Origin of the sequence: Brevundimonas faecalis (assembly GCF_040549405.1) — a bacterium.
Classification (GTDB): Bacteria; Pseudomonadota; Alphaproteobacteria; order Caulobacterales; family Caulobacteraceae; genus Brevundimonas; species Brevundimonas faecalis.
This window is the reverse complement of the sequence record NZ_JBEPTF010000002.1, coordinates 270,709-325,367: the sequence shown is the minus strand read 5'-3', so window position 1 is coordinate 325,367 and position 54,659 is coordinate 270,709. Positions and strand designations below refer to the sequence as shown.

Annotated in this window: 55 protein-coding genes (2 of these 55 only partly in view); 36 read left to right on the top strand and 19 right to left on the bottom strand. The window is 68.1% G+C overall.

Features of this window, described 5'->3' with window-relative positions; genetic code table 11:
- Window positions 1-90, bottom strand: partial view of a DNA helicase RecQ gene (gene recQ, locus ABIE19_RS09595; protein ID WP_354088947.1) — the beginning only. It extends 1,785 nt beyond the left edge of the window; only the first 90 of its 1,875 coding nucleotides appear in the window; the start codon lies at window positions 88-90; its stop codon lies off the left edge, out of view.
- A gap of 204 nt (window positions 91-294) precedes the next feature.
- On the opposite strand from recQ, the gene ABIE19_RS09590 reads away from it, so the two are divergent.
- The 8 genes from ABIE19_RS09590 (at window position 295) to ABIE19_RS09555 (ending at window position 7,418) form a co-directional block, all read left to right on the top strand.
- Window positions 295-1,194, top strand: a complete 900-nt coding sequence (locus ABIE19_RS09590; RefSeq protein ID WP_354088946.1) for a class I SAM-dependent methyltransferase — start codon at window positions 295-297, stop codon at window positions 1,192-1,194.
- 68 nt (window positions 1,195-1,262) lie between these two features.
- Window positions 1,263-1,964, top strand: a complete 702-nt coding sequence (locus tag ABIE19_RS09585; RefSeq protein WP_354088945.1) for a pseudouridine synthase — start codon at window positions 1,263-1,265, stop codon at window positions 1,962-1,964.
- Window positions 1,961-2,599 carry a phosphoribosylanthranilate isomerase gene (locus tag ABIE19_RS09580; RefSeq protein ID WP_354088944.1) on the top strand — a complete coding sequence of 213 codons (639 nt, stop codon included), beginning with the start codon at window positions 1,961-1,963 and terminating at the stop codon, window positions 2,597-2,599. Before ABIE19_RS09585 ends, ABIE19_RS09580 begins: the two co-directional genes overlap by 4 nt.
- Window positions 2,600-2,631: 32 nt before the next feature.
- Window positions 2,632-3,846 (top strand): tryptophan synthase subunit beta, encoded by a 1,215-nt coding sequence (trpB, locus tag ABIE19_RS09575; RefSeq protein ID WP_354088943.1) that lies wholly within the window; start codon window positions 2,632-2,634, stop codon window positions 3,844-3,846.
- A 2-nt stretch (window positions 3,847-3,848) separates the two neighbouring features.
- Entirely contained in the window at window positions 3,849-4,364 is a 516-nt protein-coding gene (locus ABIE19_RS09570; protein WP_354088942.1) for a hypothetical protein, read from the top strand.
- A 1-nt stretch (window position 4,365) separates the two neighbouring features.
- Window positions 4,366-5,208: a tryptophan synthase subunit alpha gene (gene trpA / locus ABIE19_RS09565; protein WP_354088941.1), complete on the top strand. Its 843-nt coding sequence runs from the start codon at window positions 4,366-4,368 to the stop codon at window positions 5,206-5,208.
- A gap of 10 nt (window positions 5,209-5,218) precedes the next feature.
- The gene (gene accD / locus ABIE19_RS09560; RefSeq protein WP_354088939.1) at window positions 5,219-6,115 is read left to right on the top strand and encodes an acetyl-CoA carboxylase, carboxyltransferase subunit beta; all 897 of its coding nucleotides are present in this window, start codon (window positions 5,219-5,221) and stop codon (window positions 6,113-6,115) included.
- Between the two features lie 16 nt (window positions 6,116-6,131).
- The gene (locus ABIE19_RS09555) at window positions 6,132-7,418 is read left to right on the top strand and encodes a bifunctional folylpolyglutamate synthase/dihydrofolate synthase (protein WP_354088938.1); all 1,287 of its coding nucleotides are present in this window, start codon (window positions 6,132-6,134) and stop codon (window positions 7,416-7,418) included.
- 21 nt (window positions 7,419-7,439) lie between these two features.
- Here ABIE19_RS09555 and ABIE19_RS09550 read toward each other — a convergent pair whose 3' ends face one another.
- Complete coding sequence (locus ABIE19_RS09550) at window positions 7,440-7,991, bottom strand: TetR/AcrR family transcriptional regulator (RefSeq protein WP_354088936.1); 552 nt, start codon at window positions 7,989-7,991, stop codon at window positions 7,440-7,442.
- Between the two features lie 253 nt (window positions 7,992-8,244).
- Here ABIE19_RS09550 and ABIE19_RS09545 point away from each other — a divergent pair, with 253 nt between their 5' ends.
- The 6 genes from ABIE19_RS09545 to ABIE19_RS09520 all read left to right on the top strand — a co-directional run bounded on the left by ABIE19_RS09545 (window position 8,245) and on the right by ABIE19_RS09520 (window position 16,768).
- Window positions 8,245-8,916, top strand: a complete 672-nt coding sequence (locus ABIE19_RS09545; RefSeq protein ID WP_354088935.1) for a Coq4 family protein — start codon at window positions 8,245-8,247, stop codon at window positions 8,914-8,916.
- Between the two features lie 62 nt (window positions 8,917-8,978).
- A complete protein-coding gene (locus tag ABIE19_RS09540) occupies window positions 8,979-11,483 on the top strand; it encodes an acyl-CoA dehydrogenase (RefSeq protein ID WP_354088934.1) in 2,505 nt (834 codons plus the stop codon).
- Window positions 11,483-12,811, top strand: coding sequence for a 3-oxoacyl-ACP reductase (locus tag ABIE19_RS09535; RefSeq protein WP_354088932.1), 1,329 nt, complete (start codon window positions 11,483-11,485; stop codon window positions 12,809-12,811). Before ABIE19_RS09540 ends, ABIE19_RS09535 begins: the two co-directional genes overlap by 1 nt.
- The gene (locus tag ABIE19_RS09530; RefSeq protein ID WP_354088931.1) at window positions 12,808-13,731 is read left to right on the top strand and encodes a MaoC family dehydratase; all 924 of its coding nucleotides are present in this window, start codon (window positions 12,808-12,810) and stop codon (window positions 13,729-13,731) included. The genes ABIE19_RS09535 and ABIE19_RS09530 overlap by 4 nt, the downstream gene beginning before the upstream one ends.
- The gene (locus tag ABIE19_RS09525) at window positions 13,725-15,011 is read left to right on the top strand and encodes an acetyl-CoA C-acetyltransferase (RefSeq protein ID WP_354088930.1); all 1,287 of its coding nucleotides are present in this window, start codon (window positions 13,725-13,727) and stop codon (window positions 15,009-15,011) included. The genes ABIE19_RS09530 and ABIE19_RS09525 overlap by 7 nt, the downstream gene beginning before the upstream one ends.
- A complete protein-coding gene (locus tag ABIE19_RS09520) occupies window positions 15,008-16,768 on the top strand; it encodes an AMP-binding protein (RefSeq protein ID WP_354088929.1) in 1,761 nt (586 codons plus the stop codon). The genes ABIE19_RS09525 and ABIE19_RS09520 overlap by 4 nt, the downstream gene beginning before the upstream one ends.
- A 76-nt stretch (window positions 16,769-16,844) precedes the next feature.
- Here the strand turns inward: ABIE19_RS09520 and trxA are convergent, their stop codons facing one another.
- The 7 genes from trxA to ABIE19_RS09485 all read right to left on the bottom strand — a co-directional run bounded on the left by trxA (window position 16,845) and on the right by ABIE19_RS09485 (window position 26,883).
- On the bottom strand, window positions 16,845-17,177 hold the full coding sequence (trxA, locus tag ABIE19_RS09515; protein WP_354088928.1) for a thioredoxin: 333 nt from the start codon (window positions 17,175-17,177) through the stop codon (window positions 16,845-16,847).
- Window positions 17,178-17,301: 124 nt separating this feature from the next.
- Entirely contained in the window at window positions 17,302-20,718 is a 3,417-nt protein-coding gene (gene addA / locus ABIE19_RS09510; protein WP_354088927.1) for a double-strand break repair helicase AddA, read from the bottom strand.
- Window positions 20,715-23,792, bottom strand: a complete 3,078-nt coding sequence (addB, locus tag ABIE19_RS09505) for a double-strand break repair protein AddB (RefSeq protein WP_354088926.1) — start codon at window positions 23,790-23,792, stop codon at window positions 20,715-20,717. The genes addA and addB overlap by 4 nt, the downstream gene beginning before the upstream one ends.
- A 2-nt stretch (window positions 23,793-23,794) precedes the next feature.
- Entirely contained in the window at window positions 23,795-24,508 is a 714-nt protein-coding gene (gene murU / locus ABIE19_RS09500; RefSeq protein ID WP_354088925.1) for an N-acetylmuramate alpha-1-phosphate uridylyltransferase MurU, read from the bottom strand.
- On the bottom strand, window positions 24,505-25,593 hold the full coding sequence (amgK, locus tag ABIE19_RS09495) for an N-acetylmuramate/N-acetylglucosamine kinase AmgK (protein ID WP_354088924.1): 1,089 nt from the start codon (window positions 25,591-25,593) through the stop codon (window positions 24,505-24,507). The genes murU and amgK overlap by 4 nt, the downstream gene beginning before the upstream one ends.
- The gene (tsaE, locus tag ABIE19_RS09490; RefSeq protein ID WP_354088923.1) at window positions 25,586-26,047 is read right to left on the bottom strand and encodes a tRNA (adenosine(37)-N6)-threonylcarbamoyltransferase complex ATPase subunit type 1 TsaE; all 462 of its coding nucleotides are present in this window, start codon (window positions 26,045-26,047) and stop codon (window positions 25,586-25,588) included. The genes amgK and tsaE overlap by 8 nt, the downstream gene beginning before the upstream one ends.
- Window positions 26,044-26,883, bottom strand: coding sequence for a GNAT family N-acetyltransferase (locus tag ABIE19_RS09485; RefSeq protein WP_354088922.1), 840 nt, complete (start codon window positions 26,881-26,883; stop codon window positions 26,044-26,046). The genes tsaE and ABIE19_RS09485 overlap by 4 nt, the downstream gene beginning before the upstream one ends.
- Window positions 26,884-26,986: 103 nt before the next feature.
- Between ABIE19_RS09485 and ABIE19_RS09480 the strand changes: the two genes are divergently transcribed.
- Window positions 26,987-29,065 carry a dipeptidyl-peptidase 5 gene (locus ABIE19_RS09480; RefSeq protein WP_354088921.1) on the top strand — a complete coding sequence of 693 codons (2,079 nt, stop codon included), beginning with the start codon at window positions 26,987-26,989 and terminating at the stop codon, window positions 29,063-29,065.
- Window positions 29,066-29,137: 72 nt separating this feature from the next.
- Window positions 29,138-31,243 (top strand): S9 family peptidase, encoded by a 2,106-nt coding sequence (locus ABIE19_RS09475; protein ID WP_354088920.1) that lies wholly within the window; start codon window positions 29,138-29,140, stop codon window positions 31,241-31,243.
- Window positions 31,244-31,318: 75 nt separating this feature from the next.
- Here the strand turns inward: ABIE19_RS09475 and ABIE19_RS09470 are convergent, their stop codons facing one another.
- Window positions 31,319-31,660: a hypothetical protein gene (locus ABIE19_RS09470; protein WP_354088919.1), complete on the bottom strand. Its 342-nt coding sequence runs from the start codon at window positions 31,658-31,660 to the stop codon at window positions 31,319-31,321.
- A 366-nt stretch (window positions 31,661-32,026) separates the two neighbouring features.
- Between ABIE19_RS09470 and ABIE19_RS09465 the strand changes: the two genes are divergently transcribed.
- Window positions 32,027-32,581 (top strand): alpha/beta hydrolase fold domain-containing protein, encoded by a 555-nt coding sequence (locus tag ABIE19_RS09465; protein ID WP_354088918.1) that lies wholly within the window; start codon window positions 32,027-32,029, stop codon window positions 32,579-32,581.
- 23 nt (window positions 32,582-32,604) lie between these two features.
- Here ABIE19_RS09465 and ABIE19_RS09460 read toward each other — a convergent pair whose 3' ends face one another.
- Complete coding sequence (locus tag ABIE19_RS09460; protein WP_354088917.1) at window positions 32,605-33,141, bottom strand: SRPBCC family protein; 537 nt, start codon at window positions 33,139-33,141, stop codon at window positions 32,605-32,607.
- Window positions 33,142-33,251: 110 nt separating this feature from the next.
- Here ABIE19_RS09460 and ABIE19_RS09455 point away from each other — a divergent pair, with 110 nt between their 5' ends.
- Window positions 33,252-34,697 (top strand): AMP nucleosidase, encoded by a 1,446-nt coding sequence (locus ABIE19_RS09455; protein WP_354088916.1) that lies wholly within the window; start codon window positions 33,252-33,254, stop codon window positions 34,695-34,697.
- Window positions 34,698-34,796: 99 nt separating this feature from the next.
- Here ABIE19_RS09455 and ABIE19_RS09450 read toward each other — a convergent pair whose 3' ends face one another.
- Entirely contained in the window at window positions 34,797-35,615 is an 819-nt protein-coding gene (locus ABIE19_RS09450; RefSeq protein ID WP_354088915.1) for an SAM-dependent methyltransferase, read from the bottom strand.
- Between the two features lie 30 nt (window positions 35,616-35,645).
- Between ABIE19_RS09450 and ABIE19_RS09445 the strand changes: the two genes are divergently transcribed.
- The 4 genes from ABIE19_RS09445 to ABIE19_RS09430 are packed head-to-tail and all read left to right on the top strand — an operon-like array spanning window position 35,646 to window position 38,715.
- Complete coding sequence (locus tag ABIE19_RS09445) at window positions 35,646-36,272, top strand: hypothetical protein (RefSeq protein WP_354088914.1); 627 nt, start codon at window positions 35,646-35,648, stop codon at window positions 36,270-36,272.
- Window positions 36,272-36,586: a winged helix-turn-helix domain-containing protein gene (locus ABIE19_RS09440; protein WP_354088913.1), complete on the top strand. Its 315-nt coding sequence runs from the start codon at window positions 36,272-36,274 to the stop codon at window positions 36,584-36,586. Before ABIE19_RS09445 ends, ABIE19_RS09440 begins: the two co-directional genes overlap by 1 nt.
- 33 nt (window positions 36,587-36,619) lie before the next feature.
- The gene (locus ABIE19_RS09435; protein ID WP_354088912.1) at window positions 36,620-37,396 is read left to right on the top strand and encodes a tyrosine-protein phosphatase; all 777 of its coding nucleotides are present in this window, start codon (window positions 36,620-36,622) and stop codon (window positions 37,394-37,396) included.
- On the top strand, window positions 37,393-38,715 hold the full coding sequence (locus ABIE19_RS09430) for an anthranilate synthase component I family protein (protein ID WP_354088911.1): 1,323 nt from the start codon (window positions 37,393-37,395) through the stop codon (window positions 38,713-38,715). Before ABIE19_RS09435 ends, ABIE19_RS09430 begins: the two co-directional genes overlap by 4 nt.
- Here the strand turns inward: ABIE19_RS09430 and ABIE19_RS09425 are convergent.
- The 3 genes from ABIE19_RS09425 to ABIE19_RS09415 are packed head-to-tail and all read right to left on the bottom strand — an operon-like array spanning window position 38,712 to window position 40,216.
- A complete protein-coding gene (locus ABIE19_RS09425) occupies window positions 38,712-39,263 on the bottom strand; it encodes a TadE/TadG family type IV pilus assembly protein (RefSeq protein ID WP_354088910.1) in 552 nt (183 codons plus the stop codon). The two genes, ABIE19_RS09430 and ABIE19_RS09425, sit on opposite strands and share 4 nt — an antisense overlap.
- Before the next feature lie 2 nt (window positions 39,264-39,265).
- A complete protein-coding gene (locus ABIE19_RS09420) occupies window positions 39,266-39,811 on the bottom strand; it encodes a TadE/TadG family type IV pilus assembly protein (protein ID WP_354088909.1) in 546 nt (181 codons plus the stop codon).
- Between the two features lie 3 nt (window positions 39,812-39,814).
- The gene (locus ABIE19_RS09415; RefSeq protein ID WP_354088908.1) at window positions 39,815-40,216 is read right to left on the bottom strand and encodes a pilus assembly protein N-terminal domain-containing protein; all 402 of its coding nucleotides are present in this window, start codon (window positions 40,214-40,216) and stop codon (window positions 39,815-39,817) included.
- Between the two features lie 283 nt (window positions 40,217-40,499).
- On the opposite strand from ABIE19_RS09415, the gene ABIE19_RS09410 reads away from it, so the two are divergent.
- The 9 genes from ABIE19_RS09410 to ABIE19_RS09370 all read left to right on the top strand — a co-directional run bounded on the left by ABIE19_RS09410 (window position 40,500) and on the right by ABIE19_RS09370 (window position 49,758).
- A complete protein-coding gene (locus tag ABIE19_RS09410) occupies window positions 40,500-40,721 on the top strand; it encodes a Flp family type IVb pilin (RefSeq protein ID WP_354088907.1) in 222 nt (73 codons plus the stop codon).
- Window positions 40,722-40,845: 124 nt separating this feature from the next.
- Window positions 40,846-41,358, top strand: coding sequence for an A24 family peptidase (locus ABIE19_RS09405; protein ID WP_354088906.1), 513 nt, complete (start codon window positions 40,846-40,848; stop codon window positions 41,356-41,358).
- Window positions 41,359-41,465: 107 nt separating this feature from the next.
- Entirely contained in the window at window positions 41,466-42,413 is a 948-nt protein-coding gene (cpaB, locus tag ABIE19_RS09400) for a Flp pilus assembly protein CpaB (protein ID WP_354088905.1), read from the top strand.
- 11 nt (window positions 42,414-42,424) lie between these two features.
- Complete coding sequence (locus tag ABIE19_RS09395; RefSeq protein WP_354088904.1) at window positions 42,425-43,972, top strand: type II and III secretion system protein family protein; 1,548 nt, start codon at window positions 42,425-42,427, stop codon at window positions 43,970-43,972.
- Between the two features lie 5 nt (window positions 43,973-43,977).
- Window positions 43,978-44,670, top strand: a complete 693-nt coding sequence (locus tag ABIE19_RS09390; protein ID WP_354088903.1) for a CpaD family pilus assembly protein — start codon at window positions 43,978-43,980, stop codon at window positions 44,668-44,670.
- Between the two features lie 6 nt (window positions 44,671-44,676).
- Window positions 44,677-46,212: a CpaE/TadZ family protein gene (locus tag ABIE19_RS09385; RefSeq protein ID WP_354088902.1), complete on the top strand. Its 1,536-nt coding sequence runs from the start codon at window positions 44,677-44,679 to the stop codon at window positions 46,210-46,212.
- A 4-nt stretch (window positions 46,213-46,216) separates the two neighbouring features.
- Window positions 46,217-47,767 (top strand): TadA family conjugal transfer-associated ATPase, encoded by a 1,551-nt coding sequence (locus ABIE19_RS09380; protein ID WP_354088901.1) that lies wholly within the window; start codon window positions 46,217-46,219, stop codon window positions 47,765-47,767.
- 5 nt (window positions 47,768-47,772) lie between these two features.
- Complete coding sequence (locus ABIE19_RS09375; RefSeq protein ID WP_354088900.1) at window positions 47,773-48,744, top strand: type II secretion system F family protein; 972 nt, start codon at window positions 47,773-47,775, stop codon at window positions 48,742-48,744.
- A gap of 15 nt (window positions 48,745-48,759) precedes the next feature.
- Window positions 48,760-49,758, top strand: a complete 999-nt coding sequence (locus ABIE19_RS09370) for a type II secretion system F family protein (protein ID WP_354088899.1) — start codon at window positions 48,760-48,762, stop codon at window positions 49,756-49,758.
- Here the strand turns inward: ABIE19_RS09370 and ABIE19_RS09365 are convergent, their stop codons facing one another.
- Window positions 49,759-50,190 carry an SRPBCC family protein gene (locus ABIE19_RS09365; RefSeq protein ID WP_354088898.1) on the bottom strand — a complete coding sequence of 144 codons (432 nt, stop codon included), beginning with the start codon at window positions 50,188-50,190 and terminating at the stop codon, window positions 49,759-49,761. It abuts the gene before it with no gap.
- Between the two features lie 29 nt (window positions 50,191-50,219).
- The gene (locus ABIE19_RS09360) at window positions 50,220-50,606 is read right to left on the bottom strand and encodes a hypothetical protein (protein WP_354088897.1); all 387 of its coding nucleotides are present in this window, start codon (window positions 50,604-50,606) and stop codon (window positions 50,220-50,222) included.
- An 84-nt stretch (window positions 50,607-50,690) separates the two neighbouring features.
- Here ABIE19_RS09360 and ABIE19_RS09355 point away from each other — a divergent pair, with 84 nt between their 5' ends.
- From ABIE19_RS09355 to ABIE19_RS09335, 5 genes are all read left to right on the top strand, one after another.
- Window positions 50,691-52,010 carry an amidohydrolase gene (locus ABIE19_RS09355; RefSeq protein ID WP_354088896.1) on the top strand — a complete coding sequence of 440 codons (1,320 nt, stop codon included), beginning with the start codon at window positions 50,691-50,693 and terminating at the stop codon, window positions 52,008-52,010.
- 68 nt (window positions 52,011-52,078) lie between these two features.
- A complete protein-coding gene (locus ABIE19_RS09350) occupies window positions 52,079-52,222 on the top strand; it encodes a hypothetical protein (RefSeq protein WP_354088895.1) in 144 nt (47 codons plus the stop codon).
- A gap of 93 nt (window positions 52,223-52,315) precedes the next feature.
- The gene (locus ABIE19_RS09345) at window positions 52,316-52,657 is read left to right on the top strand and encodes a RidA family protein (protein ID WP_354088894.1); all 342 of its coding nucleotides are present in this window, start codon (window positions 52,316-52,318) and stop codon (window positions 52,655-52,657) included.
- Window positions 52,658-52,659: 2 nt separating this feature from the next.
- On the top strand, window positions 52,660-52,863 hold the full coding sequence (locus ABIE19_RS09340) for a hypothetical protein (protein ID WP_354088893.1): 204 nt from the start codon (window positions 52,660-52,662) through the stop codon (window positions 52,861-52,863).
- Window positions 52,860-53,318: a YbaK/EbsC family protein gene (locus tag ABIE19_RS09335; RefSeq protein WP_354088892.1), complete on the top strand. Its 459-nt coding sequence runs from the start codon at window positions 52,860-52,862 to the stop codon at window positions 53,316-53,318. The genes ABIE19_RS09340 and ABIE19_RS09335 overlap by 4 nt, the downstream gene beginning before the upstream one ends.
- Window positions 53,319-53,327: 9 nt before the next feature.
- Here ABIE19_RS09335 and ABIE19_RS09330 read toward each other — a convergent pair whose 3' ends face one another.
- Both ABIE19_RS09330 and dapE read right to left on the bottom strand, forming a co-directional pair.
- The gene (locus ABIE19_RS09330; RefSeq protein ID WP_354088891.1) at window positions 53,328-53,831 is read right to left on the bottom strand and encodes an Ivy family c-type lysozyme inhibitor; all 504 of its coding nucleotides are present in this window, start codon (window positions 53,829-53,831) and stop codon (window positions 53,328-53,330) included.
- Between the two features lie 73 nt (window positions 53,832-53,904).
- Window positions 53,905-54,659: the 3' portion of a succinyl-diaminopimelate desuccinylase gene (gene dapE, locus ABIE19_RS09325; protein WP_354088890.1), read on the bottom strand. Its footprint extends 439 nt past the window's final position; the window shows 755 of its 1,194 coding nt (coding positions 440-1,194); its start codon lies beyond the right edge, outside the window — the gene reads right to left on this strand; it ends in the stop codon at window positions 53,905-53,907.

The window sequence follows — 54,659 nt, the reverse complement described above, 5'->3', positions numbered from 1 at the left end:
GGCGTGCCCCCAGACCCGTCCCAGCACCTCGCGTGCGGCGTCCAGATCGAGCGGGACGGGCGATGCAGAACGGATGGGGTCAGCGAGCATCGGCGGGTTGTGCCCGATCTGTTCCGGGGTGTCACCCGCTTCTCCTCCCTGTTGCGCAGCAATGGAGAGGCGGCGCGGACGCGCAGCGGCCGTAACGGAGGGGGCGTCTCGAGGTTTGACCCTTGCGCCGCCCCCTCCACCACTTCGGGGTCCCCCACCCCATTCGCTTCGCGAACAGGGAGGAAAGCGTTATAGGCCCGCCCCATGACCACGATCCTCTACGGCCGCCCCCCGGCGGCGTTCGATGTTCCGACCGGGGCCGTGCAGACCTCGCCCCTGATCCCCGGCTCGACCGCGCTGGAAGATCTGGCGCCCGACTCTGTCGAGGAGGCCATGATCTATGCGCCGCCAGGAGCGACGGAGCGGCGCTATACCCTGGCTCTGGCTCTGCGCGCGCTGAAGGTCGGCGGGCGGCTGGACGTCCTGGCGCCCAAGGACAAGGGCGGATCTCGCCTGGCAAAGGAATTGAAGAGCTTCGGCCTGGATTTCGTCGAGACGGCCAAGGCTCATCATCGCCGCTGCATTCTAGGTCGCCCTGATAAGGTCGAGGGCGTAGACGAAGCGATCGCACTGGGAAATCTGCGCCTTGTGCCCGGCCTGGAGGCCTGGTCCCAGCCGGGCGTCTTCGCCTGGGACCGCATTGATCCGGGCACGGCTCTGTTGGCTCAGGTTCTGCCGTCGCTCAAGGGGACGGGCGCGGACCTGGGATGCGGTTTCGGCGCCCTGTCCGCCGTAGTGCTGCGATCGTCGGGGGTGACGAGCCTGCGGTTGGTCGACATCGACCGGCGGGCGATCGGGGCGGCGCGGCGTAATGTCGAGGATGTGCGCGCGAGTTTCGAATGGGCCGACGTGCGCACGCTGGAGGCGGCGGGCGATCTGGACTTCGTCGTCTCCAATCCGCCCTTCCATGACGGCGGCGCCGAGGATCGGCGCCTGGGCCAGAACTTCATCCGCAAGGCGGCTGAAATGTTGAAGAAGGGCGGAACGGCCTGGATCGTCGCCAACCGCCACCTGCCCTATGAGGCCGAGCTGAACGCCGCCTTCAAGCGGGTGCGGATGGTCGCCGACCAGGGCGGCTACAAGATCTTCGAGGCGGTGAAGTGAACGCGTCCTCAAGCAACCCGAAGGGGGGGAGGACCCCTACAAGTAGGGTCGACAAGCTGCTCGGCTCCATGGGCTACGGCTCGCGCGCCGAGATGGCGCGTATGGCGCGGGCGGGGGGGATCGTCCTCGACGGCGCCGACCTGACCGACGTGTCCAAACGCATTCCGGTCACGCCGGACCTGCCGGCGCGGATGGAGATCGACGGCGAGCCGCTGGACCCTGTTCCCGGTCTGGTGATCCTGTTGCACAAGCCGCTGGGCATGACCTGCTCGCACAAGGAGGACGGGGCCCTGGTCTATGACGTCCTGCCGGACCGATGGAGGCGGCGCGACCCCGCGATCTCGACCATCGGCCGGCTAGACAAGCAGACCTCGGGCTTGTTGCTGTTGACCGACGACGGCGACCTGCTGCACCGGGTGATCAGCCCCAAGCGCCATGTGGCCAAGGTCTATCGCGCGACCCTGGCGCGGCCGCTGACGGGGACGGAAGGCGCATTGTTCGCCTCCGGCGACCTCGTGCTGGAGGGCGAGGACAAGCCTCTGGCGCCCGCCGTGCTGGAGGTCCTCTCGCCGACCGAAGCCCTGCTGACGGTGACGGAGGGACGGTATCATCAGGTGCGACGCATGTTCGCGGCCGTCGGCAACCACGTGGAGACGCTGCATCGCGAGCGCCTGGGCGGCCTGATCCTGCAGGACGACCTGGCTCCGGGAGAGTGGCGGCTGCTGAACGACGACGAGATCGCTTCGATCTTCGCCGAGGGCGCGGCATGACCTTGGCCAAGATCTGCGGATTGACGACGCCGGAGACGCTGGAGGCGGCCCTGGACGGAGGCGCGGCCTTTGTTGGCGCAGTGGTGTTCGAAAAGAGCCCGCGGCATATCCCGCCGCTGCACGCCGCAACCCTATTCGACCGGGCGAGAGGGCGAGCCAAGGTTGTCGCCGTTCTGGTCGATCCCGACGACGCCCTGCTGACCGAGGTGGGACTGATCCTGCGGCCCGATCTGATTCAGTTGCATGGACATGAGACGCCGCAGCGCGCGGCCGAGGTCCGGCGGCTGACGGGGACGGGGATCATCAAGGCCTTGCCGATCCGCGGCGAAGCTGATTTCGCCGCCGTGCCCGAATGGGCGGGCGTGGCCGACCACCTGCTGTTCGACGCCAAGCCGCCAGCCGGCTCTGATCTGCCTGGAGGCGTGGGAGCCTCATTCGACTGGGCGTTGATGCAGAACCGGGCGCTTCCAGCAAACTGGTTCCTCGCGGGCGGCCTCGATCCGCAAAATGTCACCGAGGCGGTGCGGATTTCGGGGGCGCCTTTGGTCGATGTCTCCTCTGGCGTCGAAAGCGCGCCGGGTGTTAAGGACGCGGTTCGGATCCGCGCCTTCCTGGAAGCCGTGAACCGGTCCTGATTTCGTCGCCTTCCCGCGAAAGACTGCCGCTCGTGAACGCAATCCTCCCGAATTCCTACGCCTGGCCCGACGCCGAGGGCCGCTTTGGTCCCTATGGCGGCCGCTTCGTGCCTGAGACCCTGATGCCGCTGATTCACGAGCTGAACGCGGCCTATGAGGCGGCCAAGGCCGACCCGAGCTTCCAGGCCGAACTGGACGGCTTCCTGGCCCACTATGTCGGTCGCGAGAGCCCGCTCTATTTCGCCGAGCGCCTGACCGATCACTTCGGCGGGGCCAAGATCTGGCTGAAGCGCGAGGACCTGAACCACACGGGCGCGCACAAGATCAACAATTGCATGGGCCAGATCCTGCTGGCCCGCCGCATGGGCAAGACGCGGATCATCGCCGAGACCGGCGCCGGTCAGCACGGCGTGGCCTCGGCCACCGTCTGCGCCCGCTTCGGCCTGCCCTGCACTGTCTACATGGGCGCTGTGGACGTCGAGCGTCAGCAGCCCAACGTTTTCCGCATGAAGCTGCTGGGCGCCGAGGTCGCGGCCGTCACGGCGGGCGCGGCGACGCTGAAGGACGCCATGAACGAGGCGATGCGCGATTGGGTCACCAATGTCGCCGACACCTATTACATCATCGGCACAGCGGCTGGCCCGGCCCCCTATCCGGCCATGGTGCGCGACTTCCAGTCGGTGATCGGCAAGGAGATCAAGCGTCAGTCGCTGACGCAGATCGGTCGCCTGCCTGACGCCGTGGTGGCCTGCATCGGCGGCGGCTCCAACGCCATCGGCGCCATGCACCCCTTCATCGAGGACGAGGGCGTGCGCCTGATCGGCGTCGAGGCGGCTGGCCATGGTCTGGACACCCCTGAACACGCCGCCAGCCTGAAGGGCGGCCGCCCAGGCGTGCTACACGGCAACCGCACCTATCTGCTGCAGGACGCCGACGGGCAGATCCTGGAAGGCCACTCGATCTCGGCCGGTCTCGACTATCCGGGCATCGGGCCGGAGCACGCCTGGCTCAATGATCTGGGTCGTGGCGAATACCTGTCGGCCACCGATGACGAGGCGCTGGAGGCTTTCCAGATGCTGTCGAAACTGGAAGGCATCATCCCGGCGCTGGAGCCCTCGCATGCGCTCGCCCGCATCGGCGAAGTTGCGAAGGAGGTCGGCAAGGGCGGCGACGTGGTGCTGGTCCTGTCGGGCCGGGGCGACAAGGACATCTTCACCGTGGCCAAGCATCTGGGTGTGGAGCTTTGAGCATGAACAGTCTTCTGATCGCGGCCGTGGCGGCCGCCCTGGTTTCGACTTCCCCGACCCTGACCTTGGCGCAAAACGCGACACCAGCGCCCCAGGCTCCTCCAACGACTGCGCCGTCTACCGCCCCCGCGTCGATCGCGACCATTCCGCCGGGACCGGCAGCGACGGGAATTCCGGTCCTGCCGCCTGCAACCGAAGTCGCCGACTGCGCCCAGCTGCTGCGCAGCCCGGCCTATTGCGTGACGGCGCCCTTGGGCCAGGTCGGCGCCTTGGCCGAGGCCTATATCGAGCATCTGAAGAGTCAGAATTGGCTGGCTGCAGACGGCGACGACAATCGCGTCATCTTTGTCCGGCGTCGCGAGGGCGGCGGTTGCGACGGCATGCAGATGATCGCTTTCTACGATCATTCCAAGCCGGCCGAAGAGACTGCACCCGGGTATCTGGGGTTCGCCGTCATTCCCGGCGATATCTGTGCGGCGGCTCCTGCCGCGACGCCGGCTCCCGGGGGCGCCGCCTGAGATGACGACTGCACGTATCGACGCCCGTTTCGCCGCGTTGAAGGCCGAGGGCCGGGCCGGCTTTATTCCCTACGTCATGACCGGCGATCCCAGCCGCGAAGAGGCGCTGGAGATTCTGCGCGGCCTGCCCGCCGCCGGCGCCGATCTGATCGAACTGGGTCTGGCCTTCTCGGACCCGATGGCCGAGGGTCCGCCGATCCAGCGCGCCGCCCTGCGCGGGCTGGCGGCGGGGATGACTCTGCGCGGCACGCTGGATCTGGTGGCGGACTTCCGCAAGGGCGACGACGCCACGCCCCTGATCCTGATGGGCTATCTGAACCCGGTCGAAAGCTACGGCTACGAGGCTTTCGCGCGCGATGCTGCGGCGGCGGGCGTGGACGGCCTGATCGTGGTCGACTGTCCGCCGGAAGAGGCGGGGCCTCTGGCGGCGGCGCTGGACGCGCAATCCGTCGCGCTGATCCGTCTGGCCACGCCGACCTCGGATGACGACCGGCTGAAGGTCATCGCGCAAGGCACCTCGGGCTTCGTCTACTATGTCTCGGTCGCCGGCGTGACCGGCGTGAAGGAGGCCCAGGCCGACGCCGTCGCCCCCGCCGTCGAACGCGTCCGCAAGGCCGCCAACCTGCCGGTCGCCGTCGGCTTCGGCGTCAAGACGCCGGAACGCGCCGCCGAGATCGCCCGCGTGGCCGATGCGGTGGTGGCGGGCTCCGTCTTCGTCGATGAGGTGGCGGCGGCCCTGGCGGCGAACGAACCGGCCGTCCCTCGCGTTCTGGCCAAGGTGAAGGCCCTGGCCGATGCGGTGAAATCCGCCCGCGCTAGTGCTTCCGTCACGGAAACCGTCTAAAGGCGCGTCCATGGTCGACAAGAACACCGAGAACAAGCCGCGCGGCGGCTGGCTGTCCCGCTTCGCTCCGGGCGTCCGCAAGATCGTCAGCCGGCGCGACACGCCCGACAATCTGTGGGTCAAGGACCCCGATACGGGCGAGATGCTGTTCCGCACGGACCTGGAGGCCGCTCTTTGGGTCACGCCCTCGGGCCGTCATATGCGCATCAATGCGCCGACGCGCCTGAAGGCCACCTTCGACGCCGGCAGGTTCGAGAGCATCGACACGCCTGACGTGCCGGAAGACCCGTTGAAATTCTCGGACGGCAAGCCCTATCGCGACCGCCTGAACGCGGCGCGCAAGGCGGCGGGCCGCAAGGACACGATGGCGATCGGGTTCGGCAAGATCGACGGCGTGCCTGCTGTGGTCATCGTCCAGGACTTCACCTTCATGGGCGGGTCTCTGGGCATGGCGGCGGGCGAGGCCTTCGTCGCCGCCGCTCGTGAAGCCGTGAAGCGCGGCGTTCCCTTCGTCTGCTTCACCGCGGCTGGCGGCGCGCGGATGCAGGAGGGTGCGCTCAGCCTGATGCAGATGGCCCGCACCACCTTGGCGATCCAGGAACTGAAGGCGGCCAAGCTGCCCTATGCCGTGGTCCTGACCGATCCGACCACGGGGGGCGTGACCGCCTCCTACGCCATGCTGGGCGATGTTCACCTGGCCGAACCGGGCGCCCTGATCGGCTTCGCCGGCCCGCGCGTGATCGAAACCACCATCCGCGAGAAGCTGCCGCCTGGTTTCCAGCGCGCCGAATATCTTCAGGACAAGGGCATGGTGGACAAGGTGGTCGCGCGCGGCGACCTGCCGAAGACCCTCGGCCTGATCCTTTCCATGCTGATGAGCGGCGCGGCCCGTAAGGCGGCCGCCTGACAAGGCGAAGGGCCCCATGGACCCGATTTCGGAACGGCTGCGCGCCCGGCATCCCCAGCGCATAGACCTGTCGCTGGACCGGATGCGGGCGTTATGCGCGGCCCTGGGCAATCCGCAGGACAGGCTGCCGCCGGTGGTCCACGTCGCGGGCACCAACGGCAAGGGGTCGACCGTGTCCCTGATCCGGGCCATCGCCGAGGCCGCGGGTCTGCGGGTCCACGCTTACACCTCGCCGCATCTGGTGCGTTTCAACGAGCGTATCCGCCTGGCCGGGACTCTGATCGGCGACGATCAGTTGAACGACGTGCTGGATCGCATCGAAGCGGCCATGGCCGAGATCGGGGGCGAGGCCACCGTGTTCGAAAGCACGACCGCCGCCGCCTTCCTGGCCATGAGCGAGACCCCCGCCGATCTGGCTGTCATCGAGGTGGGGTTGGGCGGTTCGCTGGACGCCACCAACATCATCGACCGGCCGCTGCTGAGCGTCATCACTCCCGTCGATTTGGACCACGCCGAGTTCCTGGGCGACAGGATCGAAGGCGTCGCCGCCGAGAAGGCGGGCATTCTGAAAGCCGGAGCGCGCGGCGTCGTCGCGCGCCAGTCCGAGGCGGTCATGGCCGTGATCGAGCGCCGCGCCGCTGAGGTGGGCTCGCCCCTGACCGTCATGGGCGTGGACTACGACGCCTGGGCCGAGCGCGGCGGGCTGGTCTATCAGGATCAGGAGCGTTTTCTCGATCTGCCGCCTCCGGCGCTGAGCGGTCCGCACCAGTTCGACAACGCCGGCGTGGCCGTGGCTGCCGCCTTGGAGTTGGACCTGTCCGAAGCGGCCATCGCGGCGGGTTTGAGCGCCGTACGCTGGCCTGCGCGAATGCAGCGTCTGACGGCGGGTCCATATGCTGAAAAAGCCCAGGCGGCCGACGCCGAGCTCTGGCTGGACGGCGGGCACAATCCACATGCTGGGCGGGCGCTGGCCCGATCCCTGGCCGAACGGCAGGCGCGCGCGCCGCGCCCAACGGCCCTGATCGTCGGCATGTTGGAGAACAAGGACGCCGGCGGCTTCTTCGAGGCGCTGAAGGGGATGGAGCTTCAGGTCTTCACCGTCGGTTTCGACGGGGCGGCGGCCGAGCCTCAGGCCCTGGCGGCCGTGGCCCAGGGACGCGGTTTCGGCGCCATGCCCGCAGGATCGGTCGACGAGGCCCTGGACCGCGCCCTGGCTTGGGGCGCGGGGCGGGTCGTGATCTGCGGCTCCCTGTATCTGGCGGGAGAGGTGCTGGGCGCTGACTCGAAGACCTGGCCGGTCTGACCCGATGCCTCCAGCCGACGCCTAGCTGGGATCGGGCTTCTGGATGAACTGGGGCAGGAGGCTGGCCACGACCTTGCGTCCGGCGTCGTCCGGTTGATCCAGCATGGTGCGCAGGATGGGGCCGATCAGGGCTTCGCCGAAGGCGCTGAGCGCGATGAAGAGGACGGCGGAGCCGATGCGGCGGCGCGCTTCCGGGCTTTCCTCACCCATCTTCTCCATGATGACATTGACGAGGTTGAGCACCGCGTCGCGCACCGGTTCCAGATGAGTCAGGTCGCCGGTCAGGGCGATCCAGGCCGCCAACCGTCCCGCGCCGCCCTCGGAAAAGGCGTCGAAGACCGCGTTGATCAGTTCCAGCGGCGCGCCCTCGTCTGTGCGCAAGCGCGTGACGGCGGCGTCTAGGGCCTGGTTCAGGTCGTCGACCATGGAGCCCATCAGTGAGGTCTGCAGCCCCGCGGCCGATCCGAAGTGATGGATCAGGTTGGCGTGGGTCACGCCGATGTCGGCGGCGACCGCCGACAGGGTGACGGCGTCCGGTCCGCCCGAAAGCAGCAGGGCGCGGGCGGAATTCACGGCTTCACGACGCGCCTCTTCAGGCGAGCGACGGCGGCGGCGCGGTTTTTCAAGGTTGGTAATTGACATACCTGTAAATGACATTCATGTAGATAACCGACCTTCTAGGCTTCCGTAGAGGAACCCGCAAGTGCAAGCCGCGACAAGCTCGACCGTCTTCGATCTTTCGTCTCCGTCTCACGCGCGCCGACCGTCGCAGCAGACGGCCCAGCGCGTCCAGCCAATTCGCGCTCTACGCGCAATGCGCCGGCTGGTGGCGGACAAGGACGACACGGAACAGGTGTTCGAGATCATGAACGCCCTGTCGGGTCGTTCGCCCGACTGGGGCTACAGCCGTCTGCTGAAAACGCCGGAAGGGGGGCTGCAGGCCTATCGCCGCCAGGAACTGGCCGACCGGCTTCAGGACCGCGCCTGGCTGGAGAGTTTCGCGCCCGGCACCGTGGGGGCCGCCTATCGGGCTTTCATCGACGCTCAGAACTTCTCGGCCTACGGCCTGGCGGACGAGAGCCGAAAGATCGCGGATTCCGAGATCGAGGCCGCCCACCCCCGCGCATGGTTCGCGCGTCGGATGCGCGATGTTCACGACATCTGGCATGTCGTCACCGGCTACGAGGCGGACGCTCTGGGCGAAGCCTGCCTGGTCGCCTTTTCCCTGCCGCAGACGCGCAGCGCGGGCTTCGGTCTGATCGCTTCGGGCATCGCCGTGCAGTTCATGCGCGCCCGCACCGGCTATCCCTGCGCCCGCGCCGTCTTCCAGGCCTGGCGGGACGGACGACGCGCCGCCTGGCTGCCCGGCGAGGACTATGAGGGCCTGCTGGCCGAGCCGTTGGACGAGGCGCGTCGCCGCCTGCGCATCCCGACGCCGACCGTCTACCAGAGCGTGCCGGCCTCGGTGCGCAACGCCTATCTCGGCGGCAAGGGATGACCCGCCGCGCCTGACAACGCCACGAGAAGCCGGCCGAGGATGCGCCGGACCATGGGGGAAGCATGTTTTTGTCGATCTGGATCGGCGCCCTTGTCGCGGGCGCCTTTCTCCTGACCTTTCATCAGGCGCGGATGGCGCTGTGGACCGTCGGGATCGCCGCCTGGATCGCGGCGGGCTGGTTCTTCGGCCTGGCGTCGGCGGGCGCCTTGGCGATCATGGCGGCGGTCGCCGCGCCGATCCTGCTGTTGCTGACCATTACGCCGCTGCGGCGCGCCGTCCTGTCGCGTCCGGCCATGGCCGGCTTCCGCAAGATCATGCCGCGCATGAGCGCCACCGAACAGGCGGCGGTCGAGGCCGGCAATGTCTGGTGGGACGCCGAGCTGTTCGCGGGAAGGCCCGACTGGAAACGCCTTCTGGCCACCCCGGCTCCGACCCTGACGCCGGAGGAGCAGAGCTTCCTCGACGTGGAGACCGAGCATCTGTGCGACCTGGCCAACGACTGGGACAGCACCTCGGTCTGGCAGGACCTGTCGCCCGAAGCCTGGACCTACGCCAAGGACAAGGGCTTCCTGGGAATGATCATTCCCAAGGCCTATGGCGGCCGCGGTTTTTCGGCCTACGCCCACAGCCAGGTGATCCAGAAGCTGTCGACCCGATGCTCGGCGGCGGCGGTCTCGGTCATGGTGCCCAACTCGCTGGGCCCGGCCGAACTGCTGCTGCACTACGGCACGGAGGCGCAGAAGGACCACTATCTGCCGCGGCTGGCGCGAGGGGAGGAGATTCCCTGCTTCGCCCTGACCAACCCCTACGCCGGATCGGACGCAGCCTCGATCACCGACACGGGCGTGGTCTGCAAGGGCATGTGGAAGGGCGAGGAGGTCCTCGGTTTCCGCATCAGCTGGCGCAAGCGCTACATCACCCTGGCGCCGGTCGCGACGGTGCTGGGCCTGGCCTTCCGCGCCATTGACCCCGACGGCCTGCTGGGCGGAGAGGCGGAGCCGGGCATCACCTGCGTCCTGATCCCGCGCGATCATCCGGGGGTGAACATCGGGCGGCGTCACTGGCCCCTGAACGCCGTCTTCCAGAACGGCCCCACCACGGGCGACGATGTCTTCGTGCCCATGGAGATGGTCATCGGCGGCCGCGATCAGGTCGGCGGCGGCTGGCGGATGCTGATGGAGTGCCTGGCCGCGGGTCGCGCCATCTCCCTGCCGTCGTCGAATGTCGGCATGTCCAAGCTGGCCGTGGGCATGGTGGGGGCCTATGTCGCCATCCGTCGCCAGTTCAACCAGCCCATCGGCGCCTTCGAAGGCGTGCAGGAGGCCCTGGCGCGCATGGCGGGGCATGTCTACGCCACGGACGCGGTGCGGCGTCTGGCGGCGGCGGCCCTGGACCAGGGCGAAAAACCCTCGGTCGTCTCGGCCATCGCCAAATATCATGTGACGGAACGCGCTCGCATCGTCGTCAACGACGGCATGGACGTGATCGGCGGCAAGGGGGTCTGCATGGGTCCCGGCAACTTCCTGGCGCGCGCCTATCAGCAGATTCCGGTGGCCATCACGGTCGAGGGCGCCAACATCATGACCCGCACCCTGATCATCTATGGTCAGGGCGCGATCCGCTGCCATCCCTATGTCCTGACGCTGATGCGAACGGCGGGAGCGGGCGAGATCAAGCCGTTCGACGCGGCCCTGTTCGGCTATGTCGGCTTCCTGTTCCGCAACATGGCCCGCGCCCTGACCTTCGGCCTGACGGGTGGAGCGTTCATCGGAACGCCGGGCGGCGTCGCGCCCCAACTGAAGCCCTATTATCGCGCGACGACGCGCTTCTCGACCCTGCTGGCCCTGGCCTCCGACCTGTCCATGGCCACGGTGGGCGGAGCGCTGAAGCGCAAGGGCGCCCTGACGGGCCGTCTGGGCGACATCCTGTCCCAGCTCTTCATCCTGACCAGCGTGCTGAAGCGGTTCGAGGATGAGGGACGGCCGGTCGAGGACCTGCCCTTCGTGCACTGGGCGGCTCAGGACGCTCTGGCGCGGGCGGGCGCGGCCTGGCGCAGTCTTCTGGCCAATCATCCGAACCGGGCCGCGGCCCTGTTCCTGAAACTGATCGGGACGCCGTTCGGTCTCAGGACGTCCGAGCCGGACGACCGCTGCGCGGCGGCGGTCGCGGGCCTGATCCAGCGGCATGGACCGGCGCGCGACCGCCTGGTCGCCGGGTCGTGGTCCGCCCGGATCGAGGTTGATCCCATCGCCGCCACCATCGTCGCCTTCGATCTCCATCCCCAGGTGGAGGCCATCGAGCGCCGGTTGAAGGAGGCCGTCCGTGCAGGCCGCATCGGCCGCGCTCCGCAGAACCTGACCTTGCTGAACGACTGGGCCGCCGATGCCGAGGGGCAGGGCCTGATCACGGCCGAAGAGCGCGCCCTGGTCGCCCGTTTCGCGGCCCATGCCGACATGGCGATCCAGGTCGACGACTTCGCGCCCGACTTCGATATCGCCGCTGGTCTGGCGCGGCGCGAGGCGGCGCTGGCCGAGGCGGCCAAGACGACGAAGAAGAAGGCGGCCTGATGAGCGACCGTTATCTGGACTTCGCCAATACGGGCGTGGGCGGGTGGCTGACCGGCGCGCTCGGCCTGCCTCGTCCGGCGCCGTTGAAGCGTCGGGCGGACGCCGGTGCGGGCCTGACGGGGCCTCTGTTGCTTGGTCCAGGGGGAGACAGTCGATTGACCCCCGTCCTGACGCGCCTGGCCGCCGAGAACGGGCGGGAGGTGCAGACGGAATGGTCGCCCGACGTTCGCTACGGCGGCCTGGTGTTCGACGCCTCGGCCTGCGTCGATGCGCTCTCGGCCCAGGCCCTGTACCGTTTCTTTCATCAGGCCGTCCGTTCCGTGGCCGAGCATGGACGCATCCTGGTGATCGGTCTTCCGCCCGAAACCATGGCCGACGCGGAAGGGGAAGCGATCCAGCGCGGGCTGGAAGGCTTCGTCCGCTCCCTGGCCAAGGAGGCGCGACGCAGCATCGGCGTGCATCTGGTCTATGTCGAACCGGGAGCGGAGGCTGCGGCCGAAACCACTCTGTCCTTTTTGTTGTCGCCGCGTTCGGCCTATGTCTCGGGCCAGCCGATCCTGGTGTCGACGCCCGTGACTGAAGCCATGGACGAGACCGAACATGCGGGGCGGCGGGTTCTGGTCACGGGCGGCTCGCGCGGCATAGGCGAGGCGATCGTCCGCCTGTTCGTCGCCGAGGGCGCCCGTGTCACGGCTCTGGATGTCCCGGGCGCGCAGCAGGCCCTGGCGAGCCTGTCGGCGGAACTGGGAGTCGACGTTCTGACGCTCGACATCACGGCGCCCGACGCCATTCCTGCCCTGCTGGCCGATGCTCGCGCCAAGGGCGGATACGACGTGGTGATCCATAATGCGGGCGTCACCCGCGACCGCACCCTGGCCCGGATGGAGCCGCGCGAGTGGGACAGCGTCATAGCCGTCAACCTGACCGCGCCCCTGGCGATGACCCAGGCCCTGGTCGAGGGCGGAGAGATGCGGCGCAATGGTCGGATCATCGCCGTCTCCTCCCTCAGCGGGATCGCCGGAAACATGGGACAGACCAACTACGCCCTGTCCAAGGCGGGCTGGATCGGCGCCGTGCGTCGTCTGGCGCCGCGACTGGCGAGCCAGGGGATCACCGTCAACGCCGTGGCGCCCGGCTTCATCGAGACCCAGATGACCGCCGCCATCCCCTTCGCCATCCGCGAGGCGGGACGGCGGATGAACAGCATGGGCCAGGGCGGCCATCCCGTGGATGTGGCCGAGACCATCGCCTGGATGGCCGACGCCCGATCCGGCGGCGTGAACGGCCAGGTGGTCCGGGTCTGCGGCCAGAGCCTGCTGGGCGCATGACCGCGGCCGAGGTCGTGGAGCGGATCGATGCGCCCCTGTCCGGCGCCGCCGTGGTGGGCGGCGCCCTCAAAAGCCTGCTGCGTGGTCGCCCGGGCGAAGCGGTCCTGCCTGATCGGGCGCTGCAACGCGAGGCAGTGCTGGAGGCCTCGACCGTCGACGCCTATGGACGGCTGTGCGGCTTCACGCCGGATCAGGGCGTGCCGATCACCTGGCCGCATGTCCTGGCCTTTCCCCTGCAGATGCGGATTCTGCTGGGGGCCCACTTTCCCTATCCGGCGATCGGCCTGGTCCATCTGCACAATCGCATCAGTCAGCATCACCGCCTGTATCCGGGCGACCGGCTGCTGCTGACGGCGCGGACGGGCCGGTTCATGGCGCACGACAGGGGGCAGGCCTTCACCCTGGAAACCACGTCCGTCCGCGACGGCGAGACGGTGTGGGAGGGCGTCAGCCTCTATCTGCGCCTGGGCGGGCCGGGACACGGCGATCCCGCGCCGATCCTGACAGGGGGCATCGTCGATCAGGCCTGCGGCGCTTGGTCGGTTCCGGCTGATTTGGGTCGTCGCTACGCCGCCGCCTCCGGCGACGCCAATCCGATTCACACCTCCGCCCTGGGTGCGCGCTTGTTCGGTTTCCGGCGACCCATCGCCCACGGCATGTGGACCAAGGCGCGCGCCGTCGCCGCCCTGTCGCCGCAAGAACCGTTGGAGACGGCGCAGGTCGAGGTCGCCTTCCGATCGCCCCTGTTCCTGCCGGGGCAAGCCGCTCTCTACGCTGGTCAGGTTCATGACGCCGGGGCGGACGAAACGCGTGACTTCGAGGTGCGTGACGCCGCGGGGACGCGTACCCATCTAAGGGGGCGCCTGAGCGTTTCGCCCAGGCCGCCGATCACGACATCAAAGGACGCCGTCTTATGCTGACCCTGCCCGCGCCGCGCCGCGTCGCCATCATCGGCGGTGTTCGCATCCCCTTTGCTCGGTCCAACACCGCCTATGCTGAAGCTTCCAACCAGGAGATGCTGACGGCCGCCCTGCAGGGGCTGGCAGACCGTTTCGACCTGCACGGGCAACGGCTGGGCGAGGTGGCCGCCGGGGCGGTACTGAAGCTGTCCCGGGATATCGCCCTGACCCGCGAGAGCGTGTTGGGCACTACGCTGGGGGCGGATACGCCGGCCTATGACGTGGTTCAGGCCTGCGGCACGGGTCTGGAGGCGGCCATCCTGGTCGCCAACAAGATCGCCCTGGGTCAGATCGAGGTCGGGATCGCAGGCGGGGTGGACACGACCTCCGACGCGCCGATCACCCTCAATGAGAGGTTCCGCAAGGCCCTGCTGGCCGCCAATCGGGCCAGGACGACGGGCGACCGTATCAAGGCCCTGCTGGGCGCCGGGCTGACCTCTCCGTTCAAGCCGGAGCCGCCGCGCAACGCCGAACCGCGCACCGGCCTGTCCATGGGCGAGCATTGCGAACTGATGGCCAAGCGCTGGAACATCGCGCGCGAGGATCAGGACGCCCTGGCGATCGCCAGCCACCGCAAGGCCGCCGCTGCCTGGGAGGCGGGGCTCTTCGACGGCATGGTGGTTCCCTATCGCGGCCTGAAGCGTGACAACAACCTGAGGCCCGACATCGATCCGGCCAAGGTGGCGGCGATGAAGCCGGTGTTCGACCGCGAGAACGGCACCCTGACGGCGGCCAACTCCACCCCCTTGACCGACGGCGCCTCCACTGTCCTCCTGGCCAGCGAAGACTGGGCCAGGGCGCGGGGCCTGCCCATTCTGGCCTATCTGCGCGCCGGAGAGACGGCGGCGGTGGACTTCGTCAAGGGCGACGAGGGACTGCTGATGGCGCCCGCCTACGCCGTGCCGCGCATGCTGGCCAAGCTGGACCTGAAGCTGCAGGACTTCGACTTCTACGAGATCCATGAGGCCTTCGCCGCCCAGGTCCTGTGCACCCTCAAGGCCTGGGAGGACGAGGACTACGCCCGCACCCGCCTGGGCCTGGACCAGGCGCCGGGGTCCATCGATCGGGCGAAGCTGAACATACACGGAAGCTCTTTGGCGGCCGGGCATCCCTTCGCCGCGACCGGCGGCCGCATCCTGGCCAATCTGGCTTCCATCATCGACCGGAACGGGGGCGGGCGGGGCCTGATCTCCATCTGCGCCGCCGGCGGTCAGGGCGTGGTCGCGGTGGTCGAGAAATGAGCGGCGCGGTCGAAGAGACGGCGGTCGCCCAGGTTTCGGTCGCGGCCTCGGCCGAGGACATGGATCGGCTCTGGGCCGAGCGCTTCTGGACCAAGCGCTATCGGTCCGGCGTTCCCGCGGTCATCGACGACGAACTGGCGCGCTGGACCTCCGTCCCGCAGATGTTCGAGGCGGATTCGCGCAAGTTCACCGACCGGCCCGGCTACGTCAGCCTGGGCTCCGCCGTGACCTACGGCGACATGCTGACGGCCGCCAAGGGCTTCGGCGCCTGGCTGCAGTCGGTCGGCGTCCGGCCGGGCGAGCGGGTCGCCCTGATGATGCCCAACTGCCTGCAATATCCGGCCGCCCTGTTCGGGGTCCTGTTCGCCGGAGCGGTGGTGGTCAACGTCAACCCGCTCTACACGCCGCGCGAACTGCATCATCAACTCAAGGACAGCGGCGCGGTCGCCATCGTGGCGATGGACATGTTCGCCCGCACTCTGGAACTGGCGCGCGAGGGGACGGACCTGCGCCATGTCGTCGTCACCTCCATGGGCGACATGATGGGCGGGCTGAAGGGCGTGGCCGTCAGCGCCATGATGCGCCATGTCCAGAAGATGGTCCCGGCCTATCGCCTTCCCGACGCGCATGGCTGGACGTCGGTGATGAGGAAGGGGCGGCGACGGGTCCTCACGCCGGTCGAGGTCAGGCCGGAGGACGTGGCTTTCCTGCAGTATACGGGGGGAACGTCCGGGGTGGCCAAGGGGGCCATGCTGACCCATCGCAACATCCTGGCCAACACCATCCAGGGGCGGGTCTGGTTGCTGGACCAGATCGATCAGACGGCGCCGCTCGGCAACGTCACCATGCTGCCGCTCTATCACATCTTCTCCCTGACGGCGAACCTGATGATGTTCACCGGGGCGGGAGGGCGGAACATCCTGATCGCCAATCCGCGCGACGCCAAGCGGGTGGAGTGGATCCTGCGCAAGGAGCGGTTCGTCGGGATGACGGGGCTGAACACCCTCTTTTCCAGCCTGCTGAAGACCGAGGCCTTCCGGAACCGCGATTTTTCGGACCTGCGCCTGACCATAGCCGGGGGCATGGCGACCCAGAGGGTGGTGGCCGAGGAGTGGCAGGCGGTGACGGGCGCGCCCCTGATCGACGGCTACGGCCTGACGGAAACCTCGCCCGTGGTCTGCATCGGCCGGGTCGATCTGGCAAACCCTCAGGACATGGGCTTCGACGGAACCGTCGGTCTCCCCGTGCCCTCGACCGAGGTGCGGATGCGCCGCGAGGACGGAAGCTGGGCCGGGATCGACGAAGAGGGCGAGCTGTGCGTGCGCGGCCCCCAGGTCATGCTGGGCTACTGGAAGCGGCCGGACGAGACGGCCAAGGTCCTGTCCGAGGACGGTTGGCTGTCCACCGGGGACGTGGGCGTCATGCAGGCCGACGGCCGGGTGCGGCTGGTGGACCGGATCAAGGACATGATCCTGGTCTCCGGTTTCAACGTCTACCCGGGCGAGATCGAGGACGTGGTCGCCTCGCACCCCCTGGTCGAGGAAGTCGTCGCCGTCGGCGTACCTGATCCTGTGCAGGGCGAGCGGATCAAGATCGTGGTCGTGCCGCGTTCGGATGAACTGACCGAGGACATGCTGATCGCCCACTGTCGGGCCCAACTGACGGCCTACAAGGTGCCGCGCCTGATCCAGTTCCGTTCCGAGCCCCTGCCCAAGACGGCGGTGGGCAAGGTGTTGCGCCGCGAACTGCGGGACTGAGGCTGCAAGCTGGGACAGACAAAAGGCGGCGCACCCCTCGATGCGCCGCCTTGTCGGGCTTCGGATGTGAAGCGTCCTATTCGGCCGAGACGCCGGCCTCGGCCAGCCATTCGACGATCTTGCCCTTGGGCATGGCGCCGACCTTCATCGAGGCCAGCTGACCGTCCTTGAACAGCATCAGGGTCGGGATGCCCTTCACGCCCATCTTGGACGGGACCATGGGGCTGTCGTCGATGTTGACCTTGGCGATCGTCACCTTGCCGGCCAGTTCGTCGGAGATCTGCTCCAGGGCCGGGCCGATCTGCTTGCAGGGGCCGCACCATTCGGCCCAGAAGTCCACCAGGACGGGGGTCGAGGATTTCAGGACGTCGGCGTCGAAGCTGTCGTCGGTGACTTTCACAGTCGCCATGAATGGCTCTCCTTTAGAGCGCTATCGCTCGGCCCGCGGGGCCTCGCTACTTGAGCGCGTTTAATGGCGCGCCGAATGGAAGGCTCGGCGTTCTCGGCAGATGTGGGTGCGATTCCCGCACAAATCAACGCGCATTTGAAAGCGCCGCGTCCATCAGGTCCTGCGGCACGGCCATCAGCTTCGGTCCGTCCGTCCAGACCAGGGCCGCCTCGACCGCGCGATCCGGATAGAGGCGGCGCAGAACGGCGACATAGACGGCCAGTTGCAGGACATAGGCGGGGTCGGCGTTCTCGATCCGGTCGGGCGCCGGGCGGTTGGACTTGAAGTCGACGACCAGAACGCGTTCCGGCGTGACCACCAGGCGGTCGATCCGGCCCGAGACGACCACGCCGGGCGGCAGTTCGGGCGCTGTCCCCGTCAGAGCGACCTCGGCGCGCGATCCCGGACCGAAGACGGGATTGAACCGCGCGTCGTCCAGGACGGCGAAGGCGGCGGCCGTCATCTCGGCCCTCTGTTCGTCCGACAGGTCACGTTCACGCGCCAGCATGCGCCGCGCCGCATCGGGCCGGTCGGGGGAGGGGATTTCGGGCAGGCGCTCCAGCAGGCGGTGGATCAGGTCGCCGCGCCGGAAACGGCCCAGACCGGCGCCCGCGCCTTCGCCGCGCGCCAGCGGGGACGGCGCGGGAATGCGCTTCTGCTCCTGCATCTGCGATGGAGAGGCGAAGCGAGCGGCGGCGTCGCGCGGCGGGTCGGCTCGCGCCCAATCGGGGGCTTCGGGTCGCGCTTCAACCGTGGCGACGGCGGCGGGCAGGGCGTCAGGATCGACGCCGAAGCGACGCACGCCGTCACCCAGGTCGCGCACCTGATCGCCCAGCCGGTCGAAGGTCTCGGCGACGACGGACCACCAGTCCCCGGCCTCGGGCGCGCGCTTGGAGCCGCGCCCCATGACGATCACCCGGTCCCGGGCCCGCGTCAGGGCGACGTAGAGCAGGCGCAGGGATTCGTCTCCGACCCGGGCCTCGCGCGCGGCGCGGGCTGCGGCTGAGGCGGGGCAGTCGTCCTTCGACGATCCCGGACACATCAACCAGGCCTCGGCGCCGTCATCCAGCGGGACGGGCATCAGGGCCGGCCCTTGCGCCTTCGCCTTCATCGTCGTGTCGGGCAGGATGACGATCGGCGCCTCCAGCCCCTTGGCGCCGTGAACGGTCATGACGCGAACCTCGCCGCGCGGACCCTCCAACTCGCGCTTCACCTCGACGTCGGCGGCCTCCAGCAGCGACAGGCAGGTCTCCAGATCGGTTCCGCCGCGTCCCTCGGCCGCCAGAACCTGATTCAGGCTCTCGTCGACCGCCTCCTCCGCTTCGCGGCCCAGCCGGGCCAGGATGCGGGCGCGGCCCGACAGACCCCTGTCGTCCGTCCGGTTCAGCAGGGTCGAGAAGAAGATGAAGGGATCACGATCGCGCGCAGCGCGGGCCGCCAGGCACAGGTCCAGGGCGCGGCGCCATTCGGGCCGCTCGTCGCCGCGTCGTTTCAGCTCGCGCCACAGGCCTTCACGTTTCTCGCGTCCCGCCAGGTCGAACAGCCCGTCCTCGTCCACGTCGCAGAAGGGGCTGCGCAGAATTTCCGCCAGGGACAGGTCGTCGCCTGGGAAGAGGGCGAACCGGGCCAGGGCCTTCAGGTCGTCGAAGACCACATGGCTGGACAGTTTCAAGCGGTCGGCCCCGGCCACCGGCACGCCGGCCGTCTTCAGGGCGCGGATGATCTCCTCGAAGGTGGCGTCGCGACGGCGAACCAGGATCAGGAAGTCGCCGTAGCCGGCCGGGCGGGCGGGGCCCTTCTTGTCGAAGACGGCGGTCCCTGTCTCGACCTGACGGCGGATGTCCTGGGCCAGGGCGGCGGCCATGCGCTTGCGGGCGCTGGCGACGCCCTCCTCGTCGACCGGATCGTCCCAGGCGTCACGCTCGGGCGGGGCTTCGTCCACGAAGAGGGGCCACAGGTCGACCGCGCCGCGCTGGCCCGCGCGGGCGGCCAGGTGATGGGGCACGACTCCGCTGTCGCCGGCCAGGGCGCGGGTGCGTTTGGGATCGGCGAAGGCCGCATCTACGAAGGCCAACACGTCCTCGGTCGAGCGATAGGATGTTTCCAGCGGCACGCCCTCGAAGGCGGCGCCTGAGGCCGTGATCAGGGCGTCGTAGACCAGGGCTTCCTGCCGCAGGCGTTCGGGTCGCGCTCCCTGGAAGGAATAGATGGACTGTTTCTCGTCGCCGACGGCGAAGAGGGTGCGGCCGGTGTTCTCGGCGGCGAAGAACTCTCCGGTCAGGGCGCGGAGGATGGCCCATTGTTCGGGCGCCGTATCCTGGGCCTCGTCGATCAGGACGTGGTCGATGCCGCCGTCCAGCTTGTACAGCACCCAGGCGGCGGTGGCCCGGACCGTCAGCAGGTCGACTGTGCGGGCCACCAGGTCCGAGAAGTCTAGGGCGCCGCGTTCGGCCTTGGCTGTGTCGTAGAAGGCGGCGTGGGCCACGGCCAGGGTCAGCAGGCGCACGGTGTCGGCCGCGACCCGCGCCGCGCGCAAGGCTCCCAAGGTCGCCAGATAGCGGTCCTGAAGCCCGGTCAGCCAGGCGGCGGCGTCAGGCGGCGCCTGCTTGGTCGCCATGGATTTGCGCGGCGATCCGGTTCCCGTCAGGAAGACGAGGCCCAGTCCCGAAAAGCTCCAGTCGTGATCCAGGGCGTGGATCAGTTCGGCCGCGCGATCCTTGTCGGTCTTGGCGCCCGTCGCCGTCAACTCGGCCATGCGGCGGACCTGGCCCTGGTCCAGCCAGCGGATGAAGTCGGCCTCGATCTCTTCCGGCGTCTGCTCCGGGGCGGCGCCGGTCAGGACGTGAGGCCCGGGGGCGCGGCCCTCGGCGACGCGGGCGACATAGTCGGCCAGGTCGGCGCGCTTCGCCTCGATCAGGGCCAGCAGGGCCTCGAAACGGGTCCAGTCCAGCTCGAGCGCGAAGTGGGCGTAGGCCTGACCCACCGGACCCTCGGCGTCCTCCAGGGCGGCGCGAGCCAGGTCTTCGCGCGCGGCGCGGGACAGGGCGGTCGCCGCCTCGTTCTCCAGCACGGTGAAGCGGGGCGACACCCCCGCCTCGATGGGGAAGCGCCGCAGCAGCTTTTCGCAGAAGGCGTGGATGGTCTGGATCTTCAGTCCGCCGGGCGTTTCCAGGGCGCGGGCGAACAGGCGGCGGGCCTCGGACAGGCGGGCCGGGTTCAGGGCGTCGGGGTCGCCGGCGTCCAGCCTGGCCAGGGCTTCGGACAGACGGACGTCGTCCATGACGGCCCATTCGCCCAGGGTCTGGAACAGGCGGGCCTGCATCTCGGCGGCGGCGGCCTTGGTGTAGGTGACGCAGAGGATGGCCGAGGGGGCGGCGCCGTCCAGCAGCAGCCGCGCCACCCGACTGACCAGGGTGGTGGTCTTGCCCGATCCGGCGTTGGCGGTGACGAAGACCGAACGGCCGGGGTCCGCCGCTCGGATCTGGGGATCGAGAATCGTCATTCGCCCTCTCCCTCCTCGCCGCCGACGACGTGCCATTCCCAGACTCGCGCCAGATGGTCGTAGTTGCCGCCGTAGTTCCCCATGAATTGCGGCGCGGCCCAGGAGACATAGGGGGTGTTCGGATCGTCGAAGCGGGCGACCCGCTTCTTCAGCCCTTCCAGGGCGGCCCCGGCTAGGGCGACCGCCTCGGGACCGGAGGCGCGGACCGCGACCTCGCCCGCCTTGCGACGCCCGACGACGCGGACATAGGTCAGCTCATCGGCCGGAACCGGGCCGCCGGCGTCCCTGAAGCCGCCCTCGGCCAGGATGGCGGCGGTCAGAGTCAGTTGGGGCGCGAAGCCGGCCCTGACCTGCTTGGCCGAGGGGACGCCGCCGGTCTTGAAGTCCATGATCGCCGCGCCGACGGCTCCCACTTCGATCCGGTCGGCGTAGGCCTTCATGGTGAAGGGACCAGCCGGGGCGTCGAAGGTCAGGGCGCCTTGCTGTTCGATCAGCAGGGTCACGCCGCGCGCCCGACGCGTCGCCTCGAACCCGGCCAGCCAGCGGGCGGCGTTGCGGGCCAGGGGCGTCTCGCGCGCCATGGCCGCCTCCTCGAAGCCGTGGGCGGTCAGTTCCTCCAGCAGCAGGCGCTCGATCACCGCCTCGGCGTCGTCGGGCAGGGCATGGGGCCAGTCCAGGGTCAGGCGTTCGATCGCCTTGTGCACGGCGTTGCCGCGCGCCATCGCCTCGGCCGAGGCGCCGGGCCGCTCCATGACCTCCAGCCCCAGAACCCACTGGGCGTAGAGGGCGTAGGGGTCGCGCACCCAGCGCTCGATCCGGGTGACGTAGAGGCTGCGCGGCCGTCGCGCGACCGGCGGGCGCGGCGCGGGGCGGGGAGCGAAACGGGCTGGGCCAGGCGGCGGAGCGTCCAGCGCCTGGACCCAGCTGGCCAGATTCTCGGGGCGGGGAATCTCGACCGGGGTGGCGGGGGCGTCGGCGCCGCGCGTCAGCATCTCCAGCCGCCACAGCCAGCGCGAGCGCACGGCAGGCTGTCCGCCGCGCCGCTCGCTGTGGATCAGGATCGCCTCCTCGGCGCAGGCGGCCTGGACGAAGTCCTGGGCGGTCTGGCCCAGGCGACGCTCGGGCGAGGGCAGTTCCAGCGCCTGGCGCATGGGTCGCGACAGGAAGGGATCGACCGGCGCGGCGCGGGGCCAGACGCCTTCCTCCAGCCCCGCCAGGATCATGCGGTCGGCCCGGCTCAGGCGGGCCTCGATAGCGCCCAGGATGCGCAGGCGCGGATGGGTGGCGCCGCCGGTCCGCACCGTCTCCTCGTTGAGCAGGGCCCGGATCAGGGCGGCGAAGTCGGCGCGGCCGACGGCGCCCAGGGATCCGCCGCCGTCGATCAGGGCGGACAACAGGCTCGCGGCCGCCTCTCCGTCCGGCCCGGCCCAGGCGTTCTGTCCGGCCAGGGCCTCGACCAGGATGGTCAGGGCGCGCGCGGCGTTGTCGGGAGGCGCGTTCGGCGTGAAGACGGACAAGGCCTCGGCGGCCAGGGCTTCCAGCCGCCCGGCCAGGGCGCGGGCGCCGGACAGGCGGGCCGTCTTCCAGTCCGGCAACTCCCTGCCGCCGCGCCCCGGCTCGCCCGCCTTCAGCAGGCGGCGGTTCAGTTCGGCCCAGTCGCGCGGACGCGGGCCGCGCAGACCGTGCTCCTCAAGCGCCGCGGCGGCGTCGGCCAGGGCGGCGTCTGCCAGTTCGAGCCGGGTCAGGGGATGCTTGACCAGGGCCAGCAGGGTCTGGGGTTTCAACGGGGCCTCGATGAAGCGGGCGCACAGGTCGATCAGAACCCCCGCCGTCATGCGCGACAGAGGCGCGCCGGCCGAGGAGTCGGGGACAATCCCCCACCGCGCCAGCCGCGCCTCGACCCGTCGCGACAGGTCCAGGTCGGGCGTGACCAGGGCGCAGGTCGCGCCGGGCGTCTCCAGGGTCTCGCGCATCAGGAGGGCGACGGCGGAGGCGGTCTCTTCCTCGGCGCGCAGGGCGAGGACGGACAGGCCCTTCAACCCCTCGGCTATGGGGTCGGCGGCCTGGCCCGCGCGGGCGGCCTCGGCGCGCAGGCGAGCGATCTCGGCGCGCCAGTCGTCCGTGGCCTCGGCCGGGCGCAGGGCCTCGTTGACCAGGCGTTGACGCGCCAGGCCGCGCGCTGTGATGCGGGGCTCGACGTCGGGCGTGAACCAGGGCGCGACCTGATCGCGAGCGATCCCGGCGCGCTCCAGCAGGGCTTTCAGCGCGGCCTGGGGGTGCTGGTCGTCGATCCGGTCCCAGACGTCGGACGCCAGGTCCAGGTCGAGCCCCGGCAGGACCACCACGCCCTGGGGCGCCTTGGCCACGGCCTTCAGCACGTCGGCGGCGGCGGGAACGGTGCCGGTTGAACCGGCGGCGATGACGGGCGCCTGGGGCGGGCGGGCGTCCCAGGCCTCGGCCAGGCGACGCAGAAGCTGGGCGCGGCGCCAGGCGGAATCCACCAGGCCCAGGGCTTCCAGCCGCTTCGGCCAGGCCTCGACCGCCAGGCCCAGGAAGCGGGCGCTCTCGCGCCAGTGTTCCGCTAGGTCCTGCTCGGCCAGGGCCGCGATGCGCGACAGGTCCGAAACCTCTTCCAACTGGCAGGAATCGAGGAAGGCGCCGAGCGCATCGGCCATTTCGAGGGCGCGCAGGGGCTTCATGCCGGGCTCGAAGTCCTCGGCGATCATCCGCGCCATCTCGAAGCGGCGCGTCAGGGGGGCGATGGCGGGCGGCAGGTCCAGACCCAGTTCGCCCGGGGCGAAGGGCGGTTCGTCCTCTTCCAGATCGCCGAGCGGCCGGACCTGGGGCAGCAGCACCGGGCGGTCGCCCGCCAGGCGGCCCAGGGCCGAGGAAAAGGCGCGCGCGGCTCGGCGGTTGGGCAGAAGGATGGTCGCGTCGCTCAGGGTTTCGGGCGCGGCGTCGCCCAGCCAGTCCAGCACGCCCGCCGCCAGGTCCTCAAGGAAGGGCCGCCAGGCGGGCACGGCGCGCCAGCGGGGTCCGCTTCCGATGAACGGATCGAAGCGGCCCTCCGCCATGGTCAGCCTTCAGCCTTCAGTCGGGCCTCAGCCTCGTCTTGCGCCTGGGGGTCGCCGACGTGCATCCAGTCGCCGTCCAGCACGCAGCCGAACAGGCGGCCTTCGGCGGCGGATTGGCGCCACAACGGGCTGAGCGAGAAGGGGCCGTCCGGACCGTGGTCGGCGTAACCCGGTCGGGTGATGTGGACGCCCATGTAGGCGTAGGGCGCGTCGGCCGCCTCGCCCCGGAAGGTCAGCCTGCCGTCGTCGGCCAGGAAGAAGTCGCCGTCGCCCTCGAAGCCGATGGAGCCTTCGCGCCGGGCCAGCAGCAGGGCGGCGTCCATGCGCTCGGGGTCCCAGAGCCGGATCAGATCGGCCAAGGCGTCGCCCCGGTCGATCCAGACGCTGTCGATATTGGCCACGAAGACGGGATCGTCGCCCAGCAGGGGGCGGGCCTTCTTCAGGCCGCCGCCGGTCTCCAACAGTTCGGCGCGTTCGTCGGAGATGACGACGGCGGGGCGGGCGCGAGCGGCCAAGTGGTTTTCCAGACGGTCGGCGAACCAGTGGACGTTGACCACCGCCTTCTCCACGCCCGCCTCGGCCAGTCGGTCGAGGACATGGTCGATCAGGGCGCGACCGCCGACCTCGACCAGGGCCTTGGGCCGGTCATTGGTCAGGGGACGCATCCGCGTGCCGAGGCCGGCGGCGAGGACCATCGCCGTCTTGGGGGCGGTCATCGACGGACATCCTCCGGCACGTGGCGGTCCATCCAGGCGGCGACGGCTTCCAGACCGGGCGCCTTCAGGTTGGCGTTCAGGTGCGCCCACATGCGGGGCATGAAGGCGACGTATCTGGGCTTGCCGTCGCGGGCGATCAGGCGTGCGAAGATCCCCAGGATGCGCGCCTCGTTCAACGCCGCCAGACCGGCGTAGGCCGCCATGAAGGCCTCGCGGTCGGTCTCGGGCCGCAAAGCGAAATATTGGTCGAGCGCCAGGGCTTCCAACGCGGGCGAGACGTCGCGGCGGGCGTCCTGCAACAAGGAATGCAGGTCCCATGACGGGTGGGCCGTCACTGCGTCCTGGAAGTCGATCATCCCGACCGAGGCGGCGCCGCTTCGACCGTCCAGCCGGATCAGGTTCTCGGCGTGATAGTCGCGGTGGGCCATGACGGATGCGCCCGCCTCGCCCGCCGCCGTGATCGGGCCCCAGGCGGCGCGCCATTCGGCGACGGCGTCGTCATTGAAGACCAGCGACGGGATCAGTTTCGGCAACCACTCGACGAAGAGGTCGGCGCCGCCCTGCAAGGCGGTCTGGTCATAGGTCAGCAGGGGCCAGTCGCCGGCCGGGCCGGTCAGGACCTCGGGCGTCGGGGCGGCGTGCAGGACGGCCAGGGCCTCGACGGCGGCGCGATAGAGGGGGGCGGGATCCGCGCCGTCCTCGATGACGCGGGCGAACAGGGCGTCGCCGAAATCCTCGATCACGGCCAGGCCGTTCGGCGCGTCCACTGCGACGATCTCGGGCGCCGACAGGCCCAGGGACTTCAGATGGGCGGCGACGGCGGCGAAGGCCTCGACGCGGCCGGCGGACAGGCGCGCGATCGCGTTCCAGCCATGGGCATGGCGCTCTTCCGGCGTCCAGGACGGATCGCAGGGCCGGCTCTCGGCGGCCGGGGCCTGGTCCATCAGCATCAGGGTCGCGCCGGACGGCGTCGTCAGCCGTTCATAGCGTCGCGTCGAGGCGTCGCCGGGCAGGGGGGCGCGCACGGCTTCGGCCAGACCGGCCGAGCGCAGGAAGTCGAGACGGAGGGCTTCGCGGTCAGACATGGATTTCCTTCAGTTTCGCTTCCCACGTTCCTGCGCCGGAAAGGGTCGCCAGGCGGCCTTCGCCGTCTTCGGCGATGGTGATCGTCAGCCGGTCGGGACCGAGCATCCGGCCCGGGTCCTCGCCCAGGCGTTCGGGCCATTCGATCAGGGCGCAGCCCTCGTCCAGCGCCTCGTCCAACCCGATCTCGAAGGCTTCCTCGGGGCGGCTGAGACGATAGAGGTCGAAATGGGCGACGGGAGGATCGCTTTCGTAGAACTGGACCAGGGTGAAGGTCGGCGACGGCACGTCCTCGTCGGGCGAAGTCAGGGCGCGGATCAGGCCGCGCGCCAGGGTCGACTTGCCCATGCCCAGAGGGCCGTAGAGCAGGACGGATTCGCCGGGATCCAGCAGGGGGGCGATGGCCTGGCCCAGACGGGTCGTGGCGTCGGCGTCGGACAGGGCGAAGGTCGTCATGCGAACTCCGAGTCGGGATCGACGGGCAAGGTCCGCTCGATGAAGGTCTTGAGCTTCAGAGTGGCGGCCTGGGCGTCCAGGTCCAGCCGATCGGGCGGAATGGGACGGCCCACGATCAGGTCGAACCGGCGGCCCTTCTTGTTCAGCAGTTCATGAAACAGGGTGATGTCCCGCAACTCCTGGGAGACCTTGTCGAACAGGTGGAACAGGCGACTGGTCGGACCCGCGACGTGGATCGGGATCACCGGCGCCGCGTACTTGCGCGCCAGGGAGGCGGCCGTGGCGGCCCATTCGGGGTCTGTCAGCAGGCCGTCAGGCCCGACGCGCGCCAGCCGCCCAGCCGGGAACATGACGACGCAGCGTTCGGCCTCGAAGGCCTCCTTGGCGGATTGCAAGGTGGCGCGGGTCTTCTCGCGGGAGCGCTTCTCCAGCACCCATTCGACCGGGACCACGGTTTCCGACAGGCGGGGCGAGACGCGCAGGGCGTCGGCGTTGGCGAAATAGATCAGGTCGTCGCGGACGGTCCTCAGGGCGTCGTGCACGGCCAAGCCGTCGGCGATGCCCGTCGGGTGATTGCAGACGACCAGACAACGTCCCTCGGCGGGCAGACGCTCCAGATTCTGCGTCCGCACCGTCAGTTCCAGCAGGTCGGAGACATAGTCCAGCGCCTGGCGTCCGCCCATCGGGCCGATGGAGTCGGCCATGCGCCGCGCCTTGGCGTAGTCCAGCAGGCCGTAGAGGGCGGGACGGACCAGGGGCCATGCGGCCGACCCCGTCAGGCGCGGCGCGCGCTCGGCGATCAGGACGTCCACGATATGCGGGGCGGAGGGACTCATAAGCCTGCTTGTCGCCGGTCCGGACGACGGCGGCAAGCGGGTTGGCGCACAGGATTCGACGGCCTATCAACAAGCCGAGCTGTAATCAGGGATGGGTTTGAAGATGCAATCACGCTGGATGCTGGCCGCCGCTTTCGGGGCCTTGATGACGGCGGCTGCGCCCGCCCTGGCGCAAACTCCGGCGCCGGCTGCGGCCACGGCGCCCGCCGCCCGGGCAGGGCTGGGCGTCAAGGAACTGGCCATGATGGAGCGGGTCGGCGAGCCGCGCGTCTCGCCTGACGGCCGTCGCATCCTCTATTCGGTCCGCACGACGGACTGGGACGGCAACAAGGGCGTCAACGCCCTGTGGCTGGTCGAGGCCGACGGGGCGACGCCGCCGCGCAAGTTGGCGATTTCCGAGGGCGGCGTCTCGGGGGCGCGCTGGGCGCCGGACGGGCAGGCCATCTACTTCCTGTCCTCGCGCGGGGGCTCCAACCAGGTCTGGCGCGCCGACCGCGAGGGCATGGCGGCGGCCCAGGTGACGACCCTGCCGATCGACGTCTCGGGCTTCCGCATCGCCGAGGATGGGCGTTCGCTGATCCTGGCCGTCTCGGTCTTCACCGACTGCTCGACCCTGCAATGCGTCAAGGACCGGCTAGCCGAGCGGGCCAAGACCGGATTGCAGGCCTATGATCGTCTGCCGTTGCGGGTGTTCGATCACTGGGCCGACGGCCGTCGCACCCATCTGTTCAGCCAGCCGCTGAACGGCTCGGGTCTGGCGGGCGGCGAGGCGCGCGACCTGATGCCGGGGCTGGATGCCGACGTGGCGGCGGGCGACGGCGACTTCACCCTGTCGCGCGACGGCCGGACCTTGGTCTACGCCACGCAGAAGCAGGGCGCGGGCGAGCCCTTCACCAACAACAGCGACCTTTATCGGGTCGCGCTGGACGGCGGCGCGCCGGTCAATCTGACGGAGAGCAACAAGGGCGGCGACGGCAACCCGGCCTTCTCGCCCGACGGCCGCCGCCTGGCCTGGCTGTCGGCCCCTCGCGAGAACGTCGGCGGAGACCAGGCCGTGGTCATGATCGCCGACGCAGACGGCGCCAATGCGCGACGGCTGACCGACTGGGATCGCGGTCCCTCGGGCCTGACCTGGCGCTCGGACGGTCGGGCTCTCTATGCCGTCGCTTCGGATGAGGGACAGCAGCGCCTGTTCGAGATCGACGCCCGCACCGGCGCGGTGAAGGCTCTGACGGGCGACGGTGCGGTCAACGCCTTCCACGAGGTCGGCGGCGTTCTGGCCTATGCTCACGACAGCTTCACCGCGCCGACCCAGATCTTCGTATCGAGGAACGGCGCCGAGGCGCGTCAGGCCACACAGCACAACGCCGAGCTTCTGGCGCGGCTGGATCTGCCGGAAGCCGAGCCGTTGGCCTTCTCGGGCTGGAATGATGAGACGGCGCACGGCTGGGTGTTCAAGCCCGCGGGCTTCGTCGAGGGGCGCAGGTATCCGGCCGTCTATCTGATCCACGGCGGACCCAAGTCGCCCTGGACCGAGAGCTGGTCCTATCGCTGGAACCCGCAGGTCTATACGGCGGCGGGCTATGCGGTGGTCATGGTGAACTTCCACGGCTCGCCGGGCTATGGCCAGGCCTTCACCGACGCCATCAACGACCATTGGGGCGACCGTCCGCTGGAAGACCTGCAGAAGGGCTGGGCCGCCGCCCTGTCCGCCAATCCGTGGATCGACGGCGATCGCGCCTGCGCGCTCGGCGCCTCCTACGGCGGCTATATGGTCAACACCATCGCGGGCAAATGGAACGGGCCGTGGCGCTGCCTGGTCAACCACGCGGGAGTGTTCGACGTGCCGCAGTTGATGAACGCCATGGACATCGGCAACTTCATTCACGAGTTCGGCGGCCCCAGCTGGACGCGCAAGGACCTCTACGACGCCTTCAACCCCGAGACCTATGTCGCGGACTGGAAGAAGCCGATGCTGGTGCTGCACGGGTCGAAAGACTTCCGCGTGCCGATGGAGCAGGGACTGGCCACCTTCTCGGCCCTGCAGCGCGAGGGCATTCCCAGCCGCTTCGTCCACGTTCCAGATGAGAACCACTGGGTGTTGAAGCCCCGGACCTGGGTCGATTGGCAGCAGGAGATCCTGGACTGGACCGCGCGCTGGACGGCGGAGGGGCGGAACTAAAACGGGACTTTGCGGGCGGCGCGCGGGGGTATAGGCCTGCGGGCGGATTTCTCATCGCCTGAAGGAGCGCCCATGCGCCGCCTGCCCCATCTTCTGTCCGGCCTCAGCGCCGCCGCCCTGCTGACCGCCTCGGCCCTGCCGGTCCTGGCCGAGGCGCCCGCGCCGGCTGCGGTCGCTGCGCCTGCGGCGTCGAACGCCTTCACCTATCAGGACATGATCTCGGCCAACCGGCTGGGCGATCCGCAGGTGTCGCCGGACGGCGAGTGGGTGGTCTATGCCCTGACCCAGACCGACGTGGCCGCCAACCGTCGCTCCAGCGCCCTCTACATCCTTAGCCTGAAGGGCGAGGCCCAGCCGCAGAAGCTGGCCATCTCGGAAGGCGGCGCCAACACCGCCCGCTGGGGCGCTGACGGCAAGCTCTACTTCCTGTCGGGCCGTTCGGGATCGAGCCAGGTCTGGGTTTCGGCCGACAAGGGCGCGACGGCGACCCAGGTCACGGCCCTGCCGACCGACGTCAACGCCTACCGCATCAACGATGCGGGCGACGCTGTGGCCGTGTCGCTAGCGGTCTATCCCGATGCGACCGACCTGAACGCCTCGGTCGCGCGCGGCAAGGTCGAGGGCGAGAAGAAGTCGACGGGTCAGGTCTATGACCGCATGTTCGTGCGCCACTGGGACACGTGGAACGACCACACCCAGAACCACCTCTTCGTCCAGACCATCGGCGCGGACGGCAAGGCCGGCGGCGATCCGGTCTGGGTCACCAAGGGCTTCGACGGCGACACGCCTTCCAAGCCGTTCGGCGACGAGAGCGAGTTCGTCTTCGCCCCCGACGGCCGCTCGCTGGTCTTCTCGGCGCGCGAAGCCGGCAAGAGCGAGCCGTGGAGCACGGACTTCGATCTCTATAGCGTCGCCGTCTCGGCGCCCGGCCAACTGACCAATCTGACCGAGTCCAACCCGGCCTGGGACACGGGTCCGGTCTTCTCGCCGGACGGCCAGACCCTGGCCTACCGCGCCATGGCCCGCCCGGGCTTCGAGGCGGACAAGTATTCGATCTTCCTGCGTGACGTGGCTACGGGCCAGACGCGCCAGATCGCGGCCAACTGGGATCGCTCGGCCGACACCCTGCAGTGGTCGAAGGACGGGAACACCCTCTACACCACGGCCGGCGACGTCGGTCAGACCCGCCTGTTCGCCATCGATGCGCGCAACGGGGTGGTGACGCCGCTGACGGGCGAAGGCCATGTCGGCGCCTTCCAGCAGACGCCTTCGGGCTTCGTCATGGCGGTCGATACCCTGACCTCGCCCGCCGACCTCTACTTCAAGACCTGGCGCGGCCGCGAAATGCCGCGCCGCCTGACCAATGTGAATCCGCAACTGGCGAGCAAGGCCTTCGGCGCGGCCGAGCAGTTCAGCTTCCCCGGCTGGAACGATGAGACGGTGCACGGCTACGTCATCAAGCCGGCGAACTACGTCGAGGGCCAGAAGTATCCGGTCGCCTTCCTGATCCACGGCGGACCGCAGGGGTCGTTCGGCAATTCTTGGTCCTACCGCTGGAACCCCGAGACCTATGCGGGCGCGGGCTATGCGGTGGTGATGATCGATTTCCACGGCTCGACCGGCTACGGCCAGGGGTTCACCGACGCCATCAGCCAGCACTGGGGCGATCGCCCGCTGGAAGACCTGCAGAAGGGCTGGGCTGCGGCTCAGGCCAAGTACGGCTTCCTGGACGGGAACAACGCCTGCGCCCTGGGCGCCTCCTACGGCGGCTATATGATCAACTGGATCGCCGGCAACTGGTCGGACGCCTTCAAATGCCTGGTCAACCATGACGGCGTCTTCGACACCTTCGGCATGGGCTATTCGACCGAGGAGCTGTGGTTCACCGAGTGGGAATACGGCGGCGTGCCGTGGGAAAATCCCGAGGGCTATCAGAAGTTCAACCCGGCCAACCACGTCCAGAACTGGAAGACGCCGATGCTGGTGGTCCAGGGCGATCTCGACTACCGCATCCCGACGGCCCAAGGCCTGTCGACCTTCACCGCCCTGCAGCGGCGCGGCGTCGATAGCCGTCTGGTCTTCTTCCCCAACGAGAATCACTGGGTGCTGAAGCCCGCGAACAGCCTGCAATGGCACAACGAGGTCTTCGGCTGGCTGGACAGGTATCTGGCCAAGTAGGATCGGTCATCCGACCATGAAGAAGGGCGCGGCCGGTGACGGCCGCGCCCTTTGTCGTTTCAGGCTTTATCGGGGTCAGCGGGCGGCGAAGGCCTGGGTCAGTTGCAGGTAGCGCCCGTGTTCGCGCTCGGTCATGCAGCGGGGCGTCGTCCATTCCTGTCCCTGGGCGCGGGCGTCGACCGCCTCGCGCGCCGTCATGAAGACCGGCTCGGAGCCGTACTCGCGGACGAAGGCGCTGCGGGTCGCGGCGTCGGATTCGCAGATCAGCACAACGCGTTGGGGCAGGGCGGTCGAGACCCGCGTGACCTGCGTCGGCCTGGGCGCCGCAGTCTGGGCCAGGGCGGGCGCGGCGGCGGCGAGAAGGCTTGAGGCGACCGCCATGGTCAGGGCTGGAGCCAGGAACGGCTTGATGCGCATGCGAAATCCTCCATTCGGCCGGAATTCGCTCCGGTCTCTGATCGAATTATGCGCTCAATTTTCCTAATGTAAATATTTTGCGACAAATCCATTATGGAAGTGCGACGAAATCGAGGGCGAGCGCCTCTCGCATTGAGCCTCGCGCCGGGATAGGGCCTAAAAGGCGGAGTTTTCCGATCCGCGCGGAGCGCCATGACCCGCAGAAGCCTGTTTCTTTCCTTTCTGGGCCTGATGTTCGGGAATGCGGCCTGTGCGCCTCTGGCCGTTTCGACGTCGGTTCGAGAAGGACGGGCAGGCCTGCGCTACGGCGAGGATCCGCGGCAGAGTCTGGAGGTTCATAGGCCTCCGCGCGGGCGGGATTGGCCGGTGATCGTGCTGATCCGCGACGGGGACCGCGATGCGGCCGAGGCGCGAGCCTTGGCGCAGGCCTGGGCGGGGCGGGGACTTCTGGTCTTCCTGGCGGATCGACGCGCGGCGCGGGGGCGGGAACCGGCCTTCATCAGCGATGCGGCGGCCGCGATCGCCTGGGCGGCGGACCATGCGGCCGACTTCGGAGGGGATGCGAGCCGCCTGGGCGTGACGGGCCTGGGCGCAGGGGCCGACGCCGCCCTAATGATCGCCCTGGATCGGCGCTACATGGCTGGGCGAGACGGCTTGATCCGAGCGGCTGCGGCCTTGAAGCGACCCCCGGTCGCGGTTGACGACGACCCGACCCTGACCCGACCGGAGGCCTATGTCCGCTCCGACGCGCCCACGATCTGGTTGGGCGGCGGACAGGCTGACGACGCCTTGGCGGCTCGTATCCGCTCAGTCGGCGGTCGGGTGCAGTTCGGCGATAGGGGCGTCTCTCTGGCTTTCAGCGCGGCCGACTTCCTACTGGACAGTCTCGCCGCATCGCCAAGTGCTTCTGACCATCCATAGGTCGGGCGACGGAGCGGCGTCGGTCAATCGGCGCGTTCGGCCTGTGTCTTCAGATTGGCCAGCTGCGCCGACAATACCCCATCGACGGGGGCGGCCCAATTTTCCAGCCCGCCCGGCGCATAGCCGCCGACGACATAGGACCAGGTCAGGACGGAGGTTTCGCCCTCCGCCTTAATGTCGAAGGTCAGTCCGCCCGTCGCGCCCTGGCCCTGAAGCGGGCCGAGAGCACCGCGCAGGACCAGTTTCGAGCCGGGTTCGACCAGGGCCGCTTCCAGATGGCGGGAGACGCGGCCGTCGGCCGCCGTCTCGCACCAGCAGCCTCCGGGCGACAGGTCCAGCGACAGGGTCGAGTTCCTGAACCAGCGGTGATCGCGGCTCCACCAGGCGTCGGGCTTCGTCAGGACGGTCCAGACGCGTTCGGGCGGGGCGGCGATCGCAATCGACCCGCCGACCGCGAAGCCGCCGGACGTCGCCGACTTCACCTCGGCCATGGCCGGAGCGGCCGAAAACGCGACGGCGCAGGCGAACAGGGCGGCGGCCGGAAACAGGCGCTTGGGCATGGATGTTCCTCCTTGTCGCAGCGGAACGCGCTTAGGCGTCTTCGGTCAACTGTCGTGTCATCGTGTTTCCCCCGTCTCGCCAAGGACATGGTTCTCGGCTAGAGGAAGTCATGACAGACAAGATGACCCCCCAGGCGGCGCTGGACCGCCTCGAAACCCTCTACAACCAATCCGTCGCCAGCCTGCGCAATGCAGTGAAGCGCTTCATCGAGACCGGCGAGCGCGCCGATCCCGAGGCCCGGGCCGCCGGCCTGTTCGCCTATCCGCGCCTCACCGTGACCTGGTACGGCGAACGTCCCCAGAACCTTGAGACCCGCGCCTATGGCCGTCTCTCCTGGCCGGGCGTCTATACGACGACCATCACGCGCCCCGATCTGTTCCGCAGCTATCTGCTGGAGCAACTGACCCTGTTGGCGACGGAATACGGCGCGGACTTCACGGTCGAGCCGTCGGATCAGGAAATCCCCTTCCCCTATGTCCTGGACGGCTCGGACGTCGCCCTGGACCGGACCATGACGGCGGCTATCGCCCGCTGGTTCCCGACCACCGAACTGGCCCACATCGGCGACGAGGTGTCGGACGGCCTGTGGGAGCCGGGCGAGGAGCATCCCCTGGCCCAGTTCGACGCCCTGCGCACCGATTTCTCCCTGGCGCGACTGCGCCACTACACCGGCACGCCGGTCGAGGACGTGCAGAGCTTCATCCTCTTCACCAACTACAATCGCTACGTCGACGAGTTCGTACGTTGGGCCACGGCCGAGATCGCCGATCCCGACAGCCCCTATGAGAGCCTGTCCTGCGCCGGGGGCGTGGTGGTGACGCGCGCCACCGACGACCCGGAGGCGGCCATCATGGACGCGGCCTGGCGCAAGCATCAGATGCCCGCCTATCACCTGACGCGGCCGGACGGTCAGGGCATCACCCTGGTCAACATCGGCGTCGGCCCGTCCAACGCCAAGACCATCTGCGATCACCTGGCGGTCATGCGGCCGCACGCCTGGATGATGATCGGCCACTGCGGCGGCCTGCGCGGCAGCCAGACCATCGGCGACTATGTCCTGGCCCACGCCTACCTGCGCGACGACCATGTGCTGGACGCCGTCCTGCCGGCCGACATCCCGATCCCCAACATCGCCGAGGTGCAGCGCGCCCTTTACGACGCGACCAAGCAGGTCTCGGGGGCGCCGGGCGAAGAGGTGAAGAAGCGCTTGCGCACCGGCACCGTCGTCACCACCGACGACCGCAACTGGGAGCTGCGCTATTCCAAGTCGGCCCTGCGCTTCAACCAGAGCCGCGCCGTCGCCATCGACATGGAAAGCGCCACCATCGCCGCCCAGGGCTATCGCTTCCGCGTGCCGTACGGGACCCTGCTGTGCGTCTCGGACAAGCCGCTGCACGGCGAGATCAAGCTGCCGGGCCAGGCCAACCGCTTCTACGAAGGCTCGATCTCGGAGCACTTGCAGATCGGCATCCAGGCCGTGGAACTGCTGCGGGCCGAGGGTACGCGTCTGCATTCCCGCAAGCTGCGCGCCTTCGACGAGCCGCCTTTCAGGTGATGCAGAGAAGGGGGCGGTCGCTCGCTGCTTGATCGCAGGGGCGATGTTCCACTGGAAGGGCGTTCGGGACCTCCCCGGGCGCCCTTTCTGCTGGCGGTCTCAGTTCTTTCTAAACAGGTAGAGGCCGAATCCGAGGTAGTCGGCGCCGAAGTCCAGCATCATCTTGATGCGATGAGCCGTGGCGGCGACGCTGGGTGCGTCGGGGTGATCGGGATGGGCGTCGAGCCAGTCGGCGATCGCCGTCTCCATGCCGGTGCGATAGACGGTCCATTCGTCATGGTCGGTGATCTCCGCCGAGACCACCTGAAGGCCAGCCTGACGTGCGGCCGCCTGCCATTCCTCGTGACTGACGTAGTAGCCGCCGGTTTCCACGATCTGGCGCAGGGGAGCCGGAGGCTCCTCTTTCCAGAACAGGTCGCCCCACAGCAGGGCGCCGCCGGGCGACAGGTGCTCGGCCAGGGCGGCGAAGACCTCTGCAGGTTCGCGCAGGCCCCCGCCGGCCGGCTCGGTCGAGCCGATGGCGACGATCATGTCGAAAGGCGGGGCGGCGGCCAGGACGGGGCCTGAGAGGTCGCGTTTCAGATCGATCCGATCTTCCAGGCCGGCGGCCGCGATGCGTTTCTGGGCGCCGTCGGCCATGACCGGGTCGCGTTCAACCGCGACGACGCGGGCGTCCAGGGCCTGGGCCAGGCGAATGGAAACCTCTCCATAGGCGCAACCAATGTCCAGGACGGCGGCTCCCGCAGGCAGGTCGGCGCGCCGCGCCGTCGTCTCCAGTCGCTCCATCGACAGGGCGTTGCAGACGGTCAGGGGCAGATAGGCGATGTGATGAAAGGCGGTGCGCATGACCGAGGCGTAGGGCGTGTCCAGAAATCTGTCCTTGAAAAAGAACTTTACATTATAAAGTTCTTGCTGCACCTTTCGATCAACAGGAAGGGAGAGACCCTGATGACCCGAGACCAAGCCCAATCCGTTCACGACGACATCGCCTATATGAAGGCCCTGGCGCAGGAAGGGCGACGGGCTCCGTTGCTCGGCGGGCGCGTCCTGATTTCTGCGGGTTTGATCTTCGGGCTGGCTTCGATTGTCCACTATGGGATCGATAGCGGAATGATCGCCGCGCCGCCGGTCGCCTATGCGGTGTTGTGGGGCGCCGCCATGCTTGTTTTCTTTGGCGTTCTGATTGTTCAGACACGGAACTGCGATCGCAAGCCAGGCGCGCAATCGGCGGCCAACCGCGCGGCCAGCGCGGGTTGGATGGGCGTCGGTCTAGCCGTCTTCGTCATATCGCTGTCGATGTTCGTCGTCAGTTGGAAGATGCAGAGCGACGTCGCATTCATGATCTTTCCCTCGCTGATCTTCGCCCTTTACGGTTCGGGTTGGGCAGTCTCGGCGACGATGAGCGCGCAGAAGTGGCAATGGAAGCTGGCTGTCGGCTGTTGGATCGCTGCGCCCCTGATCGCCTTTCTCACCGGTAGTCCGCTGATGTGGCTGGGCTATGCGGCAGGCCTCTTCCTGTTCGCGTTGCTGCCCGGCGTGATCCTGGTCCGGCAGGAGCCGGCGGAGGTGATCTGATGGCCTCGAATACGGCTGAAGACTTCGACATCGGCCGCATCGACGAGGTCATCCACGGCCGTGTGCGCCTGGGAATCATGGCCTATCTGTCGGGCGTGGACAGCGCCGACTTCAACGAACTGAAGACCCGGCTTCAGACCACCGACGGCAATCTGTCTGTCCACCTCAGGAAACTGGAGGAGGCGGGTTTCGTGGCGGTCGCCAAGAGCTTCCAGGGCCGCAAGCCGTTGACGCGGGCGACCATGACGGATGTCGGGCGCGACGCCTTCGTCGCCTACCTCGACGCCATGTCCGCCCTGGTCCCGTCCCGCTAGCGTCCCTGCGGGAATAGGCTAAGGAAGGCGGTCATGAACGACCGCCTTTCTTCATTTCAGGCCATCGACAACTTTCGCGACTACGGCGGGTATGCGACGGGCGGCGGCCGAATGGCGCGCGGCCTGCTGTATCGATCAGCGCATCAGGCACGCGCGACGGACGAAGACCTGGAACAGTTGGGGCGATTGAACATCGCCCATGTGGTCGACCTGCGGCGACCGAGCGAGAGGCGCGCCCAGCCGTCGCGTCGTCCGACCGGCTGGGCCGGTCAGGTTGTGGAGAGCGACCATGACGACGGCCGTGAAGCGCCGCACATCACCTTCCTGAAGACTGCGGACCTGACCGAGGATTCGGGGCGGGCCTTCATGGGTGAAACCTATCGCCGCCTGCCGTTCGAGCCTGCTCATCTGGACCTGTTCGGGCGCTATTTTCGGGCGCTGTCCGAAAGGCGGGGGCCGGTGCTGATCCATTGCGCCGCCGGCAAGGATCGAACGGGCCTGCTGGCGGCCCTGACCCACAGTCTGCTGGGCGTGGCCTGGGACGACATCATGGCCGACTATCTATTGACCAATATGGCGGTCGATCTGGAAGGGCGGGCGGAGGAGGTGGCGCGCAAGCTGACGCAGATGACGGGGCGGTCAGCTTCGCGCGGCGCTGTCGTTGCATTCCTCGGGGTGGAGGCGGCCTATCTGGACCAGGCCTTTGCGGCGATCACTGCGCGGCATGGATCGGTCGCGACCTATCTGGAGCAGGCGCTGGGCGTGGGCGCCGTCATGGCCGACCGCATCCGGGAGCGGCTGACCGCATGAGCGGAGACGTCGTTCGACGGCGGCGGCTCGACTGGCGCGACCCTCTGGCGGTCGCGGCCGGATTGAACCGACGCGAAGGCGCCTTGGCCTTGCTGGCGGGAGCGGGCGATCCGGCGGCGCACGGCGGACGTTGGTCCTATGTCGCCTGTGAACCGGATCGGACGTATGTCGGCCCGGTCGATGCCCAGGCGCCTTTCGCGGTCTTGCGCGACCCAGGCTTTGCGGGGGGCGGCGTGGTCGGGCTCATGTCCTATGACGTGGGAGCGCGGCCGGCGACGGGGCGCCGCGGGACGGTCTGGCCGGATCTGACCCTGGTCCGCTACCCGGCGATGCTCGCCTTTGATCATGCGGAACGGGCATTGGTCGCCATCGGGCGCGGCGGGGAGGCGGTCTCGGCTGAAGTCCAGGTCGAGCGCGCGGTCGCCTGGTTGGGCTCCATGCTTGAACCGTCCGTTCCTTCGGCGCCGGCCTCCGGTTTCGCGGCCGAGGAAGCGCCAGCCGTCTATGAGGCCGCTGTCGCGGATGTCGTGGCGCGGATTGGGGCGGGGGAGTTGTTCCAGGCCAATATCGCCCGCGCTTGGCGGGGGCGACTGGACGAGGGGCGTGATCCTTTCGACGTTTTTCTCCGGTTGTCGGCCGGGCGCGGAGCCGCCTATGGGGCTTTCTGGCGACTGGGCGAGCGGGCGCTGGTGTCCAACTCGCCGGAACTGTTCCTGACCTTTGATGCGAGCGACGGTCGGATCGAAACTCGCCCGATCAAGGGCACGCGCCCGCGCGACGCAAATCCGGCGCGGGACGCCGCCTTAGCGGCTGAACTGTCGGCAAGCGCCAAGGATCGGGCCGAGAACCTGATGATCGTGGACCTGATGCGCAACGACCTGGCCCGTGCGGCGCTCCCCGGCACGGTTCAGGTCGAGCGTCTGTTCGAGGTGGAGAGCCACCCGACAGTGCATCACCTGGTCTCGACCGTGACGGCTGTGGCGCGGCCGGGCGTCGAGGCGGCCGGGGTGTTGGAAGCGGCTTTCCCGCCGGGATCCATCACCGGCGCCCCCAAGCATCAAGCCATGAAGGTGATCGCGACGCACGAGCCGCCGCGCGGACCCTGGTGCGGTTCATTGTTCGCCCTGGGTCTGGCGGGCGACGAGAGCCTGACGGCTTCGGTCCTGATCCGCACGGCGACCTTTGTGCGGGAAGGAGAAGATTGGACCTGGCGAGCTCTGGCGGGAGCAGGGATCGTGGCGGACAGCGACCCTCGCGCCGAGCGGTTGGAGACCGAAGCCAAGATCAGGGCGCTGAAAGACGCCATATCGGACGTTTAGCAGTCGGCGCAGGTGACCGTGTTCACGGTGCGTGGTCGCAGGTAGTATTTGCGTTCTAGAACAAATTCACGGTCGATGAGTTTCTCTCCTATGGAGAGTCTGTATCTGTAACTGATTTCGCCCATGATCAGGCTTTCGTTAGGCGCAATTAGATTGGGTGGAATTTCTTTGACTTCGCTCAGGCGGGTCAGTTTGTTGTTGTTGTTGCGACTCCAGTCCACAGTGATTTTGCCGCCAGGTTTCATGGTCAAGCTCGACACTCGCATGGAGAGTTGATCTGACGAAAAAGGGCGCATGATGACTTCGCCGATGCCGAAGGTCTGGTCGATACCGGCGGCTGTGGCGGTGGCGCTTTGTGCAACGAGATCGGTCATCATGGATGCGGCGTGGCCGGCGCGACGTTCAGCCATATAGACTTGGCTGAACTCGGTCAGGGCGAGATAGAGCAGGATCATGGTCGGCGCGATGAGGGCGAACTCAACCGCCGACACCCCGCGTCGATCACGAACGAGCCGTCCCAGGAAGCCATGAAAAACTGGACGAAGCATGATCAGGAATAGGGCTCGTTCTGGAAGGCCATGGTGGTCGTCAGGTAGACGCTGCCGTTCTTCATTCGCGTCAGCGCCTGGGCGAGGAAGGGCGTTGCGACCGGATGCTTGTACCAGATGCGGACCAGCATCTTTTGGTTCGCCACCCCGGACGTATAGCCAAGGTCTTTGGTGTTGAAGGCGTCGCCGGACGTCGGATTGGGGCCGCTGGCGTCCTCAAAGGCCTCGATGCTGCGCACATCCAGATAGACGCGACTGCTGCAATCGCCCGAAAAGACGCTCATATGGGCGCAGAAACGCTCCTTGATCTGATCTTGCGTCAAGTTGTTAGCCTGTCCGGTTCGAACCAGGCGGCTAGTGTCGGCGACGGCGGTCTCCATGACGGCGTCCAGCGTCAGAATGACCCCGATCTCCAGGATGGCGAACAGCATCATGAAAAAGGGCAGGGCCACCATGGCGAATTCGACGGCCGTCGCGCCGCGTCGATCCCGTCTTAGCCGAGGTGCGATCCGGGAAGGTCGCGCGATGAAGTCGGCCATACGCCGCATGGCCTAGTCGGCGCTCGGCACGGAGCGGCGGGCCGATGGGGCGCATTGACCGCCGCCGCAGGCGCTTTCCGCGACTTCGGCGCCGCGCCAGACGCGAACCGAACCGCCAGCTGGGGGATTGACCGTGACCTGGCTCTGGAACAGGGGGCGGCCGAGGGCGTCCACCGCGACGATGTCGGTGGAGCCGTAACCCTTGCCTGTGATGAACAGGGTGTTGGCGTCGACCACGGCGACATCGGCGACCTGCGGGTTGGCGACGATGACCGATCCGGCCGGGGCGCGGAGTTGCACGCGCGTGGCGCTGTCGATGGCGATCGTCATCGGACGATTTTGGGCCAGGGCGGGCGAAGCGAGGGCGGCGAGGATCGCCGGAACGGCGAAGAGCCCGGAAAGGCGGCGTGGCATGGCGGTGCGGCTCCGGCGACATGAAAAGGCGCGCGCGTAGGGGCGCGACGCGCAACCTGTCGCTTAAAGATCAAGATTTCCTGAAGGCGTGAGGGGCGATCGCTCTATGAGATTTTATAGTAAATAAGCAGTAACCATCAATATTCTGGGTAACGTTTCTCAGTTTTACTTGGACTTAATGATCTTGGTCGCATTGTCGCCATGCAAACGGGGGTCAAGCGGGCAAACCGGTGACCCTAGGTGGTGAAACATTTGCTCGCTTAAGACAACGAAGGAAGACATCATGCGTAACTTCATCAATCGCTTCGCCAAGGACGAATCGGGCGCCACGGCGATCGAATACGGTCTGATCGCCGCCCTGATGGCCGTGATCATCATCGCCGGCATCAGCCTGATCGGCGGCTCGCTGGAAACCAAGTTCAAGTTCATCGCCGACAAGATCGGCGGCGCGGGCGGCACCGGTGGCACCGGTGGCACCGGTGGCACGGGCGGCACGGGCGCCTGATACGAATACGCCTAAATCCAAACGTTGAGCGGCCGGGCGGAAACGCCCGGCCGTTTTGCGTCTGGATCAAGAACCGGGAATGCAGGAAACCCGTTCTTAAAGAAGCGTCCGGCATGATGGCGCCATGACAGAGTTGCTCTTTGTTCTTCTCGGCGTCATGCCTGTGCTGGTGATCCTCGCCGGCGTGCATGATCTGGCGACCATGAAGATTCCGAATTGGATTTCGGGTCTTCTGGTCCTGGGCTTTTTCCCCGCGGCCCTGGCGGCGGGCCTGCCCCTATCCGCGGTGCTGACATGCGTCGCGGTCGGCGTCGGAGCCTTGCTCGGGGGCATGGGCATGTTCGCGCTGAATTGGCTGGGCGGCGGCGACGCCAAGCTCCTTGCGGCCGTCAGCCTTTGGCTCGGGCTGTCCGGCGTCACGCCCTTTATCCTGTTCACGGCGGTCGCGGGCGGAGGCCTGTGCCTGTTCCTGCTGTCGGCGCGGCCTCATCTGCATGTGCTGGCGGGAAACGGTCCCGCCTGGATCGCGCGCCTGATGCAGCCGAAGGGCGACGTGCCTTACGGCGTGGCCATCGCCGTCGGCGCCCTGATCGCCTATCCGGCCAGTCCCTTGGTCACGGCCTTCATCGGCGGCTGAGACCGCGGGATTTTGCTTAGGGCCGCGTTAACCGAACCTCGTCATTATCGTTAACGGCAGAATGGCGAGCTCTGAATCCACGTCGCCGCGCCTGCCGGAGACCGTCGATGAAGCCCGCCAAGATCGCCGTCATCTGTATCGCCGCCGTGGCCGCCATCGGCCTGGCCCTGGTCGTGCGCGCTATGGGGTCGTCGTCCCAACAGCCCGCCGCGACGGCGGTGGCCGCCGTCGAACCTCCGCCGCCGATGGCCAAGGTTCTGGTCGCCGCTCGGGACCTTCAGCCGGGCGCCCGCCTGGCGGATGCGGACATGGCCTGGAAGGACTGGCCCGTCGCAGAGGTCAATCCGATCTTCATCACGGACGGCAGCGTGCCTGTCCCCCAGGCGGCGGCGAAGGAAGACGCCGGCGCGGCTTCCGCCGTCAAGACGGCCGAGGACAAGGCCAAGGGCGCCGTGACGCGCGCCGCCGAGGCCGTCAATGAGATCAGCACCGGCGGCGCCAAGGCGGACTATGTCGGCGCCGTGGTCCGCGAAGCCATATTGGCCGGAGAACCCATCGTCGCCCGTAAGATCGTCCGCGCCGGCGACAGCGGCTATATGGCGGCCTATCTGGAGCCGGGCATGCGGGCCATGGCCATTCGCGTGACGGTCGAGACCGCGGCGGGCGGCTTCATCCTGCCGGGCGACCGAGCCGACGTCATCCTGACCCGCGAGGTCAAGAGCCCCGCCGGCGCACAGGGCGACGGCAATCCGCGTTTCGTCTCCTCCACCGTCATGCAGAACGTCAAGGTTCTGGCGATCGACCAGGCCATCCGCGCCGCCGATGACGCCATGGCCGTGGTCGGCGCCACCGCCACCTTGGCGGTTACTGGTCCTGACGCGGAAATCCTGGCCCGTTCCAAGTCCGAAGGGGAACTGTCGCTGGTGCTGCGCTCCTACGCCGACACCTCGGGGCCTTCGGGTCGAACGCCTGGCGCCACGCGCAACGAAGCCTCCGCCGCCCGCGCCGTGCGCGTCTATCGCGCGGGCCAGGCCGAAACGGTCGCCGTCCCATGAGAAAGCCGACCATGAACCGACTGACGGCTATCGCCTGCGTCTCGGCCCTGGCGCTGTGCGCGGCTGCGACGACGCCCGCCACCCAAGTACAGGCCCAGACGCGCGCTGCCGTCGCCGCCGGCTCCACGGCCCAGATGGTCAATCTGCCGTTGGGAACCTCCTTCGCCGTCGAACTGCCTGCGGACGCCCGGGACGTCATCGTCTCCAATCCCCTGGTGGCCGACGCCATGCTGCATTCGCCGCGGCGGATCACCGTCATCGGCTTGAAGGCGGGTGAGACGGACGCGGTCTTCCTGGATGCGACGGGACGAACCATCCTGGCGCTGCGCGTCCGCGTCGATGCGGGCGTCAGCGCGCTTCAGGACACGCTCAGCCGCGTGGTCCCGGGTTCGAGCATCCACGCCGAGGCGGTCAACGACAGCATCATCCTGACCGGCATGGCCGCCAGCCCGGCGGACGCCGAGCGTGCGGCTCAGGTCGCCCGGGCCTTCGTCAGCGCGCCTGAGAAGGTGATGAACATGGTCAGCGTCGCGGGGTCCGATCAGGTGACGCTGCGGGTTCGCGTGGTCGAGGTGCAGCGTTCTGCGATCAAGCAGCTGGGTTTCGACACCCAGGCGGTGCTTGGTCGGATCAACGGCACGCAATGGTTGTTGGGCAATAACGCCACCTGGGGGGTGAACGGCAGCCTGCTGGGCGGCATTATCGGCGGCGTCGCGCGTGACACCACCAAGAATTTCCAGATGGAAATGCCATGCGGTCCTGGTTGGCCGGACGGGGCCATGTGTCCTGTCGTCGTCGACGGTCCGGAAGATGCGCCTAATTGGGACACAGCCAAGCCGGGCACGGGACCGGGGTCTGACGGATTGAACAAGGGCAACGCCACGCTCAAGGCCTTTGAGCGCGTGGGTCTGGTGAGGACCCTGGCCGAGCCTAACCTGACTTCGGTGAACGGCGAGGCGGCCAGCTTCCTGGCCGGCGGGGAATTCCCCATACCCGCTGGCCGTGACCGAGACGGTCAGATCACAGTCGAATACAAGCCTTACGGCGTCGGCTTGGCCTTCCGTCCTGTGGTGCTGTCGGAAGGACGCATCAGCTTACAGGTCAAGATCGAGGTGTCGGAACTGACGCCGCAAGGGGGGCTGACGCTGGGCGCGGGCACGCCGACGGCCGTGTCCTTGCCGGGCCTTTCGGTTCGCCGGACCGAGAACACCGTCGAGCTGCCGTCCGGCGGGGCGATGATGATCGCGGGCCTGTTGCAGGAATCGACGCGCCAGACGGTGGATTCTCTGCCCGGCATGACCAACCTGCCTGTTCTGGGGCAGTTGTTCCGCTCGCGCGACTATCTGATGGGCGAGACCGAGCTGGTTGTGATCGTGGAGCCCTATATCGTCAGCCCGACCTCTCCGGGCCGGATGCAGACGCCCGCCGACGGCCTGCGCATCGCGCATGACGCCCAGACCATCTTCTTCGGCCAGTTGAACCAGGCCTACGGCTCGCCCGCCCCGACCGCCTCCGCCGGCGCGCGGTGGCAGGGGCCGGTCGGCTATGTGATCGAATGAGCGCCATGATCCGACATCTCGCATCCTTGAAAATCCGGGCGGCGAGCGCCCTGCTGGCGGCGGGCGTTCTGGCCGGCTGCGCAGGCGGCCCTGCCAGCCTCGGCGGGGAGCCGCCGCTGACGCCGACGTCCCGCTTCACCCTTCAGGTCGAACCGGGTCTGGATCGTATCGCCTTGGCGGTGCGTGACGACGGCCTGTCGTCCAACCAGCAGGCGGCGCTCGCCGATCTGGTCCAGCGCTTCGCCATGGAAGGGGCGCCGGCCCTGGTCGTGGAGGCGCCTTCTGGCGGCGATCCGGCGGCGAACCAGGCGGCCTGGAACGTCAAGGCGGCCCTGACGGCTTCGGGCGTGCCGGAGGCGATGATCCAGGTGGTCAGCTATGCTGCGCCGGATCCGCGCGCGCCCGTCCTGGCGGGATTCGAGACCGTCCGCGCCGTCGTGCCCCAGTGCGGAACCCGGTGGGGCAGCCTCGGCCGGACCGGCGACAATCAGTCGTCCGCCAACTTCGGCTGCGCGGTCACCGCCAATCTGGCGGCCCAGATTTCCAACCCGCGCGACATCGTCGCGCCACGCACGATGTCGCCGGGCGACGCAGGTCGTCGCAGCGTGGTCTTCGACGCCTACCGCAAGGGCGTGCAGACGAGTGCTCGACCAGAAGAGCTTATCTCCCAGGCGCGCATTTCCCGCGCGGTGGAGTGACGGACCATGACCCAGCCCTTCACCGCTCAGGATTTCGACCCCCTGGACGAATTCGATCTGGAAGACGACTTCATCGGCGCCTCGAACGCCGCACGACCTGCCGCGCCGCCCATGTCCGCTCCTTTCGCGCCCGTTGCGGCGAGCCAGACGGCTGAGAACGACGCGCCCTTGACCCTGTCTGAAACGCCTGCGGTTCATGATCCTGTCGGACAACTCGTCGCTCAAACCGAAGCGGCCGTGATCGCCGCGCCGCCCGTGTCGCCGCAGGTCGAAGCCGGCGGCCTGCCAGCCTCTGCTCTCGCGGCCGTGGAAGTTTCGATCCCCCGGATCGCGGTCCATGTCTTCGCCGAGCGTCAGGACACCCTGTCCGCGGCGGAACGCGCCGGCCAGGATCGGCGCATGTCTCGGGCCACGACCCAGATTCGCGTGGGCGGGATTTCCGCCGCTGTCGAGGCCTACCAGGGCGAACCGACGCCGCCCCTGATCATCGTCGAATGCCTGCGCGACGCTCGGAGCCTGTTGCAGGAAATCGACCAACTGGCCCAGGTCTGCGATGCGGGGACCAAGGTGGTGGTCATCGGCGCCGCCAACGACATCCTGCTGTATCGGGAGCTGATGCGGCGCGGCGTCAGCGAATATCTGGTGGCGCCGGTCCAGCCCTTGCAGTTGATCGCGGCCATCGGGGGTCTGTTCGCGGACCCGGCCCAGCCCTTCGTCGGCCGCACCATCGCCTTCGTCGGCGCACGGGGCGGCGCGGGCGCCTCCTCGGTCGCCCACAACACCGCCTATGCAATGAGCGAGCGGATCGGCGTCAACACGGTCATCGTCGACTATGATCTGCCGTTCGGCACGGCGGGACTGGATTTCAACCAGGATCCCCTGGGAGGGGTCGCCGACGCCCTGAGCCAGCCGGACCGTCTGGACGCCACCCTGCTGGACCGGATGATGGTCCGCTGCACGGACAAGCTGAGCCTTTTCGCTGCGCCGGCCACCCTCGACGGCGACTGGGACATCCAGCCGGACGCCTTCGAGGAGGTGACGGGCCGCATTCGCTCCACCGCTCCCTTCGTGGTGCTGGACCTGCCGCACCTGTGGTCGGGCTGGATGCGCAAGACGCTGATCTCGGCCGACGAGGTCGTGATCGTGGCCACGCCGGACCTTGCGTCGCTACGCAACGCCAAGAACATGATCGACCTGATCAAGCAGGGACGCCCCAATGACGCTCCGCCGCGTCTGGTGCTGAATCAGGTGGGCGTGCCCGGTCGCCCGGAGATTCCAGCCAAGGACTTCGGCGCCGCCCTGGGCGTCCATCCCAGCCTGACCATCCCCTTCGACGCCAAGATCTTCGGCTCGGCCGCCAACAATGGTCAGATGATCGTGGAATCCGCGGCCAAGACCAAGGCGGCCGAGGCCTTCCAGACCCTGGCCCAGATCGTATCGCGGCGCGAACTGCCCGCCGCTGTCTCCACTCGCGGCAAGGCGACGGAGGGCGTGGCCAAAGGCGGCTCGCTGTTCAGCGGCCTGATGCGAAAGAAGCGCTGAAGTCATGTTCGGCAAGCGGTCAGCCCAGCCTGGAGTCGTGGTCGCGCCTCCTCCCGCGCCTGTCGCGGAGCAGAAGCCGGAGGCGCGTCTGCCCGACGCGGTCGACGGTTTCTCGGTCGAGGAACTGGAGCGGCCGTCGTCTTCATCGGTCGAGACCCTTATTGCCGGCGCGATGGAGGAGACGAAGCCCAGGCCCAAGGCGCCCGCGCGCGGCCCACGGGCCACGCCCGGCCTGGAACAGCTGAAGAAGGCTCAGGCGGTCGCCGAGATCGTCCGCGAGCAGTCCGACTATTATCACGCGACGAAGACGACCATCTTCAACGCGTTGATGAACACCATCGACCTGTCGCAACTGGCCCAACTGGACACCAAGGCGGCGTCCGAGGAAATCCGCGACATCGTCGCCGAACTGGTGGCGATCAAGAACGTCTCCATGTCGGTGGCCGAGCAGGAGCATCTGGTCCAGGACATCGTCAACGACGTCCTCGGCTATGGTCCGCTTGAGCCCCTGCTGGCGCGAGACGACATCGCCGACATCATGGTCAACGGCGCCGGACGGGTGTTCATCGAGGTCGGGGGCAAGGTTCAACTGACCAATGTCCGCTTCCGCGACAACGCCCAGTTGATGAACATCTGCCAGCGGATCGTGTCCCAGGTCGGTCGTCGCGTCGACGAAAGCTCCCCGATCTGCGACGCCCGTCTGCCGGACGGCTCTCGCGTCAACGTCATCGCTCCGCCCCTGGCCATCGACGGCCCGACGTTGACGATCCGGAAGTTCAAGAAGGACAAGCTGACGATGAAGAACCTGGTGGAGTACGCCTCCATCAGTCCCGAGGGCGCGCGCGTTCTGGGCGTCATCGGCGCGTCGCGATGCAACCTGGTCATCTCGGGCGGCACGGGTTCGGGCAAGACGACCCTGCTCAACACCCTGACGGCCTTCATCGACCCGACCGAGCGCGTCATCACCTGCGAGGATGCGGCGGAACTCCAACTGCAGCAGCCGCACGTGGTGCGTCTGGAGACCCGCCCGCCGAACTTGGAGGGTCAGGGGCAGATCACCATGCGTGATCTGGTCAAGAACTGCCTGCGGATGCGCCCTGAACGGATCATCGTCGGCGAGGTGCGCGGGCCCGAGGCCTTCGACCTGTTGCAGGCCATGAACACCGGCCACGACGGCTCCATGGGCACCCTGCACGCCAACAGCCCGCGCGAAGCCATCAGCCGCCTGGAATCCATGATCACCATGGGCGGCTACGGCCTGCCTTCCAAGACGATCCGCGAGATGATCGTCGGATCGGTCGACGTCATCGTCCAGGCAGCGCGCCTCCGCGACGGCTCACGCCGGATCACCCACATCACCGAGGTGCTGGGCCTGGAAGGCGACGTCATCGTGACTCAGGATCTCTTCGTCTACGAGATCACCGGGGAGGACGCGAACGGTCGGATCGCGGGTCGCCATCGGTCGACCGGCATCGCCCGCCCCCGCTTCTGGGATCGCGCTCGCTATTACGGGCTGGAGCGCGAACTGGCCGAAGCCCTGGACGCGGCGGAGTAGGGGTCATGCTTCCGATTCTCGCGGCGGTTTTGGCCTTCATCACCATCGGCGGCCTGGGCTGGGTCCTGGTCAGCGGGGATGATTCCTCAAGCCAGGCGGTCAAGCGCGCCAAGGCGATGGGCGCCGCGCGCGAAGTCACGGCCGCCAAGCGCGCTGCAGCCAATACGCCTGAAGCCCGACGCAAGCAGATCATGTCTCAGCTTCAGGACGTGGAGCGGCGTGAACGCAAGGCGCGCATGACCACGGCCGCCAAGCTGAAGCAGGCGGGCCTGTCGATCAGCCTGAGAACCTTCGTCTTCATCAGCATTGCGGCCGGGTTCGTCGGTTTCCTGATTTCCCTGGTGCTCGGCGTTCATGTCGTTCTTGCTCTGGGCATTGGCGTGGCCATGGGACTGGGCCTGCCGCGATGGATCGTCGGCTTCATGGGGAAGGCGCGGATGAAGAAGTTCTCCATGGCCTTCGCCGACGCCGTGGACATCCTGGTGCGGGGCATCAAGACCGGGCTTCCGGTGCATGACTGCTTCAAGATCATCGCCCGTGAAAGCCCTCAGCCTCTGGGTGATGAGTTCCAGCGCCTGGTCGAGAGCATGGGGGTGGGGCTGACGCTCAGCCAGGCCCTGGACAAGATGTACGAGCGGATGCCGACGCCGGAGTTGAAGTTCTTCGCCATCGTCATCGCCATTCAGCAGAAGACAGGCGGCAACCTGGCCGAGGCGCTGACGAACCTGACCACGGTCCTGCGCGCGCGGCGGCTGATGGGAGAGAAGATCAAGGCCCTGTCGTCGGAAGCCATAGCCTCGGCGGGAATCATCGGCTCCTTGCCGCCGGTCGTGATGATCTTGGTGAGCGTGACCAGTCCCGGCTACATGTCCCTGCTGTTCACGGATATGCGCGGGCAGGTGCTTCTTCTGGCTTCGGCGGTGTGGATGGCCTTTGGCGTCTTCACCATGAAGCGCATGATTTCGTTCAAGTACTGAGACGGGGAAGCGATCATGGAAGGCTTCATGCGCTTCATCACGGATCCGCAGAACCTGCTCAGCATAGGGGTCGGGATCGCCGTCTTCGCCAGCGTCCTGACGCTGCTCAGCTCCTTTACCGGCGGAGCGGCCTTGGGCAAGCGGATGAAGGCTGTCGCCGAACGTCGTGAAGAGCTGAAGCGTCGTTCCCGCCAGGCGATGAAGGGGACGTCGACATCGGCTTCCAATCTTCGCCACGTCGACGACAGCTTCAAGCAACGCGTGGTCGAGCGGCTGAACCTGACCAAGCTGCTGGAAGATCCCAAGGTCGCGGAGAACATGGCCCAGGCCGGGTGGCGCGGCCCCAAGCCGCTGAACACCTTTTACTTCTTCCGCTTCGCCATGCCTTTCGCCCTGGGCGGTCTGGTGGGGCTCTATCTGCTGGCGGTCGATGATTTCAATCTGCCGGGAACGATGAAGCTGGCCATCATCGTCGGCGCCTTCGCTGTAGGCTTCTACGCGCCCAACATCTATCTTTCGAACCACATCCAGAAGCGTCGGCAGTCAATCGTGGCCGCCTTCCCTGACGCCCTGGACCTGCTGCTGATCTGCGTCGAATCCGGCATGTCGATCGAAGCAGCGGTGCAGAAGGTCAGTCAGGAGATCGGGGGGCAGTCGATCGACCTGGCCGAGGAACTGTCCCTGTTGTCGGCGGAGCTCAGCTATCTGCCGGAACGGCGTCTGGCCTATGAAGGCTTGGCCAAGCGGGTCAATCACGCCGGCGTCAAGGGCGTGGCCACCGCCATGACCCAGGCCGAGACCTACGGCACGCCGCTGGGCGGCGCCCTGCGGGTCATGGCCAAGGAAAACCGCGACCTGCGTCTGGCGGCGGCGGAGAAGAAGGCGGCGGCCCTGCCGGCTCAGCTCACCGTGCCGATGATCGTCTTCTTCCTGCCGGTGCTCTTCGTGGTGATCCTGGGGCCGGCCATCATCAACATCATCGATATGATGAAGACCAACGGCGGCGCGGGCTGATCAAGCCTCGGCCGCGAGCCTCAGGGCTTCGCTGATGTCCTCATAGGCGCTGCGGATCTTGCTGCGGTGCTTGTCGTGGAACAGCTCGCCGCGCAGGCCGGTGAAGATGGTCCCGTTGGAGACGATGCAACTGCCGCGCTCCAGCTCCTCGATCTCGTAGTAGCGGATGGTGTTGAACAGCCAGCCGCGCTTCTCGGCCCAGACCAGTTGGGCGTAGGGCTGCCATTCGCCGATGCGGGCCTGGATCTGGCGTTCCGGCATGCCGGGCAGGGCCTCGGTCAGGCTGAGGCCCGCGCCGAAGGCCAGGGCGCCCTTCACCCCGGTTTCATAGGGGTTCCACTGATGCCAGTTCTCGAGATCGCTCAGGATCTCCCAGATGCGGTCGGAGGTCGCGCGAACGCCGACGCGCTTCTCGATACGGGTCGTTTCCATGATCCGCCCTGTGACACGACCGGACGCGTTTAGGAAGGCGTTCCGTCAGATGCGGGCAAGGCGAACACGGGCTTCAGCCTCCGTCCGTCGTCCAGGCCCAGTCGTGCCTTGACCTCGAACAGGTCGGCCCCGGCGGGCACGATCAGCAATTCTTCCGGCCGGCGAGCATTGACCGCCACCACCGCATTCTTCGGGCAGACGTCGAAACAGTCGGCGCCGACCACGGCCAGGGCGTCCTTGCGGCTCTTGCCCGCGTGCAGATAGCGCCGCAGGGCCTTCTTCAAGGTCTTGTCGCCGTCCGGGCCGTATCCGCCCTTCAACTTCTTGGAGCATTTGCGGCAGACCAGGACGACCTCGCGCCAGCGGGTCTTGGAGACCTTCATCGGCTTGGCTGCGGATTTGGGCGTCTTGCTCATGCCCGATGAAGATCGGCGTTCGCAGCGACTTGCACAAGCATCGTTCGCTCGCGCAACATGAACTTCACAAATGGGGAGTCCATCATGTCCGTCCGTCGTCGCCTGCTTCTGTCCGCCGCGGTTCTGGGCGTCCTGCTGACGGCGCAGGGCGCTGCGGCCCAGGTTCCGGCTGCAACGGTCGAGGCGGCCGTCCAGCGCGTGCTGCCCGAGGTCGTCGCCTGGCGGCGTGATCTGCACCAGCATCCGGAACTGGGCTTCGCCGAGACCCGGACGGCCGGCGTCGTGGCCGATCACCTACGCGCCCTGGGATTGGAAGTCCGCACAGGAGTCGGCAAGACCGGGGTGGTGGGGGTGCTGCGCGGCGCCCGGCCGGGCCGGACAGTCGCCCTGCGCGCCGACATGGACGCTCTGCCGGTCAAGGAAGCGACGGGTCTGCCTTTCGCCTCGACCGCGACCGGAACCTATATGGGCGAAACCGTCCCTGTGGCCCACGCCTGCGGTCACGACGCCCACGTCGCCATGCTGATGGGCGCGGCCGAGGTGCTGGCGGGGATGAAGGACCAGATCGCAGGAACCGTCGTATTCATCTTCCAGCCCGCCGAGGAAGGCGCGCCTCCGGGCGAGCCCCTGGGCGGGGCGGCGCTGATGATCCAGGAAGGCGCGCTGAAGGATCCGGCGCCCGAGGCCGTCTTCGGCCTGCATGTCGTGCCGGGGGTTCCGGGAACCGTCTTCTATCGTCCCCAGGGCTTCATGGCGGCTTCGGACCGGGTGGACATCGTTCTGCACGGCAAGCAGACGCACGGGGCCTGGCCCTGGAAGGGCGTCGACGTGGTCGCGGCGGCGGCGAGTGTCATCCAGACGGTCAACACCCTGACGGCGCGCACCATCGACCCGACGACGACCCCGACCGTCTTCACCATCGCCACGGTGGACGCGGGCGTCCGCTACAACATCATTCCCGACCAGGCGAAGCTGAGCGGCACACTGCGCACCTTCGACGTCGCCCAACGTGACGCCCTGGTGGCCCGGGCCGAGACGGCGATCGACCATGTAGCGGCGGCCCATGGCGCGACCGCCGACTTCGCCGTGCGGCAGAACGCGGCCCTGGTGTACAACGACGAAGCCCTGTCGGCCTGGCTCGCGCCCGTGCTGGAAGAGGCGGCGGGGGCCGGCAAGGTCAACCCGGCCACGCCTCCGACCACGGTGGCCGAGGACTTCAGCTATTTCCAGCGCATGGTTCCCGGCGTCTTCTACCACCTGGGCGGGAGCCCTGACGGGGTCGACCCCGCGATGGCTGCGCCCAATCATTCGCCGGAGTTCGACGTGAACGAGAAGGTCCTGCCCCTGGGCGTGAAGACCCATGTCTTTAGCGCCTTGCGCTTCCTGGAACGGCCTCGCAGCTAAGCATAAGGCTTCACCCGCAGGTAAGGCCGTACGCCTAGGATGGCGGCTTCGATGGAAGGGGGCTGCCCATGCCGCGCCTGCCGATCAACATGGCGGCCCAGAAGGCGCCGGACCGAAAACGCTTCGTCGCGCGTGATGTCGTCTTCTTTCTGGTTTCCTTCGCCGCCGTCTTCATCGCCGCCCTGCTGGTTCTGGAGATGATGCTGGGCTAGACCACGGGGCGCCTGTGCGAAGATCTGGCTTCATTTGCGTCGCATATGAGTTGATTTCGCTCTAAGCCGTTCGCCTGACCCTAGGAGGAACGCATGATCACCCGCATCGATTCCAACGCTCGCATGAGCGAAGCCGTGATCCACGGCGACACCGTCTATCTGGCGGGCCAGGTCGGCGAGCCGGGCGACGACATCACCGCCCAGACGCGCACCACCCTGGCCGAGATCGAGGCCCTTCTGGCCAAGGCCGGGACCGATAAGTCCAAGATCCTCAGCGCCACCATCTGGCTGGCCGACATCGCCGATTTCGAAGCCATGAACGCCGTCTGGGACGCCTGGGTCGACAAGGACAACCCGCCGGCTCGCGCCACTAGCGAGGCGCGGCTGGCGTCGCCGGATTATCTGGTCGAGATCATCGTCGTCGCGGCGCGCTGAGCATGAGTCGGGAAAGCGAGCTGGAGCGGTTCAAGGCGACCCGCGTCACCGCCCTCTATCGCCTGGACCTGATCGAAAAGGGCGCTCAGCTGACCTATGAGGACGGCACGCCCGTCGACATGGCGTCCGAGAAACAGCGCCTGAAGGATCAGGTCGCCGACATGGACCGTCGCATCGCGCGGCTGGAAGCGGCGGGCGAGGCGTGAGCCTGGACAGCGTGCGCGCCTTCTTCGCCGAACGCGCGCCCGACATCGAGATCATCGAGCTGGACGTCAGCACCGCCACCGTCGCCGAGGCGGCCGCCGCCCATGGCGTGGCGCCGGGCCAGATCGCAAAGACCCTGTCGTTGCGGGCGGGGGACCGGATCGTCCTGCTCGTGACCTGCGGCGATGCGAGGTTGGACAACCTCAAGGCCAGGGCGGCCTTCGGCGGCAAAATCAAGATGCTGGACCTGTCCGAGGTCGAGGTCGTGACGGGGCATCCTGTCGGCGGAGTCTGTCCCTTCGGCCTGACGACGCCTCTGCCGATCTATTGCGACCTGTCGCTGAAAGCCTGGGAGACGGTGATCCCGGCGGCCGGCGCCGTTCACTCGGCCGTGCGTTTGAGCCCGGATCGGATGGCGGCCCTGACAGGCGCCGAATGGGTCGACGCCTGCCGTTGAGACGTGCGGTCAGCCGCGCGGAGCCGCGTTGTCGATCAGGGTGCGAATGTCGGCGGGTTTAGCCAGATCGGCGCCCGCGGTCTTGTAGGTCGTCAGCTTGCCGCCTTCCCACAGGCCGACTTCCAGCGCCTTCTTTGTCGGATCGATCAGCAGATAGGCGGCGTCGGAACCGCCCTGGTGCGGCTTGTTGCCGGAAACATAGAGGACCTGGCCGTCGCGTTGCAGCGGCGACTGGGTCTGGATGTTGGTCCGGAAGGTTTCGAACCTGTCGCCCAGCAGGGTCTTCAACTCGGCGGTGACGGCGCTGTCTTCGATCAGCTTGCTGTCGTTCGGATACTTGCCGACCAGCGCGTCCAGAGAGGACCAGTCCGTCGTCGCGGCGGGGCTGGGCGCGGCGCTGGCGGCGGGCGTGGTTTCAGTCTTGGTCGGCGCAGGCGTTTCGGCCGGCTGATTGCAGGCGGCGACCAGGGTCGACAGCGCCAGGACGGAAAAGAGGGCGGCTTGGGTCTTCATGGGGAGGGCTCCGTTGAGGGCGCGACGAGAACGTGCGCGCCGCTCGGCCGTTCCTTGAATTCCACCGTGCGCTTCAGGCCTTCAGGCGCTCGAAAACCGTGACGATCACCGCCTGATAGGCGTCGGCCAGGGCGCGCAGTTCGGCCTCGGGCACGCGCTCGTCGATCTGGTGCATGGTCTGGCCGACCAGACCCAGCTCCAGCACCGGGCACAGGGCGCGGATGAAGCGGGCGTCGGAGGTGCCGCCGGTGGTCGAGGCCTCGGGGCGGCGGCCCAGCGTCGCCTCGACCGCATCCTGCACCGCGCTGACGAAGACGCCCGGCTCGGTCAGGAAGGCCTCGCCCGAGCACATGTGCTCCAACTCGATCCGCAGCCCGGTTTCGGCCTGCAGCGCGCCCGCCTCGCGGTTCAGCCAGTCGATCAGGCCGTCGCCGGTGTGGGTGGGATTGAAGCGGATGTTGAGCCGGGCCTTCGCCTCGGCCGGGATGATGTTGGTCGCCGGATTGCCCACGTCGATGGTGGTGATCTCCAGGTTCGACGGCGGGAATTCGGGGTAGCCGTCGTCCAGCGCATGGGCGTCCAGACGGGCCAGCAGCCTGGCGACGACCGGGGCCGGATTGGCGGCGCGATCGGGATAGGCCACGTGGCCCTGCTTGCCGTGGACGGTGATCCAGGTGTTGAGCGAGCCGCGCCGGCCGACCTTGATCATGTCGCCCAGGTGGTGGGCGGAGGAGGGCTCGCCGACGACGCAGGCGTCGATGACCTCGCCCTCGGCGGCCAGGGCCTCGACCACGCGCTTGGTGCCGTGCAGGGCCGGGCCTTCCTCGT

Excerpts from the sequence above, each read along its gene's own strand:
- ABIE19_RS09340 (WP_354088893.1), top strand. The coding sequence starts at position 52,660 with ATGAGTCGGGAAAGCGAGCTGGAGCGGTTCAAGGCGACCCGCGTCACC.
- ABIE19_RS09395 (WP_354088904.1), top strand. The coding sequence starts at position 42,425 with ATGAACCGACTGACGGCTATCGCCTGCGTCTCGGCCCTGGCGCTGTGC.
- ABIE19_RS09385 (WP_354088902.1), top strand. The coding sequence starts at position 44,677 with ATGACCCAGCCCTTCACCGCTCAGGATTTCGACCCCCTGGACGAATTC.
- ABIE19_RS09570 (WP_354088942.1), top strand. The coding sequence starts at position 3,849 with ATGAACAGTCTTCTGATCGCGGCCGTGGCGGCCGCCCTGGTTTCGACT.
- cpaB (WP_354088905.1), top strand. The coding sequence starts at position 41,466 with ATGAAGCCCGCCAAGATCGCCGTCATCTGTATCGCCGCCGTGGCCGCC.
- accD (WP_354088939.1), top strand. The coding sequence starts at position 5,219 with ATGGTCGACAAGAACACCGAGAACAAGCCGCGCGGCGGCTGGCTGTCC.
- ABIE19_RS09540 (WP_354088934.1), top strand. The coding sequence starts at position 8,979 with ATGTTTTTGTCGATCTGGATCGGCGCCCTTGTCGCGGGCGCCTTTCTC.
- ABIE19_RS09525 (WP_354088930.1), top strand. The coding sequence starts at position 13,725 with ATGCTGACCCTGCCCGCGCCGCGCCGCGTCGCCATCATCGGCGGTGTT.
- ABIE19_RS09365 (WP_354088898.1), bottom strand. The coding sequence starts at position 50,190 with ATGGAAACGACCCGTATCGAGAAGCGCGTCGGCGTTCGCGCGACCTCC.
- ABIE19_RS09355 (WP_354088896.1), top strand. The coding sequence starts at position 50,691 with ATGTCCGTCCGTCGTCGCCTGCTTCTGTCCGCCGCGGTTCTGGGCGTC.
- trpA (WP_354088941.1), top strand. The coding sequence starts at position 4,366 with ATGACGACTGCACGTATCGACGCCCGTTTCGCCGCGTTGAAGGCCGAG.
- ABIE19_RS09460 (WP_354088917.1), bottom strand. The coding sequence starts at position 33,141 with ATGCCCAAGCGCCTGTTTCCGGCCGCCGCCCTGTTCGCCTGCGCCGTC.
- ABIE19_RS09590 (WP_354088946.1), top strand. The coding sequence starts at position 295 with ATGACCACGATCCTCTACGGCCGCCCCCCGGCGGCGTTCGATGTTCCG.
- murU (WP_354088925.1), bottom strand. The coding sequence starts at position 24,508 with ATGACCGCCCCCAAGACGGCGATGGTCCTCGCCGCCGGCCTCGGCACG.
- ABIE19_RS09480 (WP_354088921.1), top strand. The coding sequence starts at position 26,987 with ATGCAATCACGCTGGATGCTGGCCGCCGCTTTCGGGGCCTTGATGACG.
- trxA (WP_354088928.1), bottom strand. The coding sequence starts at position 17,177 with ATGGCGACTGTGAAAGTCACCGACGACAGCTTCGACGCCGACGTCCTG.
- ABIE19_RS09535 (WP_354088932.1), top strand. The coding sequence starts at position 11,483 with ATGAGCGACCGTTATCTGGACTTCGCCAATACGGGCGTGGGCGGGTGG.
- ABIE19_RS09485 (WP_354088922.1), bottom strand. The coding sequence starts at position 26,883 with ATGAGTCCCTCCGCCCCGCATATCGTGGACGTCCTGATCGCCGAGCGC.
- ABIE19_RS09380 (WP_354088901.1), top strand. The coding sequence starts at position 46,217 with ATGTTCGGCAAGCGGTCAGCCCAGCCTGGAGTCGTGGTCGCGCCTCCT.
- ABIE19_RS09405 (WP_354088906.1), top strand. The coding sequence starts at position 40,846 with ATGACAGAGTTGCTCTTTGTTCTTCTCGGCGTCATGCCTGTGCTGGTG.
- ABIE19_RS09580 (WP_354088944.1), top strand. The coding sequence starts at position 1,961 with ATGACCTTGGCCAAGATCTGCGGATTGACGACGCCGGAGACGCTGGAG.
- ABIE19_RS09520 (WP_354088929.1), top strand. The coding sequence starts at position 15,008 with ATGAGCGGCGCGGTCGAAGAGACGGCGGTCGCCCAGGTTTCGGTCGCG.
- ABIE19_RS09475 (WP_354088920.1), top strand. The coding sequence starts at position 29,138 with ATGCGCCGCCTGCCCCATCTTCTGTCCGGCCTCAGCGCCGCCGCCCTG.
- addA (WP_354088927.1), bottom strand. The coding sequence starts at position 20,718 with ATGACGATTCTCGATCCCCAGATCCGAGCGGCGGACCCCGGCCGTTCG.
- ABIE19_RS09440 (WP_354088913.1), top strand. The coding sequence starts at position 36,272 with ATGGCCTCGAATACGGCTGAAGACTTCGACATCGGCCGCATCGACGAG.
- ABIE19_RS09555 (WP_354088938.1), top strand. The coding sequence starts at position 6,132 with ATGGACCCGATTTCGGAACGGCTGCGCGCCCGGCATCCCCAGCGCATA.
- addB (WP_354088926.1), bottom strand. The coding sequence starts at position 23,792 with ATGGCGGAGGGCCGCTTCGATCCGTTCATCGGAAGCGGACCCCGCTGG.
- ABIE19_RS09585 (WP_354088945.1), top strand. The coding sequence starts at position 1,263 with ATGGGCTACGGCTCGCGCGCCGAGATGGCGCGTATGGCGCGGGCGGGG.
- ABIE19_RS09420 (WP_354088909.1), bottom strand. The coding sequence starts at position 39,811 with ATGCGGCGTATGGCCGACTTCATCGCGCGACCTTCCCGGATCGCACCT.
- ABIE19_RS09350 (WP_354088895.1), top strand. The coding sequence starts at position 52,079 with ATGCCGCGCCTGCCGATCAACATGGCGGCCCAGAAGGCGCCGGACCGA.
- ABIE19_RS09360 (WP_354088897.1), bottom strand. The coding sequence starts at position 50,606 with ATGAGCAAGACGCCCAAATCCGCAGCCAAGCCGATGAAGGTCTCCAAG.
- ABIE19_RS09330 (WP_354088891.1), bottom strand. The coding sequence starts at position 53,831 with ATGAAGACCCAAGCCGCCCTCTTTTCCGTCCTGGCGCTGTCGACCCTG.
- ABIE19_RS09345 (WP_354088894.1), top strand. The coding sequence starts at position 52,316 with ATGATCACCCGCATCGATTCCAACGCTCGCATGAGCGAAGCCGTGATC.
- ABIE19_RS09430 (WP_354088911.1), top strand. The coding sequence starts at position 37,393 with ATGAGCGGAGACGTCGTTCGACGGCGGCGGCTCGACTGGCGCGACCCT.
- ABIE19_RS09445 (WP_354088914.1), top strand. The coding sequence starts at position 35,646 with ATGACCCGAGACCAAGCCCAATCCGTTCACGACGACATCGCCTATATG.
- ABIE19_RS09425 (WP_354088910.1), bottom strand. The coding sequence starts at position 39,263 with ATGCTTCGTCCAGTTTTTCATGGCTTCCTGGGACGGCTCGTTCGTGAT.
- ABIE19_RS09455 (WP_354088916.1), top strand. The coding sequence starts at position 33,252 with ATGACAGACAAGATGACCCCCCAGGCGGCGCTGGACCGCCTCGAAACC.
- ABIE19_RS09435 (WP_354088912.1), top strand. The coding sequence starts at position 36,620 with ATGAACGACCGCCTTTCTTCATTTCAGGCCATCGACAACTTTCGCGAC.
- ABIE19_RS09410 (WP_354088907.1), top strand. The coding sequence starts at position 40,500 with ATGCGTAACTTCATCAATCGCTTCGCCAAGGACGAATCGGGCGCCACG.
- ABIE19_RS09370 (WP_354088899.1), top strand. The coding sequence starts at position 48,760 with ATGGAAGGCTTCATGCGCTTCATCACGGATCCGCAGAACCTGCTCAGC.
- tsaE (WP_354088923.1), bottom strand. The coding sequence starts at position 26,047 with ATGACGACCTTCGCCCTGTCCGACGCCGACGCCACGACCCGTCTGGGC.
- ABIE19_RS09530 (WP_354088931.1), top strand. The coding sequence starts at position 12,808 with ATGACCGCGGCCGAGGTCGTGGAGCGGATCGATGCGCCCCTGTCCGGC.
- ABIE19_RS09470 (WP_354088919.1), bottom strand. The coding sequence starts at position 31,660 with ATGCGCATCAAGCCGTTCCTGGCTCCAGCCCTGACCATGGCGGTCGCC.
- ABIE19_RS09390 (WP_354088903.1), top strand. The coding sequence starts at position 43,978 with ATGATCCGACATCTCGCATCCTTGAAAATCCGGGCGGCGAGCGCCCTG.
- amgK (WP_354088924.1), bottom strand. The coding sequence starts at position 25,593 with ATGTCTGACCGCGAAGCCCTCCGTCTCGACTTCCTGCGCTCGGCCGGT.
- ABIE19_RS09415 (WP_354088908.1), bottom strand. The coding sequence starts at position 40,216 with ATGCCACGCCGCCTTTCCGGGCTCTTCGCCGTTCCGGCGATCCTCGCC.
- ABIE19_RS09375 (WP_354088900.1), top strand. The coding sequence starts at position 47,773 with ATGCTTCCGATTCTCGCGGCGGTTTTGGCCTTCATCACCATCGGCGGC.